The sequence below is a fragment of the Methylotenera sp. genome, from assembly GCF_013141425.1.
GTDB lineage: Bacteria > Pseudomonadota > Gammaproteobacteria > Burkholderiales > Methylophilaceae > Methylotenera.
Genome location: NZ_JABFRA010000103.1, coordinates 1 through 40395, shown reverse-complemented (window position 1 = coordinate 40395; position 40395 = coordinate 1). Strand labels below are relative to the sequence as shown.

General features: G+C 41.7%; 34 protein-coding genes and 3 tRNA genes. 18 read left to right on the top strand and 19 right to left on the bottom strand.

Annotation, left to right across the window (positions count from 1 at the left end; genetic code table 11):
• Window positions 1-274 precede the first annotated feature (274 nt).
• The 5 genes from HOO90_RS09505 (at window position 275) to arsA (ending at window position 6069) form a co-directional block, all read left to right on the top strand.
• Window positions 275-2950: an Rne/Rng family ribonuclease gene (locus HOO90_RS09505; RefSeq protein WP_292842435.1), complete on the top strand. Its 2676-nt coding sequence runs from the start codon at window positions 275-277 to the stop codon at window positions 2948-2950.
• 142 nt (window positions 2951-3092) lie between these two features.
• A complete protein-coding gene (locus HOO90_RS09500; RefSeq protein ID WP_292842433.1) occupies window positions 3093-3425 on the top strand; it encodes a metalloregulator ArsR/SmtB family transcription factor in 333 nt (110 codons plus the stop codon).
• Between the two features lie 17 nt (window positions 3426-3442).
• The gene (locus HOO90_RS09495; RefSeq protein WP_292842431.1) at window positions 3443-3922 is read left to right on the top strand and encodes an arsenate reductase ArsC; all 480 of its coding nucleotides are present in this window, start codon (window positions 3443-3445) and stop codon (window positions 3920-3922) included.
• An 11-nt stretch (window positions 3923-3933) separates the two neighbouring features.
• The gene (gene arsD / locus HOO90_RS09490; protein WP_292842429.1) at window positions 3934-4293 is read left to right on the top strand and encodes an arsenite efflux transporter metallochaperone ArsD; all 360 of its coding nucleotides are present in this window, start codon (window positions 3934-3936) and stop codon (window positions 4291-4293) included.
• An 18-nt stretch (window positions 4294-4311) separates the two neighbouring features.
• The gene (gene arsA, locus HOO90_RS09485; protein ID WP_292842427.1) at window positions 4312-6069 is read left to right on the top strand and encodes an arsenical pump-driving ATPase; all 1758 of its coding nucleotides are present in this window, start codon (window positions 4312-4314) and stop codon (window positions 6067-6069) included.
• 22 nt (window positions 6070-6091) lie between these two features.
• On the opposite strand, the gene crcB is transcribed toward arsA, so the two are convergent.
• The gene (gene crcB / locus HOO90_RS09480) at window positions 6092-6475 is read right to left on the bottom strand and encodes a fluoride efflux transporter CrcB (RefSeq protein ID WP_292842426.1); all 384 of its coding nucleotides are present in this window, start codon (window positions 6473-6475) and stop codon (window positions 6092-6094) included.
• An 82-nt stretch (window positions 6476-6557) separates the two neighbouring features.
• Between crcB and glgA the strand changes: the two genes are divergently transcribed.
• On the top strand, window positions 6558-8051 hold the full coding sequence (gene glgA, locus HOO90_RS09475) for a glycogen synthase GlgA (protein ID WP_292842424.1): 1494 nt from the start codon (window positions 6558-6560) through the stop codon (window positions 8049-8051).
• A gap of 99 nt (window positions 8052-8150) precedes the next feature.
• Here glgA and orn read toward each other — a convergent pair whose 3' ends face one another.
• A complete protein-coding gene (gene orn / locus HOO90_RS09470; protein WP_292842437.1) occupies window positions 8151-8711 on the bottom strand; it encodes an oligoribonuclease in 561 nt (186 codons plus the stop codon).
• A gap of 121 nt (window positions 8712-8832) precedes the next feature.
• On the opposite strand from orn, the gene HOO90_RS09465 reads away from it, so the two are divergent.
• The 6 genes from HOO90_RS09465 to queD all read left to right on the top strand — a co-directional run bounded on the left by HOO90_RS09465 (window position 8833) and on the right by queD (window position 15449).
• Window positions 8833-10083, top strand: coding sequence for a M48 family metallopeptidase (locus tag HOO90_RS09465; protein WP_292842422.1), 1251 nt, complete (start codon window positions 8833-8835; stop codon window positions 10081-10083).
• Between the two features lie 44 nt (window positions 10084-10127).
• Window positions 10128-10436: a cytochrome c gene (locus HOO90_RS09460; RefSeq protein WP_292842420.1), complete on the top strand. Its 309-nt coding sequence runs from the start codon at window positions 10128-10130 to the stop codon at window positions 10434-10436.
• A 1-nt stretch (window position 10437) separates the two neighbouring features.
• Entirely contained in the window at window positions 10438-11343 is a 906-nt protein-coding gene (gene rsgA, locus HOO90_RS09455; RefSeq protein ID WP_292842418.1) for a ribosome small subunit-dependent GTPase A, read from the top strand.
• 184 nt (window positions 11344-11527) lie between these two features.
• Entirely contained in the window at window positions 11528-13144 is a 1617-nt protein-coding gene (locus tag HOO90_RS09450) for an HD-GYP domain-containing protein (protein WP_292842416.1), read from the top strand.
• Entirely contained in the window at window positions 13137-14945 is a 1809-nt protein-coding gene (locus HOO90_RS09445) for a bifunctional diguanylate cyclase/phosphodiesterase (RefSeq protein ID WP_292842414.1), read from the top strand. The genes HOO90_RS09450 and HOO90_RS09445 overlap by 8 nt, the downstream gene beginning before the upstream one ends.
• Before the next feature lie 63 nt (window positions 14946-15008).
• Window positions 15009-15449: a 6-carboxytetrahydropterin synthase QueD gene (gene queD / locus HOO90_RS09440; protein ID WP_292842412.1), complete on the top strand. Its 441-nt coding sequence runs from the start codon at window positions 15009-15011 to the stop codon at window positions 15447-15449.
• A gap of 42 nt (window positions 15450-15491) precedes the next feature.
• On the opposite strand, the gene rfbB is transcribed toward queD, so the two are convergent.
• The 4 genes from rfbB to HOO90_RS09420 all read right to left on the bottom strand — a co-directional run bounded on the left by rfbB (window position 15492) and on the right by HOO90_RS09420 (window position 18661).
• A complete protein-coding gene (rfbB, locus tag HOO90_RS09435) occupies window positions 15492-16577 on the bottom strand; it encodes a dTDP-glucose 4,6-dehydratase (protein WP_292842410.1) in 1086 nt (361 codons plus the stop codon).
• Between the two features lie 64 nt (window positions 16578-16641).
• Window positions 16642-17349 carry a DNA polymerase III subunit epsilon gene (gene dnaQ, locus HOO90_RS09430; RefSeq protein ID WP_292842408.1) on the bottom strand — a complete coding sequence of 236 codons (708 nt, stop codon included), beginning with the start codon at window positions 17347-17349 and terminating at the stop codon, window positions 16642-16644.
• 57 nt (window positions 17350-17406) lie between these two features.
• Complete coding sequence (rnhA, locus tag HOO90_RS09425) at window positions 17407-17859, bottom strand: ribonuclease HI (protein ID WP_292842406.1); 453 nt, start codon at window positions 17857-17859, stop codon at window positions 17407-17409.
• Complete coding sequence (locus HOO90_RS09420; protein WP_292842404.1) at window positions 17849-18661, bottom strand: methyltransferase domain-containing protein; 813 nt, start codon at window positions 18659-18661, stop codon at window positions 17849-17851. Before HOO90_RS09420 ends, rnhA begins: the two co-directional genes overlap by 11 nt.
• Window positions 18662-18678: 17 nt before the next feature.
• Here HOO90_RS09420 and gloB point away from each other — a divergent pair, with 17 nt between their 5' ends.
• From gloB to fabI, 6 genes are all read left to right on the top strand, one after another.
• Window positions 18679-19461 (top strand): hydroxyacylglutathione hydrolase, encoded by a 783-nt coding sequence (gene gloB, locus HOO90_RS09415; protein ID WP_292842402.1) that lies wholly within the window; start codon window positions 18679-18681, stop codon window positions 19459-19461.
• A 107-nt stretch (window positions 19462-19568) separates the two neighbouring features.
• Window positions 19569-21389: a transglycosylase SLT domain-containing protein gene (locus HOO90_RS09410; RefSeq protein WP_292842400.1), complete on the top strand. Its 1821-nt coding sequence runs from the start codon at window positions 19569-19571 to the stop codon at window positions 21387-21389.
• 30 nt (window positions 21390-21419) lie between these two features.
• A complete protein-coding gene (locus HOO90_RS09405; protein ID WP_292842398.1) occupies window positions 21420-23084 on the top strand; it encodes a peptide-binding protein in 1665 nt (554 codons plus the stop codon).
• 9 nt (window positions 23085-23093) lie between these two features.
• Window positions 23094-24113, top strand: coding sequence for an ABC transporter permease (locus tag HOO90_RS09400; protein ID WP_292842396.1), 1020 nt, complete (start codon window positions 23094-23096; stop codon window positions 24111-24113).
• Complete coding sequence (locus HOO90_RS09395; protein ID WP_292842394.1) at window positions 24110-24931, top strand: ABC transporter permease; 822 nt, start codon at window positions 24110-24112, stop codon at window positions 24929-24931. The genes HOO90_RS09400 and HOO90_RS09395 overlap by 4 nt, the downstream gene beginning before the upstream one ends.
• 36 nt (window positions 24932-24967) lie before the next feature.
• On the top strand, window positions 24968-25753 hold the full coding sequence (fabI, locus tag HOO90_RS09390) for an enoyl-ACP reductase FabI (protein ID WP_292842392.1): 786 nt from the start codon (window positions 24968-24970) through the stop codon (window positions 25751-25753).
• Window positions 25754-25836: 83 nt separating this feature from the next.
• On the opposite strand, the gene HOO90_RS09385 is transcribed toward fabI, so the two are convergent.
• From HOO90_RS09385 to HOO90_RS09325, 13 genes are all read right to left on the bottom strand, one after another.
• Window positions 25837-27735 carry a SurA N-terminal domain-containing protein gene (locus HOO90_RS09385; RefSeq protein ID WP_292842390.1) on the bottom strand — a complete coding sequence of 633 codons (1899 nt, stop codon included), beginning with the start codon at window positions 27733-27735 and terminating at the stop codon, window positions 25837-25839.
• 263 nt (window positions 27736-27998) lie between these two features.
• Window positions 27999-28075 (bottom strand) — tRNA-Asp (locus tag HOO90_RS09380).
• Between the two features lie 157 nt (window positions 28076-28232).
• Window positions 28233-28308: transfer RNA gene (locus HOO90_RS09375), tRNA-Val, on the bottom strand.
• A gap of 19 nt (window positions 28309-28327) precedes the next feature.
• Window positions 28328-28600 (bottom strand): HU family DNA-binding protein, encoded by a 273-nt coding sequence (locus HOO90_RS09370; protein ID WP_292842388.1) that lies wholly within the window; start codon window positions 28598-28600, stop codon window positions 28328-28330.
• 129 nt (window positions 28601-28729) lie between these two features.
• Window positions 28730-31189: an endopeptidase La gene (gene lon, locus HOO90_RS09365; protein WP_292842386.1), complete on the bottom strand. Its 2460-nt coding sequence runs from the start codon at window positions 31187-31189 to the stop codon at window positions 28730-28732.
• A gap of 136 nt (window positions 31190-31325) precedes the next feature.
• A complete protein-coding gene (gene clpX / locus HOO90_RS09360; protein ID WP_292842384.1) occupies window positions 31326-32606 on the bottom strand; it encodes an ATP-dependent Clp protease ATP-binding subunit ClpX in 1281 nt (426 codons plus the stop codon).
• Between the two features lie 121 nt (window positions 32607-32727).
• Window positions 32728-33372, bottom strand: coding sequence for an ATP-dependent Clp endopeptidase proteolytic subunit ClpP (gene clpP / locus HOO90_RS09355; RefSeq protein ID WP_292842383.1), 645 nt, complete (start codon window positions 33370-33372; stop codon window positions 32728-32730).
• The gene (tig, locus tag HOO90_RS09350) at window positions 33373-34677 is read right to left on the bottom strand and encodes a trigger factor (RefSeq protein ID WP_292842381.1); all 1305 of its coding nucleotides are present in this window, start codon (window positions 34675-34677) and stop codon (window positions 33373-33375) included.
• A 457-nt stretch (window positions 34678-35134) separates the two neighbouring features.
• Complete coding sequence (locus HOO90_RS09345) at window positions 35135-35959, bottom strand: TorF family putative porin (RefSeq protein ID WP_292842379.1); 825 nt, start codon at window positions 35957-35959, stop codon at window positions 35135-35137.
• A gap of 244 nt (window positions 35960-36203) precedes the next feature.
• Window positions 36204-36860 (bottom strand): response regulator transcription factor, encoded by a 657-nt coding sequence (locus tag HOO90_RS09340; protein ID WP_292842377.1) that lies wholly within the window; start codon window positions 36858-36860, stop codon window positions 36204-36206.
• Window positions 36861-37044: 184 nt separating this feature from the next.
• Window positions 37045-39237, bottom strand: coding sequence for a PAS domain S-box protein (locus HOO90_RS09335; protein ID WP_292842375.1), 2193 nt, complete (start codon window positions 39235-39237; stop codon window positions 37045-37047).
• 113 nt (window positions 39238-39350) lie between these two features.
• A complete protein-coding gene (locus HOO90_RS09330) occupies window positions 39351-39755 on the bottom strand; it encodes a response regulator (protein ID WP_292842373.1) in 405 nt (134 codons plus the stop codon).
• A 448-nt stretch (window positions 39756-40203) separates the two neighbouring features.
• Window positions 40204-40288 (bottom strand) — tRNA-Leu (locus HOO90_RS09325).
• Window positions 40289-40395: the final 107 nt, after the last annotated feature.

The window sequence follows — 40395 nt, the reverse complement described above, 5'->3', positions numbered from 1 at the left end:
GTGAAATAATAGTTTAAAAAATTGGCTATCACTGCATGCTTTCTTTAAGTAAAGCACGCCCAATCAGTCAATTTATAATAGTTTATTTTAAGAATGATACAGTTAATCTGTTACCAGTTTCTTAAAATTATAATCGTTAGATTACACACATGCGCACCCTTTGCGCCTTCAGTATTTCAGCCAACATCTTTGGCACTTCTACCTTAATCGCCTTAAATATCAATCGCTTAACTAAAGCATTGAGTCTGCCACCTGAGCCTAACAGGAGCACAAAATGAAACGTATGTTATTTAATGCAACGCAAGAGGAAGAATTACGCGTTGCGATTGTAGATGGGCAAAAACTCATCGATTTGGATATTGAACACGCTGGCAAAGAACAGCGCAAAAGCAATATCTACAAAGGGGTGATCACCCGTATCGAACCATCACTCGAAGCGGCTTTTGTCGATTACGGCATGGATAGACACGGTTTCTTACCATTTAAAGAAGTTTCTCGCAGCTACTTCAAAGAAGGTGCAGATGGTAAATCTCGCATCCAGGACGCCTTAAAAGAAGGCCAAGAACTTATCGTTCAAGTAGACAAAGACGAGCGCGGCAACAAAGGCGCTGCGCTTACTACGTTCATCTCACTGGCTGGCCGTTATTTGGTATTAATGCCAAACAACCCGCGCGGAGGCGGTGTTTCACGCCGTATTGAAGGTGAAGACCGTGACGAACTACGCGATGTTTTAGCCCAATTAGAAGTGCCAAAAGGCATGAGCATCATTGCTCGCACTGCTGGTATTGGCCGCAATGCAGAAGAATTACAATGGGATTTAAACTACCTCACACAATTATGGACAGCCATTGATGGCGCCTCTGCAATGCAAGCTGGTGCGTATTTAATCTACCAAGAAGGTAGCTTAGTGATTCGCGCCATTCGCGATTACTTTAGCTCTGATATTGGCGAAATCTTAATTGATACACCGGATATTCACGAACAAGCCGTGCAGTTTATGAATCACGTAATGCCAGGCAATGTGTCGCGCGTTAAGCTCTACCAAGATGAAATTCCATTGTTTACACGCTTTCAAATTGAACATCAAATTGAATCTGCTTTTGCACGTGAAGTACGCTTGCCTTCAGGTGGTGCGATTGTGATTGACCATACTGAAGCCTTGGTTTCAGTAGACGTTAACTCTGGCCGTGCAACACGTGGCAGCGACATTGAACACACCGCATTCAATACCAACTTAGAAGCCGCTGAAGAAGTCGCACGCCAATTACGCTTGCGCGACTTAGGTGGTTTGGTAGTGATTGACTTTATCGACATGGAAAGCCAACGCAATCAACGTGAAGTAGAAAATGCCTTACGTGACGCCTTGCATGTTGACCGTGCCCGTGTGCAAACTGGCAAAATTTCACGCTTTGGCTTGCTGGAATTATCGCGCCAACGCTTACGCCCAAGTTTAGGCGAAACTAATCACATCCCGTGCCCACGCTGTAGTGGCACTGGCCACATTCGTGGCATTGAATCAACGGCCTTGCATATCTTACGTATCACACAAGAAGATGCAATGAAAGAAAACAGCGCCATTATTCAAGTGCAATTACCCGTTGAAGTGGCGACATTCTTGCTTAATGAAAAACGTGCAGATATTCACGCTATTGAGCAACGCATGGGCGTGGAAGTCGTGTTGATTCCAAATATTCACCTTGAAACGCCAAACTACAACATTGTGCGCGTTAAACACGATGACGTAACAGAAGAAACTAACCGTGCAAGTTACAAATTGGTGGAACTACCTACCGAAACTACTTACATTCCGAATGCAGAAGAAGTCGCAAAAGCGGTAAGACCAGTAGCCGCAGTTAAAGGAATCACACCTGCCGCACCCGCGCCAATTGTGGCTGAAAAAGCAACACCAGAAGTTGTAGCAGCGCCTAAGGTTTCATTTTTTACACGTATTAAACGTCTATTTGGCGCAACGACTTCTACAGAAGAAACGCCAAAAACAGAAGCTGAAAAAGCCGAAGAAACACGTCGTGAAAATAACCGTAACAATCGTAACCGCAATAATCGCAATCGTAACGAGCGTAACCGTGGCGAGCGCACAGATAAAGATGTTAATCAACAAAATCGTCCAAACCGTAACAACGAAGCCAAAAGCCAAGAAGCGCGACCTACTGATGCAAAAGCCCAAGAGCCGCGCCAACAAAAACCGCAACAGCCTAGGAACGAGCAGCCACGTAGTGACAAGCCTCGAAATGAGCAACAGCGTCAACAAACCGCCACTACACCGTTAAACACCAATGCTGAAGTAAGTGTAATTGAAACTAGTGCTGAAAAAACAACGGAACGCAGTGGAAATCGTCGCAATCGCAATAACCGCCGTGGCCGCCGTGACCGTGACGACAATGTTGCGCGAGAGACAAATCGTCCGTTTGTGCCAAATGAGGAGATTGGCACAACGTCGGCAACAGTTGTGGTACAAGCAACGAATACTGCTACAGAGAATGTCGTTAAAAATGTCGCTAACACCTCTGTACAGGAAGTCGCTAAATCAGCTGAAAATCAGCCGATTCAGGCTACAGCAGATGCTAAACCTGCAAAAGCCAAAGCTGACAACAGAAAGTCCAAAGCGACAAAAACGCCCGCAAATAAACCAGAAGCTAATGCAACAAGTGAAGCGACGCCGCAAGAAGCGACCAGTTCAGTTGAAGTCACTACAACAAAAGCTCAAGGCAAGCGCCCTGCTCGCCCGCGCAAACCAAAGGCTGAATCAAAACCAGTGGATTTAGCTGCCGCAGGCTTGCAGTTGGTTGAAACGAAAGCGGATGTGCCAAAAGCTACACCTTCTGAATTTGCAAAACCTAAAGCGCCTCGTAAAGCGGCGAATTGGCAGAAAAAAACTTTACCTACGGAAGCGGAAGCACCTTTAGTTTTGGTGGAAACGCAAAACAAATAGTATTTACAAAATATGGTTGAGGTAAAAGCCAAGCTATAAAAAAGCCCTGAAAGAATCAGGGCTTTTTTATCATTTCAAACTTATCATATTTTTTTTGTGATAATCATTGCAATATTTCTATATTTATGGAAATATAGAATGCATGAATACTAAATCTGCTGTTTTATTACTTTCATCCATAGCTCAGGAAGCCCGTTTGGATATATTCAGGCTACTTGTTCAAGCTGGTTCTGAAGGTTTGGCTGCTGGAGTGATTGGAGATAAACTTCAAATTCCACCAAGCACCCTGTCATTTCATCTAAAAGAATTAAGCATTTCAGGACTTATAAAGTCGCGCCAAGTTAGCCGTTTTATTTATTACTCTGCTAATTATGAGGAGATGAATGGCTTGCTTGCGTACCTCACAGAAAACTGTTGTGCAGGAAATGCTACTTGCTGCTCGGATGTTTCTTGTGATGAAACGCAATTAAATTAATTTTTCCAGAGAAAATCATGAACATTCTTTTCCTATGTACAGGTAATTCATGCCGCTCTATTTTGGGCGAAGCAACTTTTAATTATTTAGCACCAGCAGGCTGGAAAGCCATGAGCGCGGGTAGTAAACCAGCAGGCTATGTGCACCCACGCTCACTGGCATTACTCGCACGCGAAGGCATTTCTACAGAAGGCTATCACAGTAAATCTTGGGAGAATCTACCAGCAACTCCAGACATTGTGATTTCAGTATGTGGCAACGCTGCAGACGAAACTTGCCCAGCCTATCTTGGCCCAGTCTTAAGAAGCCACTGGGGTGTTGAAGACCCAGCCCATGCAACAGGCACGGATGAAGAAATCGATGCGGCATTCATGAAGGCTTACAGGATATTACGAGCACGTATTGAAGCCTTTCTAGCCTTACCACTTGAAACATTAAAACACGATAAACCAGCACTGAAGCTTGCAATGGATAAGATTGCCACCATAGTGGTGTAAGGAGACAGATGATGAAAACGATACAAGTATTTGACCCAGCCATGTGCTGTAGCAGCGGCGTTTGTGGTGTAGATGTAGACCAACAGTTAGTGAGTTTTAGTGCGGACGTTGATTGGGCTAAACAGAATGGCGCAAAGATTGAACGCTTTAATCTTGCACAGCAGCCTATGGATTTTGCCAATAGCAAAGTTGTTAGAGATTTCCTCGAGCGTTCTGGACAAGAAGCATTACCGCTGATATTGGTTGATGGTGAATTTGCATTGGCAGGACGTTACCCTAATCGTACCGAGCTATCACGTTGGGCTAGTATTGTAGCAATCACAGAGATTGCACCCGCTGGCGGATGTTGTAGTGGCGGTAAATGTTGTTAATCATATGAAGGTAATCTAATGAAGTTTCTTGACCAACCACCACGCTTTCTATTTTTTACTGGCAAGGGTGGCGTTGGCAAGACATCAATTGCCTGTGCAACAGTGATTCAATTAGCTGAGACAGGTAAAAGCGTACTTCTGGTAAGTACCGACCCAGCCTCTAATGTCGGGCAAGTATTTGGAATCAGTATTGGCAACAATATAACGCCAGTACCAGCAATTCAAAATCTTTCAGCACTTGAAATCGACCCACAAGCCGCTGCGCAATTATATAGAGACCGTATTGTTGGACCAGTGCGCGGGATACTACCTGATGCTGTAGTTAAAGGAATTGAAGAGCAGTTATCTGGCGCATGTACAACCGAGATTGCAGCATTTGATGAGTTTACTTCTCTGTTGATTGATTCACCACTAACTGCAGGATATGACCACATCATCTTTGATACTGCGCCAACTGGCCACACCATACGCTTATTGCAATTACCTGGCGCATGGAGTGGGTTTCTAGAAGAAGGTAAAGGCGATGCATCTTGCTTAGGCCCATTAGCAGGCCTTGAGAAACAACGCGAGCAATATAAAGCTGCTGTCGATGCACTTGCGGACGGTAAACGCACACGATTAATCTTAGTTGCACGTGCTCAACAATCCACATTGCGTGAAGTAGCACGTACCCATGAAGAGCTTGCAGGCATTGGTTTAAAACAACAATACCTTGTGATCAATGGCATCCTGCCAAAAGCAGAGACTAGAAATGATGAGTTAGCTGCGGCAATTTATAAACGCGAGCAAGCGGCTCTAAATGCGATTCCTGAAGTCTTAAAATCACTTCCACAAGATAATGTCGTGCTTAAACCATTTGATTTGGTTGGGCTCGAAGCCTTAAGGCAATTACTAATAGATACGCCATATCATGCACACATAGCAAATAGTTCGCCTATAAACTTAGACAAACCTAGCTTATCAAAACTTGTAGATGGTATAGCTGAGGATGGTCATGGACTTGTCATGACCATGGGTAAGGGAGGTGTAGGCAAAACTACAATAGCTGCAGCCGTGGCTGTTGAGTTAGCACATCGCGGATTACCAGTACTCCTTACAACTTCAGACCCTGCAGCACATCTATCAGATACACTCAACGGCGCATTAGATAATTTAACAGTCAGTCGAATTGACCCACATGAAGAAACAGAACGCTATCGCAAGCATGTATTAGATACAAAAGGTTCTAAGCTAGATGCGCAAGGTCGAGCTTTGCTAGAAGAGGATTTACGCTCACCTTGTACAGAAGAAATAGCGGTATTCCAAGCATTTTCTCGCATTATTCGTGAAGCAGGTAAAAAGTTTGTTGTGATGGATACTGCACCTACAGGGCATACCCTGTTATTGCTAGATGCAACGGGTGCTTATCATCGTGAAGTGACTCGCCAAATGGGAAATACTAATTTGCACTACACCACACCAATGATGCAGCTTCAGGACAGCAAGCAAACCAAAGTGCTCATTGTGACACTTGCTGAGAAAACTCCAGTATTAGAGGCTGCTAATCTTCAAGTAGATTTACGTCGTGCAGGGATTGAACCTTGGGCATGGGTAATTAACAACAGTATTGCAGCAACCGTGACAAACTCACCATTGCTTCATCAAAGAGCACTTAACGAATTAGTTGAAATTAATGCAGTTGAACAACAATATTCAAAACGAAATGCTGTTGTGGCAATGCTTAAAGATGAACCCATTGGTTTAGCTCGATTATTAAAATTAGCTGGAGGACTATGACAAATGCAAACGTTACAGCGTGTTAACTTCGTATCAACTGTATGGTAAGTATTCCCAAGCCTGTCATTGCCAGTGAACCCAACACATGTACTAAGATATGTGTTGCTGCCCAGCCATATTGCCCACGCGCCATCAGCGTGACAGCTTCGGCAGAAAATGTGGAAAACGTTGTTAAGCCGCCTAGCAGACCCGTCATTAGAAAAAGTCTAAATTCGGGCGATAACGCTGTACTCAGCCCGAATAACCCCATGAATAAACCCATAAAATAGCCCCCGATAAGATTGGCTGCTAGTGTGCCTAGGGGTAATGCGGGTAATGTTGCATTTAGCGTAAATCCTAGCCACCAGCGCATCCACGCTCCAATTGCAGCACCGACACCAACCACTAAAAACCCGTTAAATCCCATGCTTACTCCTGAAATCAATGTGATCACTACCTAATTTATACAATATAATAATGCATCAACGTCATTATGAAGAAGGTATATTTTGCGTGTTCTTTTTGCAACTTCTGAAGTTTTTCCACTAATCAAAACAGGTGGCTTAGCCGATGTAAGCGGCTCGCTACCAACCGCCTTACAGAATCTTGGTGTTGATATCCGTATATTGGTGCCTGGCTACCCTGCTGTATTAAATCAACTGGACGACCTAACGCATGTAGCAATGCTGAAAAATTTACCAGTGATTGAAAATGCTGAACTATTGATGGGCACGATTTTAGACAATGACATAAACGTATTGGTAATAAAAGCGACAGGGCTTTACGAGCGTGAGGGCGGCCCTTATGTGGATGCTAACGGCCAAGAATGGCTGGATAATCCTGTACGCTTTGGCATACTTTCAAAAGTCGCGGCAATTTTAAGCGGACCGCATTCGCCTATTGCCGATTGGCAACCCAATATTGTGCACTGTAATGACTGGCAAACTGGCTTGGCACCTGCGTACATGAAGCTAGTCGAGCATTCTAAAGCCAAATCTATTATCAGCTTGCATAACATGGCATTTCAGGGCTGTTATGCACCTAGTTGGCTACCAACCTTAGCTTTACCCAGTACGCACTTTACTTTAGAAGGTTTTGAATACCATGGCCAGCTTTCCTTTCTAAAAGCGGGTATTTTCTATGCAGACACGATCACCACGGTAAGCCCAAGTTATGCAAAAGAAATTCAAACGCCTGCCTTTGGCTTTGGTTTAGAAGGTCTATTAAGTAAGCGTGGCAATGAATTAAAAGGGATATTAAACGGCATCGAAACCGATGAATGGAATCCTGAGTTTGATCCACATCTAATCAAAACCTATAGCGCCACCAAACTCGCTGGTAAAAAACAGGTAAAAGCCGCCTTACAAGAACGATTAGGGCTTCATGTTGATGCAAATGCACCATTATTAGGCGTGGTGAGTCGCCTGACACATCAAAAAGGCCTTGATATGCTGGTACCTATCCTCCAGCAATTGGTCAATGCTGGCTGTCAATTCGCCTTATTAGGTAGCGGCGAAAGTTCACTAGAACACGCCTTTCGTCATTTAGCCGTCAACAACCCAGGCAAGGTTAGTGTCACCATTGGCTATAATGAGCCGCTCTCGCATCAAATTATGGCGGGCTGTGACATGTTCCTCATGCCATCGCGTTTTGAGCCCTGCGGTTTGAATCAACTGTACGGCCTGGCGTATGGCACGCCGCCCATTGTTAACGCCACTGGTGGCCTTGCCGACTCGGTGGTTGATACTAATATCATCACCTTTAAAAACAAAACAGCCAACGGTTTTGTGATGAGTGAAGCGAGTTCTGCAAGTCTGCTGAGCTGCATTAAGCAAGCGTTAAACGTGTTCAACAATGATGCAAAAGCCTGGCAACAAATCCAAAAAAATGGCATGTTGCAAAATTTAAGCTGGGATAAAAGCGCGCTCGAATATCTGGCTGAATATGAAAAGTTACTAGGGAAAGAGTTTAAAATTAAAGATAGTTTGAAGTTGGCACGGTAAATGCTTAATAAACACTAAGCTTCTCCAAAGCTGGTTTCTCCTCCCTCTTAGGGCGTCTTGATAGACGCCCTCTTTTTTTGCCGATAGATTGAGCGATTTCTACTTCACAATAAAGTGTTCACGGTAATATTTAAGTTCATCAATTGACTCATAAATATCAGCCAAGGCCTCGTGTTTGCTAGCTTTTTTAAAGCCTGAGTAGATTTCAGGTTTCCAGCGGCGCGCTAATTCTTTAAAGGCGCTGACATCTAAATTTCGATAGTGAAAATAACTTTCTAAATCTGGCATATAGCGCGCCATGAAGCGCCTATCCTGACAGATAGAATTACCGCACATCGGCGATTTGTTGGCTGGCACAAATTGCTTTAAAAATTCAATCATTTGTTTTGTCGCTTCAACTTCGTCCAATGTTGAAGCTTTCACCTTATCAATCAGACCAGAACGACCATGCGCACCTTTATTCCAGGCATCCATACCGTCTAAAACCGCATCACTTTGATGAATTACCAACACTGGCGACTCGCCGAGCACATTCAAATCGGCATCCGTCACCACTGCCGCAAGCTCTAAAATACGGTCAGAGTCTGGCAGTAACCCGCTCATCTCCATATCCAGCCAGATTAAATTATTTTGATTCGTGCCATTACTCGATTCTGCCATCATGATTTCCATTAAAATATTAAGTTATAAGCAAACTGGATGAACTAACATCCACAAAATGCTTCACAATACTATATTAACTTAATTCACTTATCGAACCATCAATTAGAGCGATAAAAACATGTCTTCTGCACTTACCTTTACCTTCGTTTTTTTGCTTGTCACCACAACGTTAATTCGCCTATGGCTTGGTCGTCGGCATATTGCTTATGTGCAAACGCATCGCAATAAAGTGCCAGCGGCTTTTCAAGAAAGCATTACTTTAGACGCACATCAAAAAGCAGCGGATTACTCGACCACAAAAACCAGATTAGTCATTATTGAAGCCATTGCTCAAGCGCTCCTGCTTGCCGCCTTTACGCTGGGTGGCGGCTTACAATTGATCGACGACATTTGGCGCAATTTACTAACCAGCCAAGAAATTATTCGTGGTGCGCTGGTGATTTGTAGTGCAATGTTGGTGAGTAGCGTGATTGAATTGCCATTTGAATACTACAAAACATTTGTGGTTGACGAAAAATTTGGTTTTAACAAAATGACTCCCGCCATGTTCTTTAGTGACCTAGTGAAACATAGTCTTGTTGGGCTTGCGCTAGGCGCACCGATTTTGTTTGCAGCCTTGTGGTTAATGCAGGGCGCCGGACAATATTGGTGGCTCTATTTATGGATTGTCTGGAGTGTATTTAATCTCGTCATGTTAGCCGTATATCCGACATTTATTGCACCATTATTTAACAAATTCTCACCACTAAAAGATGAGAACCTGAAGCAGCGCATCGAAACCTTGCTCACAAAATGCGGCTTTAAATCACAAGGTCTTTTTGTGATGGACGGTTCTGCTCGAAGCAGTCACGGTAACGCTTATTTCACTGGCTTTGGGGCATCAAAACGTGTGGTATTTTTTGATACCTTGCTTGAAAGATTAAACGCCGATGAAATTGAAGCAGTACTCGCCCACGAACTTGGGCATTTCAAACATCATCATGTCATTAAACGTATCGCTCTCATGTTTGCAGTAAGCTTTTTAGGCCTAGCTTTACTCGGCTGGCTAATCAATCAGCCTTGGTTTTACTCTGGACTAGGCATTACGCAAGCCAGCAATTACATGGCCTTAATCTTATTTTTAATGGTGTCGCCTGTGTTCTTGTTCTTACTTCGCCCAGTGATGGCAAATTACTCACGCAAAAATGAATTTGAGGCAGATGACTATGCGGCGAATCACGCCAGCGCTAAGGAATTAGTTAAGGCTTTGGTCAAACTTTACCGAGATAATGCTTCAACGCTGACCCCTGACCCATTACATTCTGCTTTTTATGATTCGCACCCGCCAGCTAGCATTCGGATTTCTAAATTAGCGGCGTATACTAGCTAGCTCTAGCAATAAATATTGCTGTTGAATATTCAAGTGAGCTCATCATGATTAAACAAGTTTTTTTCGCATGTTTATTAATGTGCAATATAGCCCATGCTGAACCCTATGGCAACGCAGATGCCGCCGCTGGCAAAACCCTCGTGGTCAAAAACTGTATCAGTTGCCACGCGCATAGCTTTGGTGGTGATGGTTCTGGCATTTATGTACGTAACGATCGTAAAGTAAAGACCTCAAAAGGCTTAGTCGCACAAGTGCGCACTTGCAACACCATGCTAGGCCTCAAATGGTTTGAAGAAGAAGAATTAAACGTCGCAAAATATCTTAACCAATCCTATTACAAATTTACGGAATAATTTGACCACCCTAACCCCTGAAAAATCGACTTATATACCACCTCTGCAAGGCACTATTGTTGCGGCTTTTGGCAAACGTTTTCAGGTGGAGTTAACCGACGAAAAACGGCGCATCAGCTGCGTTACCCGTGGCAAAAAAACCGATTTAGCCTGTGGCGATGTCGTCATTGTTAAATTAACCGACAAACACGAAGGTGTCGTTGAAAGCACCCTGTCACGCAAATCTCTGCTGTACCGTAGCAATGCTTTTAAAAGCAAAATGCTGGCAGCCAATGTTTCACAAATTATAATTGTCCTTGCCACGCAACCGAGTTTTTATGAGGCCTTGCTTAACCGCTGTTTAATAGCGGCAGAAGCAGCAAACATCAAGGCACTCATTGTGCTCAACAAGTGCGACCTTGCAGATAAAGAGGATGCAAAACAAAAGCTTGAGCTCTATACTGCACTTGGTTATCAAGTTTTAACCCTTTCTGCCAAAGAAGATATTTCTTCGCTTAGACCTTATCTGCAAGGGCAATCAAGCATTCTAGTTGGTCAATCTGGTATGGGTAAATCAACCATCATCAACGCCTTGTTGCCCAATGAAACTGTTCGCACGCAAGAAGTTAGCCATGTATTAGATAGCGGCAAGCACACCACTACCGCGGCCCATTTATATCACCTTGATGCGCAAAGTCAGCTGATCGACTCGCCTGGTTTGCAGGAATTCGGCTTGCACCATCTTAGTTCAGATGAGCTAGAGCATGCTTTTGTCGAGTTTAGACCCTATCTAGGCAAGTGCAGATTTAACAACTGCAAACATCTACATGAGCCTGACTGCGCTATTATGGAAGCTGTAGCCGCTAAAAAAATTAGTGAAGAAAGGCTGGCCATTTATAAAATGCTGCGTTTGGAGTTATCAAGTTAAACAGACTTTAATAAGTTAAAACTTCAGCAATACTGCTTTAAACAACATTTAAGGACTAAATAACTCAAATAGTTAAATATTATTCAGTAAATAAATGTAAACGCTTTTAAAAAATTCATACCCTGCCCTATAATCACCCTTATGCGTGTAAGCCTTTCTATACCATTGATAAAAGGTCATACTAGTGACTGACTTGCGTCGAGAGAACACCCCAGTATCGTTAATCGATATTGGCATGTATGTTTGCGAGTTAGATCGCCCATGGCTAGGCACACCATTTATGCTAGAGGGCTTGCTGATCGAAGATCAAGAACAAATTGCCACCTTGGCGAACATTTGTCAGTTTGTCTATATTGACCGTACTTTATCCGTAGGCCGACATTACAGTGCCGCACCTAAAGAAACCGTTGCAATCAAGCGTGATGGCACAATCAATCGGGTTATAGTAAATACTGATTCAAGCAAGAAAACCAATGATGTAGCCAAATCGACTAAACAGAACCCACCAACGGCAAAGTTTTCTTTTTTTGACATTATCAAAGAAATTCATACAGGCATCCCAAACAACCAAGCCGATACAGCCAGAAAAAATACCACCGATGCCGTATTTAATATGCAATATATTGGCAAGGGGGCCGAAACTAACACTGATGCAAAAAATTCAGATGCTGAAAACCCTACCCTAACAACACAAATTAAAACCGATATTTCAAATTTTATTTCCGGTTTAACCAGTTGGGGGAGTAAAAACAAAAAATTGCAATCAACCATCGATAAAGCTGCGTTAAAAGCGGAACTCGAAAAAGCTCCAAAGACTATCGATGGATACAAAATCACGATTTTTGATGAAGCCCCCCCTGTTGAGGATGAAATCGCCGTTGTTTATCCTGTCTATGAAAAATCACAACTAGCTACCCGTGAAATGTTTGAAGCGCTCGCCTTAGACCAAGAAATCGATTTAGGCAACATCCACGAAGCTTTAGATGGCATGGTGGAAAGTATAGAACGAAACCCAGATGCGCTGATATGGCTGGCAAAACTGAAACAAACCGATGACTATGCCTACAATCACGCGCTCAGTGTCTCCATCACATTAATGGCACTTGCCAATTTTATGGCGCTGCCTAAAAAACAAGTCAAAGATCTAGGTTTGGCTGGTTTATTGCAAGACATTGGTAAAGCCAAAATTCCAACAGAACTCTTACACAAGCAAGATAAAATCAGCCATGACGAATTTGAAATGCTAAAAAAACATGTGGATTTTGCGCTAACTTTATTAGAAAAAACTGACAATATTTCTGGCACAGTGATATTAACGGTTTCGCAGCACCACGAACGCATTGATGGTAGTGGTTACCCGTATAAACTTTCAGGAAATCAAATCAGCTTAACTGGCCAAATGGCTGGCCTGATTGACACCTACTGTGCACTGACGACGAATAAAGTCTATGCAAAAGGTGTTTACAATCAAATGGCCTTAGAAGAAATTCATTCTTTACGTGGTTTTAAATTTAATGGCGTACTTATCGACCAACTGGTGCAGTTTCTGGGCATGTACCCAGTAAGCTCGCTTGTTGAGCTCAATTCTGGCGAAGTCGGTGTTGTGATTCAGCAAAACAGTGTGCGACGCTTATTACCTCGCGTGATGATATTACTGAACCCCGACAAAAGTAGAAATGAATACCCTGCCATCATTAATTTAATCAATTCGCCCCTTACCCCCACGGGTGAGCCTTATAAAATCGTGAAAGGGCTGCCACCTGACAGCTACGGACTAAGCTCAAATAATTATTATGGTTAATTTGCTTAGCCAAAGTTTAACGCAGGTAAATCAAGCCGGTGCATCATCGCTGTACCAAGATTTTACAATTGAATTAGAACCCAATTTACTGTTAGACATCCTGACCAGCTACCAATTAAAAGCTTCGGAGGTGACTGGTGATTACAATTTCAACCCGCAAGCATTTGAGCAATTTATAAAATCTCCCCCCTATAATAGTGGCAGTAGTACTCTGAAAAATACATCATACATTATCAGCAGCTGGCCAGAAAAATTAAGCTGGTCACAATTTAACCACCAAATAAACAACTTACTACTCGCATGGCTTAACGATTACAAGCTTGGTGCCAATTTAGATACAGCTTTTCTATTAGCACGCTGTTTAGAATTAAAAACCGACAAGCATGGTCAATTTCAAAACTTACTGATGCATCTCATCGCACGTGTTACAAACCAACTGGAGCAATACAAATTCAGCTATGTTCAAAATTTTGATTTGGATACGGGACTTCCTAACCAGCACTTATTAGCCAGTTTATTAAAACAATATTTAAAAACTGAAAGTGTGGCAGAAAATGATTCTGAGGAAGATCATTTGGGTATGGAACACTTAGGTTTGATTCTGATCAACCTAAATATCAATTTTGATGAAGAATCTCAGCTCAATTCAGCCGCCTCAAATCTGATGCTGGCGGCAATAGCTACGATTCAACAACACTTGAATAATGACGCTACCTTATTCTATGTGGGCTCCATTGATCTTGCGATTTTAATTAAACCATTAAAATCCACAACTCAACTTAGTTTAATGGCAACCAAGCTGATACATGCATTTGAAACTGCCCTGCCTCTAGAAAACATCACACTTATCTTAAAACCTTATATCGGCGCCATCAGCACGTTCAATATTCAAACGAATGCTATTTCAATTTACGAATACGCTAGGCTAGCACTGCATCACGCCATCATCAAAAATGAGCAGGTCAAAATCTACGATCAACATATCTCTTCCTCTTTCATGAATGCTCATTTGCTAGACGAAGCCATTATAGAGGCCTTACAACAAAATGAATTGGCCGTGTTTTTGCAACCGATTGTCAGCATTCATCACAAAGCAGGTACAAATGAAATATGTATCAGTGCTGAGGTCTTATTGCGCTGGCCGAATCAAGAATGGCAGGCCTTATCACCTTCTCGACTAATTGATGTCATTTACAAAAAAGGCTTCGGCAAGGTATTTATCCGATGGCTGATTAACAATGCCTGTCAGCGTTGCGCGGAGCTCATTTCTGCGCATCAAAAGAATATTGCGCTTACGATTAATTTAAGTAGTATAGATTTACTAGACGCAGACCTGCCTGAATTACTCGCTCAATCAATTGCACTCTGGCAGATTCCAGCAGAAAACTTGATAATTGAAATCACTGAAAACGATATTCTGGTGGATGAAATTAAAGTTGCAAAAGTCATTGACAAAATTAAACAATTAGGCTGCAAACTTGCTTTGGATGACTTTGGTACGGGCTATTCCTCTATGGCACGCCTGCGCAATATGCCAATTGACATCGTCAAAATAGACCAATCTTTTGTACGCAATATTGCTACGTCAGATCAGGATAAAGAAATCGTCCAGTCCGTGGTTAAACTGGCGCACAGCTTGGGCAAAGAAGTTGTAGCGGAGGGAGTAGAGAATCAAGCCTGTTTAGATATCTTAAAAGAACTGAAATGCGAAAAGATTCAAGGCTACTTTTACGGGAAACCGATGTCTTTTGATGATTTTATTGCTTGGCTTAGTGTTTTTGAATCCACACGACAACGCTAACAAGTCACCGAAAACAACTGCAGACAGCGTATAATTGGCACAAATTTAATCTTAGCCACTCTCATGCAAATTACTACCCGCCTTGAATTTGATGCTGGTCATCGCATTCCCAGCCATAAAAGCCAATGTAAAAATTTACATGGTCACCGCTATGCGATTGAAATCACTTTATCTGGCGACATTATCTCGCAAGAAAATACCTCGGAAAATGGCATGGTGATGGATTTTTCTGATGTAAAAAAAATTGCCAAGAATTCCGTGGTGGACGTCTGGGATCATGCCTTTCTAGTTTACCAACATGACAGCGAGGTATTGAGCTTTCTGAATACTTTAGCTAATCATAAAACAGTGATTTTTCCAACCGTGCCTACCGCAGAGAACATGGCTGCCGAAGCCTTTCGCATACTTAAAAATCAGTATCATGACACTTATGGTAACCATTTGAAGCTAGAAAAAGTACGCCTATATGAAACACCGAATAACTGGGCAGATGCGCTGAGTTAAATACAGCTAAGTGAAGATAATAAGCTTAAATAAACATTAATACTAAGCCATTTCCTCACCGCGTTCCGCGTAATTTTTAGCCACCCAATGTCGGTAATCACCGCTCGTCACATTGGCAACCCAGTCCTGGTGCTCTAAATACCAGCTCACCGTTTTTTCAATCCCTGATTCAAACGTTTCTTTTGGTTTCCAGCCTAACTCCTTGGCTATCTTCGTTGCATCAATTGCATAGCGCTGATCATGACCTAGCCTGTCCTCTACAAATGCAATTTGATCAGCATACGATTTACCATCAGCACGGGGCTTTTTAATATCGAGTATTCTACATAAAGTTTTTACCACTTCGATATTAGGTTTTTCATTCCATCCACCAATGTTATAAACCTCCCCAACATTCCCTGCCTCCAACACGCGTCTAATCGCTGCACAGTGGTCCTCTACATAGAGCCAATCGCGAATCTGATGTCCTGTACCATAAATTGGTAATGGCAGCTCTGAGAGCGCATTATGAATTACCAGTGGTATCAATTTCTCAGGAAAATGATGTGGACCATAATTGTTAGAACAATTGGTGGTGAGCGTCGGCAAGCCATAAGTATGATGATAAGCACGGACTAAATGATCAGAAGCTGCTTTTGAAGCAGAATACGGACTATTGGGTGCATAGGTGTGGTTTTCAGTGAATGCTGCATCATTTTTACCGAGCGAACCATAAACTTCATCCGTGGATACATGTAAAAAGCGAAACTGCTTACGATGCGCTTCACTCAGGCTAGTCCAGTAGGCACGCACCGCTTCTAATAAATGAAACGTACCGACTACATTGGTTTGGATAAAATCTTCGGGGCCATGAATTGAGCGATCTACATGACTCTCTGCAGCAAAATTCACGATTGCATAAGGCTTATGCTCGGCTAACAACTCGGCCAAAAGGGCTTGGTCCCCAATATCACCATGAACAAAGAAATGTTGCGGGTTGTGTTCGATTTCAAGCAGATTTTCTAAATTTCCTGCATAAGTCAATTTATCAAGATTCACCACCTTGCCCAAACCCTGTTTAACCCAAGCCAATACAAAATTAGCACCAATAAAACCAGCTCCGCCTGTCACAATAATCGTTTTATTCATCTTCTTACTTTCTAAATATCTGTTTTCGATTGACTGCTCTTATTACAAAAGTTTGTTCAAGTTTTTATTCTGCCGCATTTTTTGGTTCTAAATTATTCCATACGCAATTGCCAGACTTCGATAATCCAGCTAAATATTCACGATGTGCCGATATTTCTGCTTCATTGGCTAATTTAATTTGCAGTGGTGTTGCTAATTGTGCCGCAAAATCATGTTGTGCGTTACGCGGCTTTTCAATATCCATCATCAAACTGTCTTGCCCCCGCGTCATCGCCATGTAGACATCGGCCAACAATTCAGCATCCAGCAAGGCACCATGCAGAGTACGACGTGAGTTATCAATGCCATAGTGCTTACATAGCGCATCTAAGCTATTTCGCTGACCTGGTCGCATTTCTTTCGCCATTTTAAGCGTATCGGTCACCTTAGCAACAATGCTTTCCACAGGACGCTGTTCGATTAAACCGAATTCGCAATTCAAGAAGCCTACGTCAAATGGCGCGTTGTGCATAATCAACTCGGCATCAGCAATAAAAGCAATTAAATCATTCGCAATATCAGCAAAGCGTGGTTTATCTTGTAAAAACTCCAATGAAATACCATGCACTTCCTGCGCACCTTGGTCAATTTCACGGTCTGGATTTAAATAGTAGTGAAAATGCTGTTTAGTCAGTCGACGATTCACCACCTCCACGGCCGCCACTTCAATAACCCGATGACCTTGCGCATGATATAAACCCGTGGTTTCTGTATCTAAAAAGATTTGCCGCATGATTTCACTTTCACATTAATATTCTGTTTATGCACTTAATTTAGCTGCTTACTGCTACTAGATATTGGCTAAAATTTGCTCCACGCCCTTATTGGCTAACATATCAGCTCGCTCGTTCCCAACATTACCCGCGTGTCCCTTAACCCAAATCCACTGCACAGTGTGTTGCTGCGCCAGCACATCCAAAACTCGCCAGAGGTCGTCATTTTTTACCGGCTTCTTATCTGCAGTTCTCCAATTGCGGGCCTTCCAGCCTGTTATCCATTCCGAAATCCCTTTTTGCACATAGACAGAATCAGTAAACACCTTGGCATGACACGAACGATTTAACGCCTCTAACGCACGTATAACCGCGGTAAGTTCCATACGATTATTCGTAGTTAACAACTCACCACCAAACAATTCTTTCTCATTGCCATTATAGCTAATCCATGCACCCCATCCACCTGGGCCGGGATTACCTTTGCAAGCACCATCCGCATAGATTTCAACTTCCACTTTATTGCTCATATTTTTTTCTGCTATTTTTTTTATTGAGAGATAATTTTGACGAATGCATTTGTGTTGGTTTTGAACGGGTTGGGCCAATAACAAGCGATGATTTTAATGGTGACAATTTCCAATTAGGCTTAATAGGCGTCATACCCGCTACGCGTTTTTTTGCCACAATAAAGTACACGCCACCTAGCATCGCACAGCGTTGCCCACTAACTTTATCTAAAAATAAAAAGCGTCGATACCATACAGTCTGTTCAAAGGGCGGCACATGGCAGCACATTTCAACTGACACCACTTCAAACCCCAACAAGGCTAACCAATCTTTCAAACGCGCTAAGCCTATAAATTTGCCATTCCATGGGTAGCTTGCTGTATCGGAAAATAATTTCTTAAAACTAGCAGTTGCACCCCAAAGGCTGAGCTGATTAAAGCCTGAAATCAACAAGTGCCCTTCAGGCATCATTACTCTTGCGGCTTCGCGTAGTGTTTGATGCGGACGCTCGCTGAACTCTAAGCGATGTGGCAATAATAATAAATCTAAGCTCATATCGGCAAATGGTAGAAAGTCATCACTGCAACTTAAGTGATATTGCACCTCATTGTCCACAAAAGCTGAAGCAACATAACGATTGGGGATACGAGAATTACGCAATAAGGGTAATTGCTCGTAACCCATTTGCAGGGCATTAAATCCAAACAAATCGAATACTGCCTGATCATACAAAGCCTGCTCTTTGGCCTGCAAATATCGACCTACGGTTGAGTCAAACCAAGATTGCTGCTGAATTTGAGGTAAGCTAGCGGCTATTGACATTTAAATAAGTAGAGCAAATGATTGACAGTATGCATCATGATTTGCAAATTATACCAATTCCAGCCTTTAAGGATAATTATATCTGGCTAATACACAATGGCCTTCACGCAGCCATTGTCGATCCTGGGGATGCAATCCCCGTCCTTGAAATACTTGATCGACTAAACCTAAAGCTTACAGTAATTTTAATTACACACCATCACTATGACCATATCGACGGGGTAGCTACACTCCTTAAGCACTCTCCAGATATCCAGGTATATGCGCCTAAACTAGACCAGTACCTTTTTGAGCATGCGCCAGTGGGCGAGCCTGATAAGATCAGCATTAAAGAACTTAATATCATCTTTAGTCTAATCGATTTACCCGGCCACACATTAGGCCATGTGGCCTATTATTCCGAAAAGAATCAGCTCCTTTTTTGTGGTGACACCTTGTTTGGTGCGGGTTGTGGGCGGCTGTTTGAAGGTACTGCTTCACAAATGTACCAATCGTTACAAAGGCTGTCGGCGTTGCCCCCAGCAACAAAAGTTTACTGTTCGCATGAATACACCCTGCAAAACATCAATTTTGCACTCACGCTCGAACAGAACAATTTCTTTTTAATAAACCGCTTTAAACAAACGCAAACATTTCGCGAAAACAACACGCCAAGTTTGCCATCAACTATCGCGTTAGAACGCGCCACCAATCCTTTTTTACGCTGCACCAACAACGAAATCCAATCTTCTATTGGATTAAGTAATGCCGATCCAGTAGAAGTTTTTAGCATACTAAGAAACAATAGAAATCATTACTAATCATTAAGATACGTAAATAAATTAAAGTATATTGTAAATTATATTCGCTTGACCTTATTCTGATTTTTTTGTTACCATCCAGCTATATTTTGATTTTGAGCGTTTTCATGTTTCAGCCTTATTTTTTACACGCCTATCAATTCTTAAGCCGCATTATACCTAACAGCAAGTTTCCAAAAATAAAACATTCCAATCCAATCCATCTGCCTGCTGTTTTCAAGGTACGTATCAAACCGCTGATATTAAGCTTAATCTGCCTAAGCTCCACCACGGCCAATATTGTGCAGGCGGAGTCCAATGTTGCTGGTGAAGAAATCATCATCCACTCCGATGATTCTTTTAGGCCACAAGTGAGAGACTTAGGCACTCTTGATAAACAAGAGCCTAAGAACACTGAGAACACTGAGCTCGGTGACGCGTTTGATAGAGAACTTCATGTTGATTTAAATGACCTTGCTGAGCAAGTCCCAGTTAAAAGTGATGACCTATGGCAACGTATTCGAAATGGCTATGCCATGCCAGACTCCACCTCAAGTTTAGTTACACATCACGAAGAATGGTACAGCTCTCGTCCTGACTACATTAAGCGCATGGTAGAACGTAGTCAGCGCTACTTATTCCATATTGTAGAAGAAGTAGAAAAACGTGGCATGCCGACTGAAATCGCGCTACTACCAATGATAGAAAGCGCCTATAACCCTCAAGCAAACTCAACCAGCAATGCTTCCGGCATCTGGCAATTCATCCCTTCAACTGGCAAGCATTTTGGTTTAAAGCAAAACTGGTGGGTAGACAATAGACGCAATGTTACCTTTGCTACAGACGCAGCACTCGCCTATCTACAAAAGCTCTACAATATGTTTGGCGCTTGGGATTTAGCCCTAGCCGCTTATAACGCAGGGGAAGGCACTGTAGGCAGAGCCATTGAGCGTAACCGTAAACTAGGCTTGCCTATTGATTATGAGAGCATTGATCTACCCGCAGAAACTAGAAACTATGTACCAAAACTGCAGGCGATTAAAAATTTAATGACCAATCCAGAAAATTACGGTCTTAAAATTCAGACCATTGCCAATACGCCCTATTTTGCTAAGGTAATAGCACCTGCCCAGATTGATGCACATTTGGCTGCCAAACTAGCGGAAATTAGTGATGATGAGTTTTTAGCACTCAATCCCAGCAATAAGCGACCCGTCATTGCAAACGAAGGCGAGAAGCACGAACTGCTATTGCCTATATTGGCCGCGCAAGCTTTTAGAAATAACCTGGCTAATTACGACAAACCGTTGGTCAGCTGGCGCACTTATTTCGCAAAGCGCGGTGAGCGTATGGAAAACATCGCTTCTAAATTTGGCATACAGCTCGCTAAACTGCGGAATGTAAATAATCTGCCCACACAGAATAAAATCAAAAAATCCGCTACGATCCTAGTGCCGAATGGCAATAATCTCGATGTTAAAACATCGAACGGTGATAGCGGAACGCAAAAACTTCAACCTTCTACAAACGCTGAAACTAGCACAAATCAGGAATCGGCCAACCTAGACTTAAGTGCGTTGAATAATGCTTATACTGAAAGTAACACGGTAAATGAAAAAGATGAAATTGAACCTGTAGAACAACGCAACGTCTCACACAAAGTAAAAAAAGGGGAAACCTTACAGGGTATTGCACAACGTTATAATGTAACCGTTAAGCAAATAAAAACTGTTAATTCAATCAAAAGGAATCGCGTGAAAGTTGGACAAATCATTTTAATCAAAACTGAAAATACTCAATCCAATCGTCAAAAAAAATCGGCAAAGAGCAATAGCAATAGCAATAGCAATAAAACAAGCGTTTCAAATAACGCCGGAAAGAAAATAAAATCTGCACGCAAAACAGTAAAAAACAAAGCGGTAGCAAGCAAGAAAAAACACCGAAATTAAAAAATTGAGGCTTAGTTTTCGTTAATCATCATGCATTTCTGTCATTTTAAAAAAATTGCATTGCTTGCACTTCTATCTACATGCCTGACCGCCTGTGGTGACGGTTCGGCTAATAAAGAAAATGCTGCGCAAATTAATTACAACATTAATTACCCCTCCAGCAACGGTGGTACTCTAATTGAGGCCACAACAGGTGAACCCAGCGGCTTAATCGCGATGATTGCTGGAGAATCAGCTGCCTCAGCTATCGCAGGCAACATATTTAATAGCTTATTAAAGTACGATAAAGATCTAGAGTTAACTGGCGAATTGGTTGAAAGTTGGGACATTTCAGAAGATCAAAAAACCATTACCTTTCACTTAAAACCAAATTTAAAGTGGGCCGATAACCAGGCGTTAACCAGTGAAGATGTGCTCTTCACTTGGCAAAAGGTTACGGATGAAAAAACACGCACTCCGTATGGTTCTGACTACAAATTGGTGATTAAAGCTGAGACCCCTGATTTGAATACCTTTCGCGTCTCGTATGCGGCACCTTATGCTCCAGCGCTAGAAACATGGGCATCGTTACACATCCTGCCTAAGCACTTGCTCAAAGATCAGGACATCAACAGCACAGCGTTTGCACGCAACCCTGTAGGTAGTCATTATTACAAATTAGATAAGTGGAAAAATGGCCAGTATCTCAAGCTCACGCGCAATGAAAATGCAACTCAAGGACAAGCCAAAATTGATCATTTATTGTCGCGCATTATTCCAGATAAAGCAGCCCAGTTTTTAGAACTCAGCGCAGACAACATTGATTTAATGGGCTTAAACCCAATTCAATATGCGCGGATTTTTCCTGCGAGACCAGACCTCAACAATAAGATTGCACTCTATAAAGAACTTGGCAACAGTTATACTTACCTAGGCTTTAATCTGAAACGCAAACCCTTTGATGACATTCGGGTGCGGCAGGCAATTAACTATGCTATCAATAAGCAGGAAATTATTGATGGTGTGTTATTAGGACTGGGCGAACCAGTAGCTTCACCCTACAAACCTGGCACGCGCTGGAGTAACCCAGAACTTAAACCTTATCCTTACGACCCCAGTAAAGCCAAAGCCTTATTAAAAGCGGCTGGTTATAAAGACCATGACAACGATGGAATTTTGGATAAAGATGGTAAACCGTTTCATTTTGAGATTTTAACCAATCAAAATAAAGAGCGCGAAATGACAGGAGTTTTAATACAACGCCGCCTAAAAGAAATTGGTATTGATGCGAACATTCGTGTACTGGAGTGGGCGAGCTTTCTCGGTCGTTTTATTAAACCAAAAGAATTTGATGTGGTTGTACTAGGCTGGAGCCTATCACTTGACCCTGACCAATATAGTATCTGGCACTCGAGCCAACAGGCGCCTGGTCAGTTTAACTTTATTAGTTACAATAATACACGCGTGGATAAGCTGTTGGAAGCTGGTAGACTAGAACTTGATCCAGATAAACGCATGAAAATCTACCATGAGTTTTCAAAAGTTCTACTCGAAGAAAGTCCGATTGTATATTTATCTGCGGGTTATGGGCTTACAGCTATTCATAAGCGCGTCAAGGGCATTAGCAAGCCTGCTCCTCCTGCTGGGATCGGCCATAACACCTACGAGTGGTACATTCCCAAGGCGTATAGTCGCAACGAGATGAGCGAGCACTAAACTAAAACAATGCTTAACTATCTGATAAAACGTGTGCTTTGGATGATTCCATTACTGGTAGGTATCAGCTTAATTTCATTTTTCATCATGCACTTAGCGCCTGGTGACATCACCACCAGCGAAGCCAGCTTCAACCCCAAAGCGAGCGAAGAATCGCGGCAAAAACTAAGAGAATTGTACAGCCTAGATAAACCGATTATTGTGCAATATGGCTTATGGCTAAAGCGTATGGCGACCTTGGACTTCGGCACTTCCTTCGCCTCACATCAACGGCCAGTTTTTTGGCAAAGCAAAGATAAAGACGGCAATCTAACACTCGGTATGATTCAGGAAGCCCTGCCCATCACACTGTTAATCAACGTGTTAAGCTTAATCTTCATTATCGCCATCGCTTTACCACTCGGAGTTATTTCTGCTCTCAAACAAAATCAACTCGCAGACCGCAGCATCACCTTGTTTGTATTTATTGGCTTTGCAATACCAGGCTTCTGGCTAGCACTGATGCTAATGTATTGGATGGGCGTACAGAACGCATGGCTACCTATTTCAGGCTTACAAAGCATCGAGCATGAAAATATGGGCTGGCTAACGCAAATCTTAGACACATTGAAGCATTTAGTTTTACCCGTGTTCATCTCAGCAATCACAGGTCTAGCGGGCATCTCATTATTTGCACGGAATGGCATGTTAGAAGTGCTAAATCAGGACTACATCACCACGGCAAGATCAAAAGGTTTAAGTGAAAATCGTGTGGTTTATGGCCATGCACTGCGCAACGCCCTCTTGCCACTCATCACTATACTAGGCCTCGCCATACCTGGTTTAATAGGTGGCTCGGTCATCACAGAAAGCATTTTTGCTATCCCCGGGATGGGAAAGTTATTTTATGACGCGGTGCTGATGCGGGACTTTCCAGTAATTATGGGCATTTTAACAATAGGTGCTGCACTCACTTTAGTTGGCAATCTATTCGCGGATATCGCTTATGCCTGGGCCGATCCTCGCGTTAGAAGAGGCGTAGTTAAATGAAAGCATCAGCTGTCAATCCTTTAGTTCTACTCGGCTTTGTCATCATCAGTAGCATTTTACTGCTTGCTTTGCTTGCCCCGATCATCTCACCATACGATCCTGATGCAATCGATGTGAAAGCAATTCTGCTTTCACCTTCCACACAACATTTAATGGGAACCGACGGATTAGGCCGTGATGTGTTTTCTCGGATGCTATACGGCGCCCGTATATCACTCATGGTAGGTTTTGTAGCTGTTGGTATCTCTACGGTCATTGGCATCGTGCTAGGAGCTTTGGCAGGCTTTTATCGTGGGTGGGTAGATACCATTGTAATGCGAGTTGTGGATATCATGCTCTCAATCCCGACTTTCTTCTTAATTTTGGCTGTCATTGCGTTTTTAACACCGTCTATCTGGAACATCATGATAGTTATCGGCCTAACATCATGGATGGGTGTAACTAGACTTGTACGAGCTGAGTTTCTAAGTTTACGTAACCGAGAATTTGTACTAGCCGCCCAAACCTTGGGAGCTAAGGACAATCGCTTAATATTTACACATTTACTCCCCAACAGTTTAACACCGATTATTGTCAGTTCAATTCTTGGGATTGCGAGTGCAGTACTAATCGAATCAGGCTTAAGCTTTTTAGGTTTAGGTGTACAGGCGCCACAAGCCTCTTGGGGAAACATACTGACCGATGGAAAAGAGTACATACAATTCGCCTGGTGGCTTTCGCTATTTCCAGGGCTTGCGATATTGATAACTGTGTTAGGGTATAATCTGCTTGGCGATGGGTTACGCGATGCCTATAATCCAAAAAGTGGCCAACACTAGTAGTAAATTTTCAAGCATATAGATAGGAATGATGTCATGGGATTTTTAGCAGGTAAAAAAATATTAATCACAGGTTTACTAAGCAATCGCTCAATCGCCTACGGCATTGCCGCTGCAATGAAACGTGAAGGTGCAGAATTAGCGTTCACTTATCAAGTTGAAAAGCACCAAGAGCGTGTAACCAAATTAGCGGCAGATTTTGATTCCAAGCTAGTATTCCACTGCGATGTGGCAGAAGACAGTCTGATTGAAGCCCTCTTTCCTTCCATTGCTAAACATTGGGACGGTATCGATTCGATCGTACATTCAATTGCATTTGTTCCTAAAGATGCACTGGATGGTGATTATGTAGAGAAAACCACTCGTGAAAATTTTCGCATCGCACACGACATCAGTTCCTATAGCTTTACTGCATTGGCTAAAGCCGCATTGCCAATGATGTTGGGTCGCAATGGCAGTTTACTGACGCTGAGTTATTTAGGCGCAGAGCGCACCATGCCCAACTACAACGTTATGGGTTTAGCAAAAGCCAGCCTAGAGGCTAATGTACGCTATATGGCGCAAAGCTTGGGCCCTAAAGGCATTCGCGTAAATGCAGTTTCTGCAGGCCCAATCAAAACCTTAGCCGCCTCTGGTATTGGTGATTTTGATAAAATGATTAGCTTCAATGAAAAACATGCCGCCTTGCGTCGCAATGTAACCATTGAAGAAGTGGGTAATGCCGCTGCATTTTTATGTAGTGACTTAGCCTCAGGCATCACGGGGGAAATTACTTATGTCGATGGCGGCATGAATATTACCGCTGCAGGTGTTATTGAATAAACTAAGTTTGTCATAAAGACTAACGAATAAAAAAGGCACCTTAGGTGCCTTTTTTACGTATCACTATTCCAGTATGAATAAAATCACTTCACTGCATCACTCAACAGTACTTTTTCATTCACAGTCACTTTAGCCTTTTCACGCAGTGATTGTTTATACGCGGCAAGATACTCATTTGCTAGCGCCGCAGTTAATGCTTTCTTGGCTAGTTGTTTTGCTTCTTCCTCATCAGAAGAAGTATCAACCTTAATCACTTTAACTAATAGATAGCCTTGCTTTTCATCTGTCAAACCAGAAAAAGCAGGTAATTTTGCTACATTTGTTTTAAATACCTGATTCATCGCTAAATCAGTTAATCCTTGTGCATTTCTACGATCTACAGTTACCTCTGGTATCCACTCGATGCCAACGGCATCCTTACCCTCACGCAGATTTTTCAGAGCCGCCTCACCCTTTTCTGTGGCTAGTTTAGATGCGGCTTCTAATTTTAGCAAAGCTTCAATTCCAGACTTTACTTCTTCAAAGTTTTTCGGTGCTGCAGGTTTGTACTCAACAACTCGAGCCGACACTAAGTTATTGGGTGAAACTTCAACCGCTTCAGTATTTCGGCGGTCTTTAAGCACTTCGCTAGAAAAAACCAAATTCATGATTTTTTCATTATTTTTAAAGAATTTAGTACCCGTCTCACGATTTAACCAATCCGACTTTTGTACCTGCCCACCAAAGACTTTAGCGGCGGGCTGCAAACTAGTAGATTGCTCATAAACCAAACTATTAAAGTTCTCGGCTTGTTTCGCAAACTCTTCTTGTGCTTTTTGAAACATTAAATCACCCTTGATTTGGGGTTTTAAACTTTCAAAATCAGAACTCTGCCCTGTAATTTCTGTTAACTTAATAATGTGATAACCAAACTCAGATTCAACCAAATTACTGATTTCACCAACTTTCAAACTAAAAGCAGCATCTTCAAATGGCTTAACCATGGCGCCACGCGCAAAACTACCTAAATCCCCACCTTTTACAGCTGAACCTGGATCCTGTGACTCTTTAACTGCTAAGGATTCAAATGATTTAGGATTTTTCTTAATCTCTGCTAAAATTTTCTCAGCTTTTTCTCTAGCTTGTTGTTTCTGTTCAGCACTAGCACTCACTCCGAAGCCAATTAATATATGACTAGCGCGTCTCTGTTCACTTCCTTGAAACTTCGCCGTATTTTCATCATAAAAACGCTTAACTTCAGCATCGTCAACTTTAATGTTACGCATAAAATCAACGGGGGCTAATGTAACAAATTCAAGCTTAACTTTCTCAGGCTCAATCAACTTATCTTTATGTTTTTCGTAATAAGCTTTAACCTGCGCCTCATCTACATTTACTTGGCTTATAAAATCTTTAGTTTTAATCTCAGCTACTGTCACAACACGTTTTTGATTTGTTAGCTTTAAAGTGTCTTCCGCACGCGCGTTAGAAATAAATCCAAGTCTTGCAATACCATCTTGCGCTTGTTGTGCCAACAAATCTGCACGCATCCCAGCTTCAAATCGACTCGGCGTAAGTTGATTCTGCGATAAAGTTTGATCATAAAGTTCTTGAGAAAACTTACCGTCTTTCTGAAATTCAGGCATACCAGTAACATAAGTAGCCAAATGCTCATCGCTGATAGCATATTTAGCACGCTGGATTTCATCACTTAATAACTGCTTATTGATTAACTGGTTGAGCACTAGTGATTTAACTTCTGGGCTTTCTAATTGCGCCTGATCAAACTTACCTTCAGACTGCAAGCGATTACGCATGTTTTTCAATGCATTATCGTATTCTTGTATGGTTATCTCATTTCCTCCAACTTTTGCTACAGTAACATTGCTGCCGGCATTGCTCAAATAGGAGTCTATTCCAAACAACGCAAAAGGAACTGCAATAATAGCCAACAAAGCCTTGCCAACCCAGCCCTGAGCTACGGTGCGAATTTCATCTAACATAAAAATCTCTACCCTTAAAAATAAGTTCTATGCAACTTAACTTGGATTAATCTGATTTATTCGGTTTAATCTGAACCAAACTTAATACCACTTCTACAGTCTGACTGTAGCGCGCAAAATTAAAACCTGACTAATATATCATAAGATATGCATAGGTAATTTCTTAACCTGCAAATTCATTTTGCTAGTGAATTCATTTTGCTAGTGCAGTAAAAGAAAAATTACAAATAAAAATAGCGAGTCCTAGGACTCGCTATTTTTTTTGGCGGAGCGGACGGGACTCGAACCCGCGACCCCCTGCGTGACAGGCAGGTATTCTAACCAACTGAACTACCACTCCAAAAACTTCACGTATATACATCAAAAACACGTATCTATTCGCGTACCTACCATTATCAATACTGATAATATTTCTTGCAAAATAAAAGAGTGCTTAAATTACCAGCACTCTCAAATTTATTAAATAAGGAACGACTTAGTCACACTATTCGGTTTACTGGTGGGTGCTAACGGGGTCGAACCGCTGACATTCGCCTTGTAAGGGCGACGCTCTACCAACTGAGCTAAGCACCCTGCTTAACCAACAAGAACGCTAGTTTACAGCATCTTTTAGTGATTTACCAGCCCTAAATTTGGGCGAGTTTGCCGCTTTAATCTTAATTGTTGCGCCTGTTCGAGGATTACGGCCGTTGCGTGCTGCGCGTTTGCCTACATAAAAAGTACCGAACCCAATTAAAGTAACTAAGTCGCCTTTTTTTAATGCTGTTGTTATTGAAGCTGTTGTTGCGTCTAATGCACGGCCAGCTGCTGCTTTTGAAATGCCTGCTGCACTTGCAATGCTGTCAATCAGTTCTGATTTATTCACGTGTAATCCTCTCTTAAGTTTTATTAAAAAAATTAAAAATGTAGTTGGATATTTACTACCCGTACAGCTTTATATCAAGCCAGCAAAGGCCGTGTCAAGTGTTTAAACTTAAGATTTACACTTATTTTCTTAGTGCTTCACCCCTTCAGTTACGACCGTTTTACTTTCCGCTGTTTTTTCAGCAACTTGTGCATCATTTGTGACAATTGCATTAACTTCGCTTTGCTCAGGTAATGGTACTGGTTGTGACGATAATGCTAATGCTAATACTTCATCAATCCATTGGACAGGGTGAATATCCAGATGATTTTTAATATTTTCAGGAATATCAGCCAAATCTTTAACGTTTTGATGTGGAATTAACACGGTTTTAATACCGCCACGATGTGCAGCAAGCAACTTTTCTTTTAACCCACCGATTGGTAACACTTCACCTCTTAAAGTTATTTCACCGGTCATCGCAACATCTGCACGAACTGGAATGCCAGTTAAGATTGAAACTAGTGCGGTGGTAATTGCAATACCTGCACTAGGGCCATCTTTTGGAGTTGCTCCTTCTGGAAAATGGATATGAATGTCGTTTTTTTCATAAAAATCGTCCGAAATGCCGAGCCGTCTAGCACGGCTGCGCACTACGCTCATCGCCGCCTGTGTCGACTCTTTCATCACCTCACCCAATTTACCGGTCGTCGTTGTTTTCCCTTTACCGGACAACAAAACAGCCTCAATTGTAAGCAATTCTCCGCCTACCGATGTCCAGGCAAGACCCGTTACTTGGCCGACTTGATTTTCTTTTGATGCAACACCGTAATCGTAGCGCTGTACCCCTAGATATTTATCTAATGTTTTAGGCGTTACAACAACCTTTTTAGCTGCTTTAGCGCCCTCTTTTGCTTTGGTAGTGAGCAATTCTTTAACTACTTTTCTGCAGACCTTAGAAACCTCTTGCTCTAGCTTACGCACACCCGCTTCACGTGTGTAATAACGCACGATATCCCGCACAGCTTCTTTTGAAACATTGATTTCAAAATCTTTTAGGCCGTGAGATTTTAACTGCTTTGGCAATAAATAACGCATAGCGATATTTACTTTTTCATCTTCGGTATAGCCCGACAAATGTATAATTTCCATGCGATCTAATAATGCCGCTGGAATATTCATCGAGTTCGCTGTTGCCACAAACATCACATCGGACAAATCGTATTCAACTTCAACATAATGATCGGCAAAGGTATGGTTTTGTTCAGGGTCAAGCACTTCAAGCAAGGCTGATGAAGGGTCACCACGCATATCCTGCCCCATTTTATCGACTTCATCGAGTAAAAATAATGGATTTTTTACGCCTACCTTGCTCATGCTTTGCAAAATTTTTCCTGGCATAGACCCAATATACGTACGTCTGTGACCACGAATTTCAGACTCATCTCTTACACCACCCAAGGCCATACGTACGAATTTACGATTTACCGCCTTAGCAATACTTTGTCCAAGTGATGTTTTACCGACACCTGGTGGACCAACTAAGCAAAGTATCGGTGCTTTAATTTTATCTACACGTTGTTGTACGGCTAGATATTCAACAATACGCTCTTTAACCTTTTCAAGACCATAATGGTCATCGTCTAATACCTTCTCAGCCGCCAACAAATCTTTACTGATTTTTGTTTTTTTCTTCCACGGTAAATTAATTAGGATATCTATATAGTTCCGTACTACTGAGGCTTCAGCAGACATCGGCGACATTAGTTTGAGCTTCTTGAGTTCACTGGCAACTTTTGCCAATGCCTCTTTCGGCATACGTGCAGCTTCTATGCGCTTCTCAAGCTCATCCATTTCTGCATTTTCATCTTGCTCACCCAGTTCTTTTTGAATGGCTTTTACTTGCTCGTTCAAATAATATTCGCGTTGCGTTTTTTCCATTTGACGCTTAACACGCCCGCGGATGCGCTTTTCCACTTGCAGAATATCAATTTCACCTTCCATCAAACGTAATAAATGCTCTAAACGTTCAGCAACACTAAACATTTCAAGTATCTTTTGTTTTTCGTCGAGTTTTAAGGTTAAATGTGCGGCAATCGTATCCGCCAAACGTCCAGCTTCATCAATGCTGGCGAGCGACGTGAGTATTTCAGGCGGGATTTTTTTATTTAGTTTTACATACTGGTCAAACTGAGCAAAAACTGTGCGCATCAGCGCTTGAATCTCAACATCATTCACTGATTCAGCAATGAGGTCCGCACGAGCTGCAAAACACTCTTCTGTTTCAATATAGCCAGAAACTTTAGCACGTTGCACACCTTCAACCAGCACCTTGACAGTACCATCTGGCAACTTGAGCATTTGCAATACCGTTGCCACGGTACCAACCTCATATAAATCTGAAGCATCGGGTTCATCTTTATTTGCAGACTTTTGAGCCACTAATAAAATCTGTTTATTGCCTTCAGAGGCAATTTCCAAGGCTTTGACAGATTTTGTACGCCCGACAAACAAGGGAATCACAAGATGTGGGTAAACCACTACATCACGTAATGGCAATACAGGCAATAAGCCGTCAGCTGGGGAATATACAGGTAATGATTTTGTCATGGTGACTTTCAAATTAAGCTAAAGTGTTAAGCCAATAATGCCTACAGAATCATTTATGGGGCTAAATTCAAATACTTCAAGTTTAAAATAGCCGTTATTGCATTAATTTTAAACTTGAAATAAATGTCTACCGACTTCAGCCAACAGCTTCTTCGGTTGCTTTATCTTCATAAATCAATATCGCTGGTGTATCTCCCCGAATGACGCCTTCATCTATCACCACTTTAGTTAAGTTTTCTAACGATGGAAGCTCATACATAATTTCGAGTAAAGAATGCTCTAAAATTGAACGTAAACCACGCGCCCCTGTTTTTCGCTCTAGCGCCTTCTTAGCAATCAACAACAGTGCCGATTCGCGAAACTCAAGCTCAACGCCTTCCATTTTAAATAACTTAATGTATTGTTTGGTCAGTGCATTTTTTGGCTCTGTTAAAATAGTCATCAGCGCGGCTTCATCCAACGACTCCAGCGTTGCAACCACTGGCAAACGACCAATAAATTCTGGAATTAAACCAAATTTAATCAAATCTTCTGGCTCAACATCACGAAGAACCGCGCCAACTTGACGAATATCATTTTTGCCTTTTACTTCTGCACCAAAGCCAATACCGCCTTTTTCTGAACGTAGACGAATTACTTTTTCTAAACCATCAAACGCACCACCACAGATAAATAAAATGTTGGTTGTATCCAGCTGAACGAATTCCTGGTTTGGATGCTTACGACCTCCCTGTGGAGGAATTGAAGCCACGGTCCCTTCAATCAACTTAAGCAAGGCCTGTTGCACGCCTTCGCCTGATACATCACGCGTAATTGAGGCATTTTCAGATTTTCGTGAAATCTTATCGACTTCGTCAATATAAACGATACCGCGCTTGGCTTTTTCAACGTCGTAATCACACTTCTGCAATAGTTTTTGCATTATATTTTCGACGTCTTCACCTACATAACCAGCTTCTGTCAAGGTTGTCGCATCTGCCATTACAAAGGGGACATCAAGCAATCTTGCCAAAGTCTGTGCTAACAAAGTTTTACCAGAACCGGTTGGTCCAATTAACAAAATATTACTTTTTGAGATTTCCACTTCGTCTTTTTGACCGCCATCAGACAAATTATTATGCCCTAAGCGCTTATAGTGGTTATACACCGCTACAGCTAAGTTCTTTTTGGCGTGTGTTTGCCCAATGACATACTGATCAAGAATCTTACAAATCTCTTGAGGCGTAGGTAGGCTTTCATCGGTTGATTTTAATCCATCAGTATTTTTAACTTCTTCTCTGATGATATCGTTACACAAGTCAACGCATTCGTTACAAACGAATACAGAAGGTCCTGCAATGAGTTTTTTTACTTCATGCTGACTTTTGCCACAAAAAGAGCAATAAAGTAATTTGTCGCCATCGGCTTTAGTCGCCATCGATCTTGTCCTATTTATAAAAATAGCTTAGTTTGCTGGTCACTTGCGTCAACTCATAAGCTTTTAACACACCGTTCGTTACTTGATTATCGACTCAAAAAAGAGCAACTTGAGAGTAATCTTAAGCCGCTTCTGTGCGACTTGCAATCACCTTATCAATCATTCCATACTCTACAGACTGCTCAGCGCTCATAAAGTTGTCACGTTCTGTATCACGATCAATTTCTTCCGCTGTTTTACCTGTGTGGTGCGCCAAGATAGCATTCAGCTTGCCACGCAAATACAAAATTTCTTTTGCATGAATCTCAATATCCGTAGATTGACCTTGGAAGCCGCCAGAAGGTTGATGAATCATGACACGTGAATTAGGCAAACTAAAGCGCTTGCCTTTAGCACCTGCCGCTAACAAAAATGCTCCCATACTCGCTGCTTGACCGATACATAAAGTACTAACATCTGCTTTAATAAACTGCATGGTGTCGTAGATTGACATACCCGCCGTCACAGAACCGCCAGGTGAATTGATATAGAGTGAGATATCTTTATCTGGATTTTCCGCTTCCAAAAACAACAACTGCGCTACCACAAGATTGGCTGACATGTCATTTACAGGACCTACCAGAAAAATCACACGTTCTTTAAGCAAACGGGAATAAATGTCGTATGAACGCTCACCACGACCACTTTGCTCCACCACCATGGGGATATAGCCTAAGTCTTGCGGATTCCAATCTTGCGCTAATTGCAATTGCTGCGTCTTATTCATTTAAGCATTTCCCATTAAATCATCGAATTTAACTTTTTTATCTGTTACTTTTGCTTTGGACAACACCCAAGCCACAGCATTCTCTTCCGTTGCCAAGGCAGATGGCTCGTCTAAACGTTTAGGGTCGGCATAGTACCAAGTTACAACATCAGAAGGACGCTCGAAACTTTGGGAGAACACATCAACCATCGCACGAATCTGATCTGCATTGGCATGCAAGCCATTACTATTAATAAGCTCACCTAAAATCAAACGCAGTTTAGTACTACGCTTTGCCTGATCTTCAAACATAGCTGGTTCAAGCTTAATTGCCGACAAATCTGCACCGCGTTGCTTTAAGTTCTGTGTCGTTGTTTCCATCATGCGATTAATTTCAGAGCCTAATAATACGCGTGGAATTTCAAAATCAGCGCTTTCTACCAAGGCTTGAAACACTTGTTCTTTAAGTTTTGCACTAACACGCTTCGCTACTTCTTGCTTCAGGCTTTCAGTCACTTCCGCTTTCATTTTGGCAACATCACCGTCTTCAATACCTAAACTTTTTGCAAACTCCGCATCAATTTCTGGCAGTTTTGGTTCAGACACACTCACAAAAGTAACATCATATCCCACAGTTTTACCTGCAAGTTGTGCAGGGTTATGATCTGCAGGATAAGTAATTTCAAATTGCTTTGAACTGCCGGCTTTACCGCCTGTTAGTTGATCATCAAACGATTCAACACGACCCGCATCGCCCAACACCAAATCGATACCTTTATCACCAGTTGATTCAACCTCTTTACCATCAATAGAAGCTTTTAGCGTTACATTAATGCGATCCCCTTTTTTTGCGGCACGCTTAACAGGAACGTAATTAACGCGCTGTTTAACCAGAACATCCAATGTCTTTTTAACGTCTGCTTCGCTCACTTCGATGACAGGACGCTCAATTTTAATTTTAGACAAATCACCCAAAACTACTTCAGGGAATACTTCAAATGTAGCTGTGTATTCTAAGGTTTCAGAAGCAGCACCGAACGGTTTATGTTCAATATTCGGGAAACCCGCTACACGTAATTTAGCCTCATCAACCGCATCACCAAAGCTTTTTTCCACCGCACCTGAATAGACTTCATCGCGCACTTGGTCTCCATAATGCTGATTCACTAAGCCCAAGGGTGCTTTACCGGGTCTAAACCCTGCGAACTTTGCCGTGCGGGACATTTGTGCTAGGCGTTGGTGAATTTGCGCTTGTAGCGGTTGTAATGGTACAGAAATCGTAATACGACGTTCTAATTTACTGAGTGTTTCAACATTCAATGCCATGCTATGTTATTCCTAAAGTTCTAAATGCAAACAATGTAAGCGAATTTTTAATTATCATTTCACTAACATACTGCTTTTAATTAAGTAAGTTGGTACGAAAGACGAGCATCAAAACTATGATTTGACGGTAGTTACAGCGAATTATTTATAACTCGCGCAATATTTTTTTATCAAAAAAATGCCAAAAAATTATAAGTTTTTTAGGCTCATCACTTCGCTTTATTTAAGCGGGAAACTATAGCATATTAGGCTTTTCTTAACAAACGACTCCAACAATTTAATTTACTTATGCTTTAAACAATAAAAATATAGACTTGAGCGGCATGTTCGAGTAAATCCATCATTAACTAAATACTGGACAAACCAGATTCCTAACAAATTCTCTCTCTTATGGATAGGCCACAAAAAAAACGGGGCGCTAAAGCACCCCATTTTAAACTCACTATATTAAACTTAGTTACCAAGTTCGTTTTACATAGAACGTTAATTTTGCCGCATTTAAATCTCTACCATCTGCAGTATAAAACCCCTGACTTTCCACATCAAATGTTCTGGTAAAAATTGCACCTGCATTGAAACCTTCTAATGGTTTACCTGTTCCTGATAATGCGAAATCACGGTTCAAACCGATCGCAAAATCACCCTGATTTCCACCCAAACCGCTTGTATCTTGATACCCTACCTTAGCAATAAAATTCAAGTCCCCAATAGGAAGTTTTTGATTTACTTTCAATTCATGATATTCAGCATTTTTACTATCTGGAGCACCATAATAATCTGTCAAAGCATTATAGTAAGTATAGGTAAGGAATTTGTAAGAGATAGCAGCAGACACTTCAAATGTATCAATAGATTCACCATCTAATTTTTTATTATGAGGGTACCAATAATAATTACCCAGTAAATTAATTCCTAACCCATTATCAAAGGTATGAGCATAACCGCCATAAACATCCACCTCTAATGAATTGCCAGCTGCAAACTCTTTATCGATATTAGAAAACCATGTGCCTGCATAAAACCCACTACTATGCGCATAATCCGCACCACCTTGTAGTGCTGGGCCATCACTTAAAGCAACACCACGAAACATATAATTGCTATACAAACCAAGATTAAATGTAAATGAATGCGGAGATTCAGGCTCCGCCTGAGCGGCAGCAGGCGCAACCGTGGCTGGGGCTGCATCTTCAGCAGAAGCGTAAGCACAGTTCAATAAAATTGGTGTTGCAATTAATGCGCTCACCACATGTCGATTTTTAATCCAAGCTAAAGTACTCATATAACTCCCTTGTGTGTTAATAATGTATAGCTAACTTAAAGTATTCCCGTGAGAAATATATTCTATCAATTACTACTTGGGTGCAACCTATTACTAACATAAATGCAACAATTCATCATAAATACAACAAATTGATGTGGTGATATTCGGTGCAAATCTGAAAATTACGCACCAAAATTGAGCGTAGCTGAGAATTTAGCTCTTGCTCAAAGCAAGCAGACTATCTTTAGACATCGTTTTGATATCAAACGTTAGCCAATAAACCTTTTTCAATCGCAAAGGCCGTGAGAGCCGCAGAGTTGCGTAGATTAAGTTTTTTCATCAGATTTGCTCGGTGCTTTTCTACGGTTTTGACACTGATACACATTAATGAAGAAATCATCTTATTCGTGTTACCTTCTGCTACCAGTTTCAGAACTTCACGCTCTCGTTTTGCCAGCGTTTCCCACGCTGAAGGCGAGGATGCATTTGCTCCTCCCATATAACCACTTACAATCTGTTCGGAAACTTCTGGTGATAAGTAGCTTTTGCCATTCAGCACTTTGTTAATTGCCAGCATCAATTCTTCACGAGTGGCATGTTTGAGCACATACCCATCGGCGCCCGCATGCAGGCAATCACGTATATACTCTTCGGCTTTATGTGCCGTCAGCATCATCACTTTGATGCCCGGCTCTCTTCTTTTAATGTCTATTAGTGCTTCTGTGCCATTCATGACAGGCATATTAATGTCCATCAAGATTAAATCAGGTTTCAGTGCAACGGCCTGCCTTACCGCATCCAGGCCATTATCCACACCGCCGATTACTTCCATATTCGGGTCAGAAGCAATAATGGTAGTTAATCCATCACGCAACAAAGTGTGGTCTTCAACAATCAATATTCGGTATTTTATTTCCATCCGACTATATTACCCGACTATAGTTAAATAAAGCATAATTAAAGCACTGAGATTAAAGATCATATATTAATGCACAGTGAAGATTCGCATTCCTCAGCGATAAGCTAATTGCTTATTGAATGTAGCACCACCTAGAAATTTTATCGGAAAACAGTGTTTAATTGCAATAACTGCAATGCAGTCATTATCGACCACGTCTATCACGCCGACCTGAACGATTGTCGATGAAAGCACGCTTTTCTTTCGGCCAGATGCAAATGACTTTAGTACCAGCATTCGGCGCACTACTGACAGAGAATTCGCCACCGGAGTTCTCTACACGCTCTCGCATGCTGACAAGGCCCATCCCTTTTGACTCACTATACCCTTGCTGACTTGCTACTTTCGTATAGTCAAAACCAATACCATCATCACATACTTCTAAATGTATCGATTTATTGGCATCTTTTATCGAGATATTGATATGTTTGGCTCGGCTGTATTTCGTGGCGTTATTAACGGCCTCTTGCACAATACGAAAGATCTCCGTTTTAAGGCTGGCAATAATATCAAGTTCATTGACATTGGTTTTATCAAAGCTGAAATCAACATGCGGGCTTGCCTGTTTTGCCTCACGACAAAACCAACTGAGTGTTGCCAAAACGCCAATATCATCGAGCAGTGACGGTCGCAAATCCATAGAGATTCTTCGTACTTCCTCGATAGCGCCTTGTAATTTCGGAATTACCGAGGCAAATTGTTCAGACGCAGACAAAGCGGGCGTTTCTGTTAGATCTCGAATATTATTTTCTACGTAGAACTTAATTGCACTTAAGGTTTGACCGATACCGTCATGCAATTCAGAGGCAATGCGTTTGCGCTCAAGTTCCTGCGCAAAAAGCACCTGTTTGGCAAGTGAGCGCAGCTTTATCTCGGTTCTGAGTAATTTTTGCTCAATTTCTATTTGGTCATTAATGTCGGTAATTACCGCATAGCTACCAACACAATTTTTATCGGCATCAAGCAAAGGCTGCGGAGCACCCTTAACCCACAAAGCTTTACCAGCCTTGCCTTTCATCTTAAATACATAAGAACTCTCGACACTTTTAGAGTTCTTTAGCCCACCACTCACCCAAGAATCAATGTAATCAACATCAACAAAATCGGTGAATTTTCGCCCGACCACTTCTGTTCGAGGTAAACCGAGAATCTTGAGTAAGTGCCGATTAGCGTAACTTATTTTTTGATCCAAATCCTGAATCACCATACCTTCATTCATCATCTCCACCAAATGCGTGAATTTCTGGCGACTGTCCTTAAATTTAGCCTCAGCCTGTTTGCGTAACTCAATCTCTTGCTTGAGCTTCAAATTAATTTTCTGAAGATTCAAATTTCTCGACTTTATGCGCTTCTCAAGCTTTGTATTCAAGCAGCCAATTTCAAGCTCCACATGCCTGATATCGGTAATATCAGTTATATTGACAACAGCCAAACCGCTTTGAGGTGAATGTTTAGAGGAGAATGCATTGATTTGAAAATGCAAATGCTTATTTAATACAACATCTTGCTTCTGACACTCAGCAACTTGCCCCTTAGCTAACACACTAGCAATTTGTTGATTTAAACTATTCAGATAACAATCTTTATCTTTACAACTTTTGTGTAGAATCTCATGAAGATTGCGTCCACTCGCCAAAGTAACATCGCCCAGTTTCCAATGTTCAATAGCACGATTAACTCGAACAACAGTACCCGCTCCGTTCACCAAGCAGATAATTTGCGGCAATGAATCAACAGCAGACTCCCACTCACGCTTTATCTTCTCTATAAATTTAAAATTAAGCTCGGGGCTAGCAAGTGACTGTCGTTCAGCATCTAGGCTGGCGGAATTATTGGGATCAGCGCTAGATCCTACATTGTTTGCCTTAAGTGAAGTCCAATTAGATTTACTGGTCAAATGACTGCCAGATAAGTTTAATTGACTAATGTCACGAAATATAATCGCCATGTGTCCAGACGTATGAATTTCATCAACACTAATCGGGATTAACTGGATTAATAGATTTCGATTTAACAGTAAATCAAAACCACGATACTCAAGCGTTTCACCCGTAGCCAATACTTTATCAGACAAGCCTAAAAGCTTTTTTAAATCACACTTCTTAGCATTGCATGACGGGTGCAACAGTTCATGTAAAGACCTACCTTTCACGTTTTCTACGTCACCCAACCCCCATTGTTCAATGGTTCTGTTGGCACGCAGAATAACGCCATCTTTGCGGACAATGAAAATGAGTTCTGCAACTGAATCAACAGTCGATTCCCACTCAGATTTCACCTTTTGCACCGTTCGAATTGCGCTGGACTTTGTCACTCGGTAGTCACCTAAAACTGTCATTCAATTATCACATTAATGAAGGAAAAGTACCGATATTTTCGTTGTCTTGAATCATGCAAGGCCAATTTACAGCGCAACACTTAAGCGAACTTAACGGTAATTTACAATAGCATTTAGTGTAATTTATTCCGGCGAACTTTGCCAGAAAGAAAGTCTTCAATAAATCCGACAACTTCTTGAAAAGAAAAGTTACCTTTGCTGAAAAAATGACTAGCGCCACAATTGAATGAAGCTTCACGATACTCGGGCATGTCGTTGACGGACAGAATAACTACGACTGAATCGGAAAATTTTTCAGTTATCGTCTTGGTAAGATCCAACCCCATACCGTCCGGAAGATTAATATCCATAAAGATTAAGTTTTGTGTGTGGTCGTTCATTATTTTAAGTGCGTCGGAGCAAGTCCCCACCTCGGAAATTTGCATTGAAGAAAATCTTTCACGCAACAGATAACTTACCCGCCCTCTGAAATCTTCATTGTCTTCTACCAGCAACATCTTTACTTCAGCTTCAATCATTTCCCCGCCCCAATATTATTATTGATTATTTCCGAGCGCAATTAATCACGAAAAATAATTTTTTTATATACTCAGAAAAATTGACCGTTATTGGGTTCTGGTATCAAAAAATACTCACCATCCCCATCAAATCAAGTCATTCCGATTTAATTTAGAATAGTTGCTATTTAGCCATAGCTGCGTGTTTAGATAAATACCCAGAAACCCTATTTATCATAAGGAAAACTATGAAGTGACGATTTATGTAAGCCGAATCTTCTAGTTGAATTTTAATGCCTAGTAACAGACTCAAAGCCGATTATGGCTGTTGGAGATCACGTTAAAATTAGATATCAGTCGACGTTAATTTTTGAGGGGCTAATTTGAGATACTAGAATTAGAAATTCTAGTTATTGAGAAATAATTTGAAAAAATTAAATCATAAATATAAATTCAAGAAAATATATCTTGGTGCGAAAGGAGAGACTCGAACTCTCACGCCTTACGGCGCTGGAACCTAAATCCAGTGCGTCTACCAATTCCGCCACTCTCGCAGGTAGATACGGCAAAAAACTACGCCGCTTAAAACAAGGCGACATTGTATATCAACTAGCCCCCTTGCGAACAGCACTAAAAGGGAAATTATATAAAAATATTACTC

What these genes read in the sequence shown, in the direction of transcription:
- HOO90_RS09505 (WP_292842435.1), top strand. Translation starts at nt 275, where the DNA reads ATGAAACGTATGTTATTTAATGCAACGCAAGAGGAAGAATTACGCGTT.
- HOO90_RS09500 (WP_292842433.1), top strand. Translation starts at nt 3,093, where the DNA reads ATGAATACTAAATCTGCTGTTTTATTACTTTCATCCATAGCTCAGGAA.
- HOO90_RS09495 (WP_292842431.1), top strand. Translation starts at nt 3,443, where the DNA reads ATGAACATTCTTTTCCTATGTACAGGTAATTCATGCCGCTCTATTTTG.
- arsD (WP_292842429.1), top strand. Translation starts at nt 3,934, where the DNA reads ATGAAAACGATACAAGTATTTGACCCAGCCATGTGCTGTAGCAGCGGC.
- arsA (WP_292842427.1), top strand. Translation starts at nt 4,312, where the DNA reads ATGAAGTTTCTTGACCAACCACCACGCTTTCTATTTTTTACTGGCAAG.
- crcB (WP_292842426.1), bottom strand. Translation starts at nt 6,475, where the DNA reads ATGGGATTTAACGGGTTTTTAGTGGTTGGTGTCGGTGCTGCAATTGGA.
- orn (WP_292842437.1), bottom strand. Translation starts at nt 8,711, where the DNA reads ATGGCAGAATCGAGTAATGGCACGAATCAAAATAATTTAATCTGGCTG.
- HOO90_RS09465 (WP_292842422.1), top strand. Translation starts at nt 8,833, where the DNA reads ATGTCTTCTGCACTTACCTTTACCTTCGTTTTTTTGCTTGTCACCACA.
- HOO90_RS09460 (WP_292842420.1), top strand. Translation starts at nt 10,128, where the DNA reads ATGATTAAACAAGTTTTTTTCGCATGTTTATTAATGTGCAATATAGCC.
- HOO90_RS09445 (WP_292842414.1), top strand. Translation starts at nt 13,137, where the DNA reads ATGGTTAATTTGCTTAGCCAAAGTTTAACGCAGGTAAATCAAGCCGGT.
- queD (WP_292842412.1), top strand. Translation starts at nt 15,009, where the DNA reads ATGCAAATTACTACCCGCCTTGAATTTGATGCTGGTCATCGCATTCCC.
- rfbB (WP_292842410.1), bottom strand. Translation starts at nt 16,577, where the DNA reads ATGAATAAAACGATTATTGTGACAGGCGGAGCTGGTTTTATTGGTGCT.
- dnaQ (WP_292842408.1), bottom strand. Translation starts at nt 17,349, where the DNA reads ATGCGGCAAATCTTTTTAGATACAGAAACCACGGGTTTATATCATGCG.
- rnhA (WP_292842406.1), bottom strand. Translation starts at nt 17,859, where the DNA reads ATGAGCAATAAAGTGGAAGTTGAAATCTATGCGGATGGTGCTTGCAAA.
- HOO90_RS09420 (WP_292842404.1), bottom strand. Translation starts at nt 18,661, where the DNA reads ATGTCAATAGCCGCTAGCTTACCTCAAATTCAGCAGCAATCTTGGTTT.
- gloB (WP_292842402.1), top strand. Translation starts at nt 18,679, where the DNA reads ATGATTGACAGTATGCATCATGATTTGCAAATTATACCAATTCCAGCC.
- HOO90_RS09410 (WP_292842400.1), top strand. Translation starts at nt 19,569, where the DNA reads ATGTTTCAGCCTTATTTTTTACACGCCTATCAATTCTTAAGCCGCATT.
- HOO90_RS09405 (WP_292842398.1), top strand. Translation starts at nt 21,420, where the DNA reads ATGCATTTCTGTCATTTTAAAAAAATTGCATTGCTTGCACTTCTATCT.
- HOO90_RS09400 (WP_292842396.1), top strand. Translation starts at nt 23,094, where the DNA reads ATGCTTAACTATCTGATAAAACGTGTGCTTTGGATGATTCCATTACTG.
- HOO90_RS09395 (WP_292842394.1), top strand. Translation starts at nt 24,110, where the DNA reads ATGAAAGCATCAGCTGTCAATCCTTTAGTTCTACTCGGCTTTGTCATC.
- fabI (WP_292842392.1), top strand. Translation starts at nt 24,968, where the DNA reads ATGGGATTTTTAGCAGGTAAAAAAATATTAATCACAGGTTTACTAAGC.
- HOO90_RS09385 (WP_292842390.1), bottom strand. Translation starts at nt 27,735, where the DNA reads ATGTTAGATGAAATTCGCACCGTAGCTCAGGGCTGGGTTGGCAAGGCT.
- lon (WP_292842386.1), bottom strand. Translation starts at nt 31,189, where the DNA reads ATGACAAAATCATTACCTGTATATTCCCCAGCTGACGGCTTATTGCCT.
- clpX (WP_292842384.1), bottom strand. Translation starts at nt 32,606, where the DNA reads ATGGCGACTAAAGCCGATGGCGACAAATTACTTTATTGCTCTTTTTGT.
- clpP (WP_292842383.1), bottom strand. Translation starts at nt 33,372, where the DNA reads ATGAATAAGACGCAGCAATTGCAATTAGCGCAAGATTGGAATCCGCAA.
- tig (WP_292842381.1), bottom strand. Translation starts at nt 34,677, where the DNA reads ATGGCATTGAATGTTGAAACACTCAGTAAATTAGAACGTCGTATTACG.
- HOO90_RS09345 (WP_292842379.1), bottom strand. Translation starts at nt 35,959, where the DNA reads ATGAGTACTTTAGCTTGGATTAAAAATCGACATGTGGTGAGCGCATTA.
- HOO90_RS09340 (WP_292842377.1), bottom strand. Translation starts at nt 36,860, where the DNA reads ATGGAAATAAAATACCGAATATTGATTGTTGAAGACCACACTTTGTTG.
- HOO90_RS09335 (WP_292842375.1), bottom strand. Translation starts at nt 39,237, where the DNA reads ATGACAGTTTTAGGTGACTACCGAGTGACAAAGTCCAGCGCAATTCGA.
- HOO90_RS09330 (WP_292842373.1), bottom strand. Translation starts at nt 39,755, where the DNA reads ATGATTGAAGCTGAAGTAAAGATGTTGCTGGTAGAAGACAATGAAGAT.